This window comes from Bradyrhizobium sp. MOS003 (assembly GCF_003020125.1).
In the GTDB taxonomy this organism is placed as follows: domain Bacteria; phylum Pseudomonadota; class Alphaproteobacteria; order Rhizobiales; family Xanthobacteraceae; genus Bradyrhizobium.
Window position 1 is genome coordinate 1,691,809 of the sequence record NZ_PYFW01000001.1, and the last position, 56,602, is coordinate 1,748,410.

At 64.7% G+C, this 56,602-nt stretch carries 58 protein-coding genes (2 of these 58 running past the window's edge); 48 read left to right on the forward strand and 10 right to left on the reverse strand.

Going from position 1 to position 56,602, the window contains the following annotated elements; all coding sequences use genetic code 11:
* From C7G42_RS08175 to C7G42_RS08235, 11 genes are all read left to right on the forward strand, one after another.
* Nucleotides 1-17, forward strand: the final stretch of a protein-coding gene (locus tag C7G42_RS08175) for a hypothetical protein (protein ID WP_106948903.1). It extends 463 nt beyond the left edge of the window; only the last 17 of its 480 coding nucleotides appear in the window; the start codon falls outside the window, past its left edge; its stop codon occupies nt 15-17.
* 32 nt (nt 18-49) lie between these two features.
* A complete protein-coding gene (locus C7G42_RS08180) occupies nt 50-271 on the forward strand; it encodes a hypothetical protein (protein WP_106948418.1) in 222 nt (73 codons plus the stop codon).
* 723 nt (nt 272-994) lie between these two features.
* Complete coding sequence (locus tag C7G42_RS08190) at nt 995-1,156, forward strand: DUF2934 domain-containing protein (protein ID WP_106948420.1); 162 nt, start codon at nt 995-997, stop codon at nt 1,154-1,156.
* Nucleotides 1,153-1,338 (forward strand): hypothetical protein, encoded by a 186-nt coding sequence (locus tag C7G42_RS08195; RefSeq protein WP_106948421.1) that lies wholly within the window; start codon nt 1,153-1,155, stop codon nt 1,336-1,338. Before C7G42_RS08190 ends, C7G42_RS08195 begins: the two co-directional genes overlap by 4 nt.
* A gap of 6 nt (nt 1,339-1,344) precedes the next feature.
* Nucleotides 1,345-1,764 carry a DUF2934 domain-containing protein gene (locus C7G42_RS08200; protein WP_245427584.1) on the forward strand — a complete coding sequence of 140 codons (420 nt, stop codon included), beginning with the start codon at nt 1,345-1,347 and terminating at the stop codon, nt 1,762-1,764.
* Nucleotides 1,765-2,414: 650 nt separating this feature from the next.
* Nucleotides 2,415-3,239, forward strand: coding sequence for an AfsR/SARP family transcriptional regulator (locus C7G42_RS08205; RefSeq protein ID WP_106948423.1), 825 nt, complete (start codon nt 2,415-2,417; stop codon nt 3,237-3,239).
* A gap of 86 nt (nt 3,240-3,325) precedes the next feature.
* Nucleotides 3,326-4,369 (forward strand): hypothetical protein, encoded by a 1,044-nt coding sequence (locus C7G42_RS08210; protein ID WP_147250237.1) that lies wholly within the window; start codon nt 3,326-3,328, stop codon nt 4,367-4,369.
* A 60-nt stretch (nt 4,370-4,429) separates the two neighbouring features.
* On the forward strand, nt 4,430-4,660 hold the full coding sequence (locus C7G42_RS08215; protein ID WP_106948425.1) for a hypothetical protein: 231 nt from the start codon (nt 4,430-4,432) through the stop codon (nt 4,658-4,660).
* 46 nt (nt 4,661-4,706) lie between these two features.
* Nucleotides 4,707-6,734, forward strand: a complete 2,028-nt coding sequence (locus tag C7G42_RS08220) for a S8 family peptidase (protein ID WP_158537579.1) — start codon at nt 4,707-4,709, stop codon at nt 6,732-6,734.
* A 303-nt stretch (nt 6,735-7,037) separates the two neighbouring features.
* Nucleotides 7,038-7,304: a hypothetical protein gene (locus C7G42_RS08225; protein WP_106948427.1), complete on the forward strand. Its 267-nt coding sequence runs from the start codon at nt 7,038-7,040 to the stop codon at nt 7,302-7,304.
* A 1,152-nt stretch (nt 7,305-8,456) separates the two neighbouring features.
* Nucleotides 8,457-9,020 (forward strand): hypothetical protein, encoded by a 564-nt coding sequence (locus C7G42_RS08235; protein WP_106948428.1) that lies wholly within the window; start codon nt 8,457-8,459, stop codon nt 9,018-9,020.
* Nucleotides 9,021-9,080: 60 nt separating this feature from the next.
* Here the strand turns inward: C7G42_RS08235 and C7G42_RS08240 are convergent, their stop codons facing one another.
* Together C7G42_RS08240 and C7G42_RS08245 are read right to left on the reverse strand one after the other, a co-directional pair.
* Nucleotides 9,081-10,871, reverse strand: coding sequence for a peptide ABC transporter substrate-binding protein (locus C7G42_RS08240; protein ID WP_106948429.1), 1,791 nt, complete (start codon nt 10,869-10,871; stop codon nt 9,081-9,083).
* Nucleotides 10,872-11,209: 338 nt separating this feature from the next.
* Nucleotides 11,210-11,596 (reverse strand): hypothetical protein, encoded by a 387-nt coding sequence (locus C7G42_RS08245; RefSeq protein WP_106948430.1) that lies wholly within the window; start codon nt 11,594-11,596, stop codon nt 11,210-11,212.
* A 209-nt stretch (nt 11,597-11,805) separates the two neighbouring features.
* Between C7G42_RS08245 and C7G42_RS08250 the strand changes: the two genes are divergently transcribed.
* The 8 genes from C7G42_RS08250 to C7G42_RS08285 all read left to right on the forward strand — a co-directional run bounded on the left by C7G42_RS08250 (nt 11,806) and on the right by C7G42_RS08285 (nt 19,697).
* The gene (locus tag C7G42_RS08250) at nt 11,806-12,600 is read left to right on the forward strand and encodes a MetQ/NlpA family ABC transporter substrate-binding protein (protein ID WP_106948431.1); all 795 of its coding nucleotides are present in this window, start codon (nt 11,806-11,808) and stop codon (nt 12,598-12,600) included.
* Nucleotides 12,601-12,738: 138 nt separating this feature from the next.
* A complete protein-coding gene (locus tag C7G42_RS08255; protein ID WP_106948432.1) occupies nt 12,739-13,773 on the forward strand; it encodes a putative FMN-dependent luciferase-like monooxygenase in 1,035 nt (344 codons plus the stop codon).
* A gap of 35 nt (nt 13,774-13,808) precedes the next feature.
* The gene (locus C7G42_RS08260) at nt 13,809-14,429 is read left to right on the forward strand and encodes a CMD domain protein (RefSeq protein ID WP_106948433.1); all 621 of its coding nucleotides are present in this window, start codon (nt 13,809-13,811) and stop codon (nt 14,427-14,429) included.
* Nucleotides 14,426-15,004: an alkylhydroperoxidase domain protein gene (locus C7G42_RS08265; protein ID WP_106948434.1), complete on the forward strand. Its 579-nt coding sequence runs from the start codon at nt 14,426-14,428 to the stop codon at nt 15,002-15,004. The genes C7G42_RS08260 and C7G42_RS08265 overlap by 4 nt, the downstream gene beginning before the upstream one ends.
* Nucleotides 15,005-15,076: 72 nt before the next feature.
* Nucleotides 15,077-16,234, forward strand: coding sequence for an ABC transporter substrate-binding protein (locus C7G42_RS08270; RefSeq protein ID WP_106948904.1), 1,158 nt, complete (start codon nt 15,077-15,079; stop codon nt 16,232-16,234).
* Between the two features lie 54 nt (nt 16,235-16,288).
* Nucleotides 16,289-18,112: an ABC transporter permease gene (locus C7G42_RS08275; protein ID WP_106948435.1), complete on the forward strand. Its 1,824-nt coding sequence runs from the start codon at nt 16,289-16,291 to the stop codon at nt 18,110-18,112.
* The gene (locus tag C7G42_RS08280; protein WP_199580696.1) at nt 18,112-18,960 is read left to right on the forward strand and encodes an ABC transporter ATP-binding protein; all 849 of its coding nucleotides are present in this window, start codon (nt 18,112-18,114) and stop codon (nt 18,958-18,960) included. Before C7G42_RS08275 ends, C7G42_RS08280 begins: the two co-directional genes overlap by 1 nt.
* Nucleotides 18,957-19,697 (forward strand): ABC transporter ATP-binding protein, encoded by a 741-nt coding sequence (locus C7G42_RS08285; protein ID WP_106948437.1) that lies wholly within the window; start codon nt 18,957-18,959, stop codon nt 19,695-19,697. Before C7G42_RS08280 ends, C7G42_RS08285 begins: the two co-directional genes overlap by 4 nt.
* 132 nt (nt 19,698-19,829) lie before the next feature.
* Here C7G42_RS08285 and C7G42_RS08290 read toward each other — a convergent pair whose 3' ends face one another.
* From C7G42_RS08290 to C7G42_RS08300, 3 genes are all read right to left on the reverse strand, one after another.
* Nucleotides 19,830-21,341 carry a helicase HerA domain-containing protein gene (locus C7G42_RS08290; RefSeq protein WP_106948438.1) on the reverse strand — a complete coding sequence of 504 codons (1,512 nt, stop codon included), beginning with the start codon at nt 21,339-21,341 and terminating at the stop codon, nt 19,830-19,832.
* A 103-nt stretch (nt 21,342-21,444) separates the two neighbouring features.
* Nucleotides 21,445-22,263 carry a YkgJ family cysteine cluster protein gene (locus C7G42_RS08295; protein ID WP_199580698.1) on the reverse strand — a complete coding sequence of 273 codons (819 nt, stop codon included), beginning with the start codon at nt 22,261-22,263 and terminating at the stop codon, nt 21,445-21,447.
* 195 nt (nt 22,264-22,458) lie between these two features.
* Entirely contained in the window at nt 22,459-23,523 is a 1,065-nt protein-coding gene (locus C7G42_RS08300) for a ketopantoate reductase family protein (protein ID WP_106948440.1), read from the reverse strand.
* 843 nt (nt 23,524-24,366) lie between these two features.
* On the opposite strand from C7G42_RS08300, the gene C7G42_RS08305 reads away from it, so the two are divergent.
* The gene (locus tag C7G42_RS08305; protein WP_106948441.1) at nt 24,367-25,449 is read left to right on the forward strand and encodes an alpha/beta hydrolase family protein; all 1,083 of its coding nucleotides are present in this window, start codon (nt 24,367-24,369) and stop codon (nt 25,447-25,449) included.
* 87 nt (nt 25,450-25,536) lie between these two features.
* Here C7G42_RS08305 and C7G42_RS08310 read toward each other — a convergent pair whose 3' ends face one another.
* A complete protein-coding gene (locus tag C7G42_RS08310; RefSeq protein ID WP_106948442.1) occupies nt 25,537-26,016 on the reverse strand; it encodes a MarR family winged helix-turn-helix transcriptional regulator in 480 nt (159 codons plus the stop codon).
* A gap of 512 nt (nt 26,017-26,528) precedes the next feature.
* On the opposite strand from C7G42_RS08310, the gene C7G42_RS08315 reads away from it, so the two are divergent.
* Complete coding sequence (locus tag C7G42_RS08315) at nt 26,529-28,100, forward strand: porin (RefSeq protein ID WP_106948443.1); 1,572 nt, start codon at nt 26,529-26,531, stop codon at nt 28,098-28,100.
* A 313-nt stretch (nt 28,101-28,413) separates the two neighbouring features.
* Here C7G42_RS08315 and C7G42_RS08320 read toward each other — a convergent pair whose 3' ends face one another.
* From C7G42_RS08320 to C7G42_RS08335, 4 genes are all read right to left on the reverse strand, one after another.
* Entirely contained in the window at nt 28,414-29,049 is a 636-nt protein-coding gene (locus C7G42_RS08320; protein WP_106948444.1) for a MarR family winged helix-turn-helix transcriptional regulator, read from the reverse strand.
* A gap of 689 nt (nt 29,050-29,738) precedes the next feature.
* Nucleotides 29,739-31,064, reverse strand: coding sequence for a flagellar protein export ATPase FliI (fliI, locus tag C7G42_RS08325; protein ID WP_106948445.1), 1,326 nt, complete (start codon nt 31,062-31,064; stop codon nt 29,739-29,741).
* 42 nt (nt 31,065-31,106) lie between these two features.
* Entirely contained in the window at nt 31,107-31,835 is a 729-nt protein-coding gene (gene flgF / locus C7G42_RS08330; RefSeq protein ID WP_106948446.1) for a flagellar basal-body rod protein FlgF, read from the reverse strand.
* A 3-nt stretch (nt 31,836-31,838) separates the two neighbouring features.
* Nucleotides 31,839-32,624: a DUF1217 domain-containing protein gene (locus C7G42_RS08335; protein WP_106948447.1), complete on the reverse strand. Its 786-nt coding sequence runs from the start codon at nt 32,622-32,624 to the stop codon at nt 31,839-31,841.
* A gap of 143 nt (nt 32,625-32,767) precedes the next feature.
* Between C7G42_RS08335 and motA the strand changes: the two genes are divergently transcribed.
* The 27 genes from motA to C7G42_RS08470 form a co-directional block, all read left to right on the forward strand.
* Nucleotides 32,768-33,664 carry a flagellar motor stator protein MotA gene (gene motA / locus C7G42_RS08340; protein WP_028145751.1) on the forward strand — a complete coding sequence of 299 codons (897 nt, stop codon included), beginning with the start codon at nt 32,768-32,770 and terminating at the stop codon, nt 33,662-33,664.
* The gene (locus tag C7G42_RS08345; RefSeq protein WP_106948448.1) at nt 33,661-34,599 is read left to right on the forward strand and encodes a flagellar motor switch protein FliM; all 939 of its coding nucleotides are present in this window, start codon (nt 33,661-33,663) and stop codon (nt 34,597-34,599) included. Before motA ends, C7G42_RS08345 begins: the two co-directional genes overlap by 4 nt.
* Entirely contained in the window at nt 34,580-34,891 is a 312-nt protein-coding gene (locus C7G42_RS08350; protein WP_106948449.1) for a hypothetical protein, read from the forward strand. The genes C7G42_RS08345 and C7G42_RS08350 overlap by 20 nt, the downstream gene beginning before the upstream one ends.
* Before the next feature lie 76 nt (nt 34,892-34,967).
* A complete protein-coding gene (fliN, locus tag C7G42_RS08355) occupies nt 34,968-35,357 on the forward strand; it encodes a flagellar motor switch protein FliN (protein ID WP_106948450.1) in 390 nt (129 codons plus the stop codon).
* A 2-nt stretch (nt 35,358-35,359) separates the two neighbouring features.
* Nucleotides 35,360-36,400: a flagellar motor switch protein FliG gene (locus tag C7G42_RS08360; RefSeq protein WP_094893600.1), complete on the forward strand. Its 1,041-nt coding sequence runs from the start codon at nt 35,360-35,362 to the stop codon at nt 36,398-36,400.
* Nucleotides 36,401-36,413: 13 nt separating this feature from the next.
* Entirely contained in the window at nt 36,414-37,499 is a 1,086-nt protein-coding gene (gene flhB / locus C7G42_RS08365; RefSeq protein ID WP_106948451.1) for a flagellar biosynthesis protein FlhB, read from the forward strand.
* Between the two features lie 64 nt (nt 37,500-37,563).
* Nucleotides 37,564-37,965, forward strand: coding sequence for a flagellar basal body rod protein FlgB (flgB, locus tag C7G42_RS08370; RefSeq protein WP_106948452.1), 402 nt, complete (start codon nt 37,564-37,566; stop codon nt 37,963-37,965).
* An 11-nt stretch (nt 37,966-37,976) separates the two neighbouring features.
* Complete coding sequence (gene flgC, locus C7G42_RS08375; RefSeq protein WP_106948453.1) at nt 37,977-38,393, forward strand: flagellar basal body rod protein FlgC; 417 nt, start codon at nt 37,977-37,979, stop codon at nt 38,391-38,393.
* Between the two features lie 2 nt (nt 38,394-38,395).
* Nucleotides 38,396-38,725, forward strand: a complete 330-nt coding sequence (fliE, locus tag C7G42_RS08380) for a flagellar hook-basal body complex protein FliE (RefSeq protein WP_106948454.1) — start codon at nt 38,396-38,398, stop codon at nt 38,723-38,725.
* An 18-nt stretch (nt 38,726-38,743) separates the two neighbouring features.
* Nucleotides 38,744-39,532, forward strand: coding sequence for a flagellar basal-body rod protein FlgG (gene flgG, locus C7G42_RS08385; RefSeq protein WP_106948455.1), 789 nt, complete (start codon nt 38,744-38,746; stop codon nt 39,530-39,532).
* A 13-nt stretch (nt 39,533-39,545) separates the two neighbouring features.
* On the forward strand, nt 39,546-40,022 hold the full coding sequence (gene flgA / locus C7G42_RS08390; protein ID WP_106948456.1) for a flagellar basal body P-ring formation chaperone FlgA: 477 nt from the start codon (nt 39,546-39,548) through the stop codon (nt 40,020-40,022).
* Nucleotides 40,019-41,149: a flagellar basal body P-ring protein FlgI gene (gene flgI / locus C7G42_RS08395; protein WP_106948457.1), complete on the forward strand. Its 1,131-nt coding sequence runs from the start codon at nt 40,019-40,021 to the stop codon at nt 41,147-41,149. Before flgA ends, flgI begins: the two co-directional genes overlap by 4 nt.
* Before the next feature lie 67 nt (nt 41,150-41,216).
* Nucleotides 41,217-41,996 (forward strand): MotE family protein, encoded by a 780-nt coding sequence (locus C7G42_RS08400; RefSeq protein ID WP_199580700.1) that lies wholly within the window; start codon nt 41,217-41,219, stop codon nt 41,994-41,996.
* On the forward strand, nt 41,997-42,704 hold the full coding sequence (flgH, locus tag C7G42_RS08405) for a flagellar basal body L-ring protein FlgH (protein WP_106948459.1): 708 nt from the start codon (nt 41,997-41,999) through the stop codon (nt 42,702-42,704). It begins immediately after the preceding gene.
* A gap of 42 nt (nt 42,705-42,746) precedes the next feature.
* Complete coding sequence (locus C7G42_RS08410) at nt 42,747-43,190, forward strand: flagellar basal body-associated FliL family protein (RefSeq protein WP_199580702.1); 444 nt, start codon at nt 42,747-42,749, stop codon at nt 43,188-43,190.
* Nucleotides 43,187-43,927 (forward strand): flagellar type III secretion system pore protein FliP, encoded by a 741-nt coding sequence (gene fliP, locus C7G42_RS08415; RefSeq protein WP_106948461.1) that lies wholly within the window; start codon nt 43,187-43,189, stop codon nt 43,925-43,927. The genes C7G42_RS08410 and fliP overlap by 4 nt, the downstream gene beginning before the upstream one ends.
* A 264-nt stretch (nt 43,928-44,191) precedes the next feature.
* On the forward strand, nt 44,192-45,097 hold the full coding sequence (locus tag C7G42_RS08420) for a flagellin N-terminal helical domain-containing protein (protein WP_106948462.1): 906 nt from the start codon (nt 44,192-44,194) through the stop codon (nt 45,095-45,097).
* 263 nt (nt 45,098-45,360) lie between these two features.
* Entirely contained in the window at nt 45,361-46,272 is a 912-nt protein-coding gene (locus tag C7G42_RS08425) for a flagellin N-terminal helical domain-containing protein (protein WP_106948463.1), read from the forward strand.
* 323 nt (nt 46,273-46,595) lie between these two features.
* Nucleotides 46,596-48,224: a flagellar basal-body MS-ring/collar protein FliF gene (fliF, locus tag C7G42_RS08430; protein WP_199580704.1), complete on the forward strand. Its 1,629-nt coding sequence runs from the start codon at nt 46,596-46,598 to the stop codon at nt 48,222-48,224.
* Complete coding sequence (locus C7G42_RS08435) at nt 48,221-48,913, forward strand: hypothetical protein (RefSeq protein ID WP_106948465.1); 693 nt, start codon at nt 48,221-48,223, stop codon at nt 48,911-48,913. Before fliF ends, C7G42_RS08435 begins: the two co-directional genes overlap by 4 nt.
* A 6-nt stretch (nt 48,914-48,919) precedes the next feature.
* Nucleotides 48,920-50,233: a MotB family protein gene (locus C7G42_RS08440; protein WP_106948466.1), complete on the forward strand. Its 1,314-nt coding sequence runs from the start codon at nt 48,920-48,922 to the stop codon at nt 50,231-50,233.
* Nucleotides 50,230-51,408 (forward strand): chemotaxis protein, encoded by a 1,179-nt coding sequence (locus C7G42_RS08445; RefSeq protein WP_106948467.1) that lies wholly within the window; start codon nt 50,230-50,232, stop codon nt 51,406-51,408. The genes C7G42_RS08440 and C7G42_RS08445 overlap by 4 nt, the downstream gene beginning before the upstream one ends.
* Nucleotides 51,405-52,727 (forward strand): flagellar hook-length control protein FliK, encoded by a 1,323-nt coding sequence (gene fliK / locus C7G42_RS08450; protein ID WP_106948468.1) that lies wholly within the window; start codon nt 51,405-51,407, stop codon nt 52,725-52,727. Before C7G42_RS08445 ends, fliK begins: the two co-directional genes overlap by 4 nt.
* Nucleotides 52,678-53,259 carry a transglycosylase SLT domain-containing protein gene (locus C7G42_RS08455; protein ID WP_106948469.1) on the forward strand — a complete coding sequence of 194 codons (582 nt, stop codon included), beginning with the start codon at nt 52,678-52,680 and terminating at the stop codon, nt 53,257-53,259. The genes fliK and C7G42_RS08455 overlap by 50 nt, the downstream gene beginning before the upstream one ends.
* 90 nt (nt 53,260-53,349) lie before the next feature.
* Complete coding sequence (locus C7G42_RS08460; protein WP_106948470.1) at nt 53,350-54,582, forward strand: flagellar hook protein FlgE; 1,233 nt, start codon at nt 53,350-53,352, stop codon at nt 54,580-54,582.
* A 33-nt stretch (nt 54,583-54,615) separates the two neighbouring features.
* Nucleotides 54,616-56,094 (forward strand): flagellar hook-associated protein FlgK, encoded by a 1,479-nt coding sequence (gene flgK, locus C7G42_RS08465; protein ID WP_106948471.1) that lies wholly within the window; start codon nt 54,616-54,618, stop codon nt 56,092-56,094.
* 3 nt (nt 56,095-56,097) lie between these two features.
* Nucleotides 56,098-56,602, forward strand: partial view of a flagellar hook-associated family protein gene (locus tag C7G42_RS08470; protein WP_106948472.1) — the 5' portion only. The gene runs 542 nt beyond the window's last position; the window shows 505 of its 1,047 coding nt (coding positions 1-505); it begins with the start codon at nt 56,098-56,100; its stop codon lies beyond the right edge, outside the window.

Below are 56,602 nucleotides of genomic sequence, written 5' to 3' on the forward strand. Positions count from 1 at the left end.
CTCGGTTGCCGGACTAGAGTTTTCGTCTGAACACAAGGAGGATCCTGCGATGGCAACTCATATCGTGATGGATCATTCAGGTGACATGCGTCACCATTTCGACCCCGCAGACGCGCAGGCACGCGCCGAGGCGCGGCACCGCTTCGAGACCCTGGTCCCCGCGGGCTTTACGGCCGCAGTTCGGACGCGCCCGGGCGAGGTGCGCCGGTTGACTTCCTTCGATCCGCAGGCGGACGCGACGGTGTTCTTTCCCCGCCTGGTCGGCGGTTGAGATGCCGCGAACCGCGGCAAATGTTCAGGAGCTCGATCGGAACGGCACGGAGGGGATCGGCTGGTGCTTCGCGCCGGTCGGTGCGCTCGTCCCAGGCGACGTCATGCTTGCGCAAAAGATCGTCCTTGAGATCTCGGAGGGCAGCGACTTTGACTGTTGCAAACCGAGTTCCCTGCTTTAGTCCGAAGAGACCAGCCTTATCATGCCGCACTTGGCGCCTGCCGACGACTTCGCGTCCCGGCGCCAGGCGGTTGCCGATCGTGCCGGTCGGCCGCCGCGCCAAGCGCTGAAGTGGGCCGCTTGTGCCGAAGACCCGTCATCGAAGCGCCGCTCGGCATAGTTCTATTTCCGCTGGCCGGCCCAGACCGATCGAGCCAGCCTTCCGCAGGAGCTTGCGCTCGCGTCGGTGTATCACCGACACCGAGCACAGGTCTCGCCGACGCCTTCGAAATCATTGAATTGCCGAGCGAATTCTTGATTTGGTAGGGAGTCCCTCTCCCGCTACCATCAATTTCAAACCACTCCGGACATCTGCCGCGCAAGGCTAGGACTTAGGCTTGGTCCCGCGCCGCGTCTCTGCGAGCCCGCATTGGAACTCTCGCACACGATCGACGCTTGAATCGGTGGGCCAGAATCGCCGCCGATCGCTGGCCTGCACGGCCCCGCCTCCAAAGCCCCCATGCCCCCCAGGGTGGGGCCGTGCTTCACCAGAGGAGACGAAAATTGTCCGAGCCGACCGAGCAAGACATCAGAGAACGCGCGCACCGCTTGTGGGAGCAAGCCGGCAGGCCCGAAGGCCGTGATGAAGAGTTTTGGAGCGCGGCCGAGCAGGAGCTGCGCAACGAGGACAAGTCGAACACGCTGCGGACGCCGGATACGCTGTGACCGACAAGAATTGTCCGTTCTGCCAGGGGCTGGGCTGGGTCTGCGAAAACCATCCGCTCCGGGCCTGGAGCGAACAGTTCGGCGGCTGCCGCTGCGGTGAGGGCATGCCCTGCACCTGCAACACGTCCGAAGATCCGGAAACGCGCGTCGTGATCGTCGAAGCCGACACGACGTGGCACTGAGCTGCGTTGTCCCGCCCGAACCCGACCGGCTTCGCCTCACTTTCCCCCGTCGCCGTTGCCGAGGGAACGGACCCTCCCCGAAAGGAATTCAATCACAGAACGGCAAAGGCGCTGAAAAACAATCCTTTCCCACGGCAGGGGCCGGCGGTGGACGAGCAGAAGAAGATTGAGCACCAGATCGAACTCGCCACGCGAGCGGCCGCGCTCGTCAGGGACGAAACCACCGGCCAGCGCTTCCGAAGTTTTGCCGAAGAGCTGAAGCGAAAGCTCCGTCGCATGATGCGGCGCGGCCAGGTGCGCACGCGCGCCTACGAACTCTGGGAGCATGCGGGCCGGCCAAGCCATCGCGACCTCGAGTTCTGGCTCGAAGCGGAACGGCAGGTCGAGGCCGAGCGCGAGGAGCGGAAGGGCACGAGTGGCTCATAGCTGCGTGTCGTGCCCGGTCGCAGCGCCCGGGCGATGCGAAACATCGGTCGGTCCTCGACGCTGCTTGCATCGAGAAAGTTCGGAACTGTGCTCTGGAATGAGGGAACATCTCCCTCCTCGCCGTCGCCTGTGCTTCCATCCAGACGAAATCGGTGACGGTGGCTGACGCAGGCGCAGCGGCTTTCTGACGCACGACCTGGTGCGCGGTGCCGGCACGGCCGTTCGAGCTCGAGCACGGCAAGTGCACAGCATGCTCGCGTGCGTCGAACGCCGCACGCAACCTTCGCAGCGACGCAACGACATTTGCACAGTGTTCAGCGTGACATGTCATGCACCCCACGCAGTCGTTCCGTCGTCGCAGCCGATAATGTTTCAAATGCGAGCGATTACCGCGCCTGCAATTTCGCAATCTGCCTATGGGCTATCTCACACATCGAAAATTAGCGGCCTCACAATTTGCTGACGCGATGCCAAGCGTCATCCGTTGCTTTGTCTAACTCAGGTTGTATGGTGGCCACGAGCATTTCGACCCGGTCGATGACGTGTGGGCGGTGGGTGCTGTCCGCATCGTTGGCGATCATGGTCAGAATAAGAATGTTCGCGCGTGCATGAAGTGAGGGACAGAGGACAATGACCGAAGGACAAGGACAATGTCGCTGCTCCAAATCAATCTCTTCGGCGGTGTCGAGGTAGTTTCTGCTTCCGGTGAGTCGGTGCTGATCCCCAGCCGCAAGGCTGCAACTCTCTTGGGCTATGTCGCGCTCAGTTCCCCTCGGGCCATTTCACGCGGCAAGCTCGCGACGCTGTTGTGGGACGGTCACTTCAGCGATCGCGCGCGCGCCAGCCTTCGACAAGCTCTGCTCACATTGCGGCGCGTGCTGCCGCAATATCCCGACGTGATCACGGCCGATCGCGACGACATCCGGATCTGCCCGGCCGCCATCAGTACCGATGTCGGGGAATTCGAGCGCCTGCTCCGGGAGGGCGATCCCGAACGGCTGGCCCGTGCCGCGATGCTTTATCGAGGCGACCTTCTCGACGGCATCGGCTCGACCTCCTGCCAATTCGAGGCCTGGCTCTCTGCCGAGCGCCAGCGACTGAGAACTCTGGTGATGCAGGCGCTCGGGGGCCTGCTGGACGCCGACAAGCGCGAACACATGGATATCGCGATCGCAGTCGCGCTGCGGATTCTCGCGATCGACCCGCTTCAGGAGAATGTCCACCGCATCTTGATGCGCTGTTATGCGCAGCAAGGCCGCCGTGCCGACGCGTTGCGTCAGTATGATCTTTGCCGCTCCGTGCTGTGGCGGGACGTTCGTGCAGCGCCGGAACAGGAGACCGAACAGCTGCAGCGCGAAATTCGTCACATGTTCTGCCCGTCGCCGAGATCGGTCTCGCTCAAATTGCCCCGCGCGAAAAACTTTGACGCAACTTTCACGCTCCACGTGACGCCTGCATCACGATCCCTGTCGTAGCTTTGGCCGCTCGCACCAGTGATCCCGACTCCTTCGGGAAGCAATTGTCGCTCGCGGGTCAGGCACTTCATCAGGAGATTTTGATCATGACTGGAACACAGCAGCAGTACGAGGATTACGGCCAACTGGACCCGCAGGGGATTTTCGGCTCCATCCTTGGCGGCGCGGCAGGGCGCGTTATCGGTGGTCTGCTCGGCGGCAAGAAGGGAAAGAACATCGGCGGTATCGTCGGAAACATCGGCGGAGGTTTTCTGCCGTTTTCCGCCGGTCCGGAGATGGCGCAAGGTTCCGCCCAGGTCTCCGATATGGAGCTGCAGAGCTTCTGGAGCGTGCTGAAGAAGATCGGCCAGGGCGTGCAGACCGGTGTGAACATCGGTCACCAGCTCGGCGTGTTCAGCGCCGGCCAGCCAGGCCTGCAACCGGCCGCGGCGGCACCGCCGACCGACATGGAACTGCAAAGCTTCTGGAGCGTGCTGAAGAAGATCGGCCAGGGCGTGCAGACCGGCGTGAACATCGGTCATCAGCTCGGTGTGTTCAGCGCCGACCAGCCGGGCCTGCAGCCGGCAGCAAGCGCGCCGCCGACCGACATGGAGCTGCAGAGCTTCTGGAGCGTGCTGAAGAAGATCGGCCAGGGCGTGCAGACCGGTGTGAACATCGGTCATCAGCTCGGTGTGTTCAGCGCCGACCAGCCGGGCCTGCAGCCGGCAGCAAGCGCGCCGCCGACCGACATGGAGCTGCAGAGCTTCTGGAGCGTGCTGAAGAAAATCGGTCGGGGTGCCCAGACCGGCCTCGATATCGGCCACCAGCTCGGCGTGTTCAGCGCCGGCCAGCCCGGCCTGCAGCCGGCGGCGGCACCGCCGACCGACATGGAGCTGCAGAGCTTCTGGAGCGTGCTGAAGAAGATCGGCCAGGGCGTGCAGACCGGCGTGAATATCGGTCATCAGCTCGGCGTGTTCAGCGCCGACCAGCCCGGCCTGCAGCCGGCAGCAAGCGCACCGCCGACCGACATGGAGCTGCAGAGCTTCTGGAGCGTGCTGAAAAAGATTGGCCAGGGCGCCCAGACCGGCCTCGATATCGGCCGCCAGCTCGGCGTCTTCAGCGCCGGCCAGCCCGGTGGCACGATGCACTAGACCCGACACGCAGCGGGCGGGCGCAAGCCCGCCCCTGCACTCAGTATGAAGGGAAACCCGATGACGGATTCGAACACATCGCAGCAATTCATCGTGCAGGGAGACCCGGTCCGGTCCGGTCAGCTCAACGAACACCTGCGGCGTGAACCCGGCGTGACGCGAATAGCGCAGGTCGCTCCCGACGTCGTCGTCCTTTCGATGACGAAGACACAGGCCGATCGCCTGAAATCGACGTTTGCCACGCTCGTGGTCGAACCGGATTCAGCGCTGAAGCCATTCGATGCCGACTGATGTCGGTCAGCAAACATTGGACACGCAAAACATCAAGGAGGCTGCAATGGCCACGAGAGGCAAACCAGGAACGTCCGGGCAGGCTGAGAACAATGCGACCGAACCGGCGACCAACGGCAACGGCGCGCATCCCGCACACGAGGCGGGCCCGTCGCCGGCACCAGGGCAGGGGCCCGTCACGATCGCATCGCGCCGGTCGCAATTCATGATCGCGCCGCAACAGCAGCCCGGGCTTGCGACCTTCAGCGTCGACTTCCTGACCCAGCAGCTCACCAACAGCCCCGACATCGAAGTGGTGAAAACGGTCTCGCCGCCGCGCCTGTTCGGATTTCAGAGCGCCGAGTTCGGACAGGTGCCGCTCAGTCCGCTGGTTCTCGCCAAGATGACTCCGGACAAGGCCAAGCTGCTGCAGACCCAGGCCCAAGGGCGTTGCGCGGTGGAGCGTGACGAGCGGCTGACCTACATGCTCGACCCCTCCACGCCGCAGCTTCCCAATCCGGGCGTGCTGACGCCGCTGGCCGACGGCTTCACCACGACGATCGAAGTGCTGGGCCAGGACGGCCCGTTGCCCGAAGCCGAGGTCTATGTGTTCGGCAGCATGTGGCCGGCACAGGGCATCACCGACGGCACCGGCCGTGCCACGGTGACCCTGCAGGGCGAAACGCCGGAGACCATCCGCTCGATCCTCGTCAAACCCAAGATCGACTACTGGACCTTCTGGCTCGATCGTCCGCAGCTCGTTCCCAACAGCGTCAACCGGATCGCCGTGAGGGCGCTCGGCGCGGTGTTGCGCAACTTCCCCGGCCAGCAATTGACGGGTTGGGGCGAGCGCGCGATGGGGCTCGATCGCCTGCCGCCGTCCTTCAATGGCGCCGGCATCAAGATCGCGATCATCGATTCCGGCCTGGCGCCGACCCATCGCAATTTGCACGGCATCACGGTGGGCACCAGCATCGTCGGCAACGACAAGGCGGCGTGGACCGTCGACACGATCGGCCATGGCTCGCATTGCGCCGGGATCATCGCCGGCGGTCCGGTCGGCCCCGGCGGCGGAATCCGCGGCTTCGCGCCGGCGGCGGAAATCCATGTCTGCCGCATCTTCCCCGGCGGTCGGTTCAGCGATCTCGTCTCTGCGCTCGATTACTGCATGGAGCACGGCATCGACGTCGCCAATATGAGCCTCGGTGGCGGCGACCCCTCGCAGATCATCGAGGAACGCATTATCCGCGCCAAGCAGATGGGCATGGCCTGCATCATCGCGGCCGGCAATTCCTCGGGACCGGTGCAGTTTCCCGCTTCGACGCCGCATTGCCTCGCGGTTGCCGCGTTGGGCAAATGGGGCGAGTTCCCCGACGACAGCTATCATTCGCAGCAGGCGCTCGATGGCTTCCAGAGCCGCGACGGGTATTTCCCGGCGAAGTTCTCCTGCTTCGGACCGGAGGTCGACGTCTGCGCACCCGGTGTCGGCATCGTCTCGTCGCTTCCCGCCGATGGTTTCGGTGCTTGGGACGGCACCTCGATGGCGACGCCACATGTCACGGGCCTTGCCGCACTCGTGCTGGCGCATCACCCTGATTTCACCAAGGGCAACTTCCAGAATCGCGATGCACGCCGTGTCGAGCGGCTGTTCCAGATCCTGAAGGAAACCGCGACGCCGCTGCAATTCGGTGACCCCAACCGGACCGGCGCAGGCCTGCCGAACGCGATGCGGGCGCTCGGCCTCGAAACCGGCGTCGCCCCGGTCGCCGCGGCTGCGTCCGCAACCGATCCTGCGCTGGTAACGCTGCGTCGTCTGCTCGGATTGCCGCCGGCCGAAGCACCGAGCGTGGTTCCGGCGAGCGCCCCGGCGCCGCAATCCGCTCCTTCCATGCAGGCCGGTGCCGGTGCAGTGGCGCGCGGTCCGGCACAAACGGCGGGCGCGATGACGCTGCAGTCCGTCGATCCCACGCAAAGCGGTTCGAGCTACGTCGCCCGCGGTCCCGCACAGACGGCGAGCGCGGCCTTCGTCCCCACCATGATGGATCCTGATCCGGCCCAGATCCGGCAGATCATGCACAAGGTCGGATTGCTGTAACGCGCGCCTTGAACGCGCGCCTTTGCGACTTGCGAAAAGGGGCACAGCGGCAGTCGTCGCTGTGCCCCGCGTGTTTGCTGCGCCGTGGCGATCGCTGCGACAATCGTAGGATGGGTTGAGCCCTCGCGAAACCCATCATGTCTCCGCTCGCAGAGGTCGTCATGGCCGGGACAAGCCCGGCCATGACGATGTGGATGCTGTGTGCCCCTAGCCGATACCTCATATGGCGACAGCCCTGCGCCATTCCGCAAGCCTCAGGAACCGTCGCGTCCCGCTGCCGTTGCCCGCTGAAGGGAGCCAGCCATGCGAAGCCTCAATCCCGGTCAGGTGCTTCTCATCGCCGCGCTGCTCGTCATGCTCGGCCTGGCGGCGTTCGGCATCCATTGGGCCTGGAATGCGACCAACGGCGTGGACGACGCCGCCATGGACGAGAACGGCTGGATCGCGCTCGGTCTCGGCTCGCTGTTCTCGCTCGTCATCGGCTGCGGCCTGATGGCCCTGATGTTCTACAGCAGCCGGCGCGGCTACGACGACTCCGCCGATCCGTTCCGGAAGAAGGGACCCAAATAGTTCGTAGGATGGGTAGCGACGCCAGAGATCCGGCACGCTGCTCGGCCACGGTCATGTCCATGACGAGGTGGCGTGGAGGACGCGTAGTGAGTTCTCGTAGGGTGGGCAAAGGCGCACTTGCGCCGTGCCCACGATCTCTCGATGACGGTAAAAAAACGTGGGTACGCTTCCGCCGTCGCTCTTCGAGCTATGGCGGACAAGCCGCTTTTGGCCACCGCATCTTGCTGTGTCGCCCTCTGTCAATCCACCCTCATAAAAATATTCCACTTTACCGAAATTCGGTTTCGGCGTATGTGTCGTCCATCCCGGCTCACCAAGAGGGGCGACTTGAAGTCGTCATGTTCGCGAGCCGGGCTTGCGGTGGACGCGGCAGCGTCGGCACGAGAGGTGCGGGCAGGGCGGGTAGTCCCTGTGAGCCCGAGGCTTCGTGCGGACGACGGCGCTGTCAGGCTTCGTCTCGTCTGTAAGTTTCCGGCTCCGTCGACAGGGCCGGGAATACTGCGGCGACATGGCGGGCCGTGCGTACGGCAAAACCGTGTGGTCCTGGCCGTCGTTGCCACGGTCAAGTCTTCGCGAAGGTGCGAGCGAGCCCAACCGGGCAGACTGCATCATCCAAATTCGCGGGGCGAGGGAGGCCAGAAGGAATGGTCGGCTCCCGGGAGATCACGGCATAAGCCGTCCAGCCATCGCGCAGGGAAGGCCGAGTGATCGGCGACACCTGTATGCTGCTGTGCGGTCTATCCTTGCGCATTATTCGCGCAGCGGACCGCGGGTGCCAGCCGGCACCCGGCCTTCCCTGCGCCCTCTTGGATCAGAGGGTAGCGAGACCAAGGCAAAGCTCGGGCGAAATCCGCCGCGAGATTGCGAAGGCGTGTCTGCCAACCACAAGCTCGATCTCGTAGGGTGGGCAAAGCGCAGCGTGCCCACGTCTTTGTTGCTGATAGAGGGAGATCGTGGGCACGGCGCTCAAGCGCCTTTGCCCACCCTACGGCACTGCATCGCGGATCGGCAGATTCTGCCGGGACGGATTTGCCGGAATGACGGAGCTGCACTCCGCAATTCGCGATAAGTCCTTGATGAACATGAATCCGCGAGCTGGCATGCACGTTGCACGCAAGAGCTGCGTTCGCAAATGAACAGTGGAGTTCGGGTATGAGTGTCGGCAGCATGAGCAGCATCGGTGGCGGCGGCGCGGCGGGTTCGCCATTCGCAGGCGGCCAATCGAAATCCACCGATGGCGCGCAGAACGACGCCTCGGCCTTCTCGTCCATGCTGCAGGACGGCACGCCCTACGACGAGATCAAGGTCGATCTGCCGAACGGCATGTCGGTCGGCATCGTCCATTTCGGCGGCGGCGGCTTCGACAGCGAGTCACTCAAATCCATCGAGGATTTCGTGCGGAGGCTCGCGGACGAGCAGACGTTCGGGCAGCCGGCAGCGAGCGCCGATCAGGCCGGCCATGACGAAACGCCGGATGCGGTCGGGATCGACAAGATCCATGTCGATCTTCCCAACGGAATCTCGTTCGAGATCCTGCATTCCGCAGGCAAGAATTCGACCGACAGTGCCGCGATCATGAAGCAGCTCACCGACGCTGCCGAAGAGCTCGCCGACTCGCTCGGGCATTATTCGCCGGCATCGAACGCGGCGTCCGCCTACGCCGCGCAGCAGGCCGCGGCATCCGGCCGGAAGGGCCAGTTCGACGCCCGCGGCTGATGCGCGCGCAAACAGCGTGACGATGTCATGCCGGCGCTCGCCGCGCTCCCTCCGCGCCCTTCAGGCGCGGTACCACGCCGCCAGATTCCACGTGATGGTGTCCCAGCCTGACATGTCGACCATCAAATTGTTGACGCCGGCGTTGACGACGGGGCGCGAGAGCAGCGGCAGGAACACGTGGGCCTCGCAGAAGATCTCGTCGACCTTCATCAGCAGCGCGGCGCGCTTGACCGGGTCGAGCTCGTTCTGCGCGGCCTTGTAGGCCTTGTCGGCTTCGGGATCGGAATAGCGCGAGTTGTTGCGACCCAGCCATTTGTTGTCCTTGGTCGCGATCTCCCAGGACACGCACTGGTTCAGCAGGCGCTCCGGATCGGGCTGCGGCTGCGTCGTGTTGTACATCTCCATGTCGGCGTAGAATTTCGAGTAGGTGTCGGGATTGCCGACGTCGGAGGAGAAGAACACCGAGGCAGTGACCGCCTTGATCTCGATCTCGATGCCGGCCTTCTGGCAGGCCTGCTTGATGATGGCCTGCGTCTTCTGGCGCGGGGCGTTGGTCGAGGTCTGGAACACGTATTTGAGCTTCTTGCCGTCCTTCTCGCGGATGCCGTCCGCGCCCTTGCTCCAGCCGGCCTCGTCGAGGATCTTGTTGGCCTTGTCGATGTCGAATTCGTATTTGAGCTTGGGCGACTTGAACTGCTTCGGCGCGTTGACGAAGCTCGCGGTGGCGATGCCGCCGCGGCCGTAGATGAATTTCTGGATCGAATCGCGGTCGATCAGGAGGTTGATCGCCCGGCGCACGGCGGGATCGGACAGCGTCGGATGCTTGGTCTTGACGCTGGAACGCTCGCCGTCGACTTCGGTCCACGGGTCCGTCGTGTTAAGGATGATGAACTCGACATTGCCCGACGGCGTGATGTCGAGCTTGCCTTTGCCGCTCGCCTCCATGCGCTTGAGGACCTCCTCCTCCACCTGCATGTTCCAGGCAAAGTCGTATTCGCCGGTCTGCAGCACGGCGCGCGCCGCGGACACCGCATCGCCGCCGCCCTTGACTTCGATCGTGTCGAAATGCGGCTGGTTCTTGACGTGGTAATCGGGGTTGCGTTCGGCCCGGATCATGTCGCCCGGCTTGAACTCGACGAACCTGTACGGCCCGGTGCCGACCGGCTTCAGATTGCCGGGGGCTTCGCGCGACTTGGCGCCGATATAGTCGCCGAAATGATGCTTTGGCAGGATCTGGCCGACTTGGCCGCCGACGAACGGGTCGGCCCAGAACGGCGTCGGCGCCTTGAAGATCACCTTGACCGTATGGTCGTCGATCTTCTCGACCTTGAGGTCCTTGTAGGAGCCGGAGGTGAAAGCCGCGGTTGCGAGGTCCGCGGCGTACTGCCAGGTGAAGACGACGTCGTCTGCGGTGAAGGGCTTGCCGTCGTGCCAGTTCACGCCACGCTTCAGCTTCCAGACCACGCTCATGCCGTCCGCGGCAAGCCCGCCGTTCTGCTTGGTCGGCACCTCGGCGGCGAGACACGGGATCAGGTTGCCCTCCTTGTCCCAGCCGGCGAGCGGCTCGAAGAAGATGCGCGAGGCGATCTGGTCCTTGGTGCCGAGCGCGAAATGCGGATTGAGCAGGGTCGGGGCCTGCCACAGCAGGATCTTCAGCGCCCCGCCGCCGCCGGCCTTGGTCGGCTTGTAGTCGAGCGTGGCATCCGCCATTGCCACATCGTGCCAGACCAGGATCTGGCTCGCGAGGGGCGCCGCGATTCCGACCGCGGCCACCTTCCGGATGAACGAGCGCCGCGACAGCGTGCCTTGCTTGACCTCCGCGACCAGGCCCCGGATCTCGTTCTCGTCCATCAGCTAACCCTCCACCTCGAAGACATCGGTCGCCGGCATCATGTGGCATCATGCAGGAGGCGGCAATGCCGGCGTGGCCGCAAGGCCATGCGACGAAATGACGATGGGGAGAGCTGTTGTGTTGCAGGCCAGGAGCCGGATCGCCGCCCGAGAGACCCGGGCGGCGACCCAGTGCGAACTTGGGTGAACTTGGGGAAGTTCAAAGGTCGCGCCGGAACGCTAACCCGGTCGTTGCGGGCGCATCAAGTTTCGTGATGTTGCGGCACCCGGAGATTCATTGCAGCCGCCACGGCGTCGCCACAGATGAACTCATCGAGCGAAGCCTGGCGAGCCGGCGCCTAACCGATGCCGGCAACGCCGATCGCCAGCACCGACAGCAGCAGCGCGTTGCTCAACAGCTGCAGCGCCGTGTTCGGCTGTGCCAGCCAGCGCGCGACCTTCTCGGAGAAGGACAGCGTCGTGTCGGCAAACAGCGGTTCGAAATTGTGCCTGAAGAAATGCGGGAATTTCGGCCCCAGCCATGGCATCATGAGACCATGGAGGATCGCCACGGTCGCCACGAAGATGGCGGCCCCGAACGGCTTGCCGGCGAATTCGGACCCGTTGATCAGCTTCATCAGCAGCGCGACGCCGGAATAGGTCGGCAGGCCTTGCAGCACCGCATAGAGCGCAAAGCATTCGAGCCGGTTTCGGCCGGTGAGCTTGGGAGCGGCGAGGGTGGTCATGACGAAACTCCGGGCTGGTTGTGCCGGCAATCTCGCCCGGCGGGCACCGCCGTGCCGTGATCTGCCTCACGCTTGCGCAGGCGCGTTCGTTCCCCATCTGGGATCGAACGGAGAAGCGTCGTCCGCACCAAGCGGCAAATTTGGTTTTCCATTTCATTGATTTCGCGCCGTAGAGAAGCGAATACGGTTCCAATCACTCTCGCCGTGCCATGGAGACCAAGATGTCGTTTCGCCTCCCCCTGATCCTCGCAACCGCGCTTGCCGCCTGGTCGGCAGCCGCCACCGCCGAGACCATCAAGATCGGCGAGACGCCGGGCCCGCATGCGCAGATCCTCGAGGCGGTGAAGCCGATCGCCGCCAAGCAGGGCCTCGACATCCAGCTGCTCGAATTCTCCGACTACGTCGTGCCGAACGCCGCGCTCGATGCCGGCGAGATCCAGGCCAATTCGTTTCAGAACCAGCCTTATCTGGACAACCAGAAAGCCGACCGCGGCTACAAGATCTCAGCCGTCGGGCTGACCGTGAACTTCCCGATCGGCGTCTATTCGAAGAAGCACAAGGCGTTCGCCGACATCCCCGCGGGCGGCAAGGTCTCGATCCCGAACGATCCGACCAATGGCGGCCGTGTCCTGCTGCTGCTGCGCGACAAGGGCGTGATCAAGCTGAAGGATGGCACCGGCTTCAAGCCGACGGTGCTCGACATCACCGAGAACCCGAAGAAGCTGAAGTTCATCGAGGTCGATGCCGCCCAGGCGCCGCGTGCGCTCGACGACGTCGATGCCGCCGCGATCAACACCAATTATGCAACCCAGGCGGGCCTCGATCCGGTCAAGGATCCGATCCTGCGCGAGGACCCCAAGGGCCCCTATGTCAACCTGATCGCCGTGCGCGCCGCCGACAAGGACAAGCCCTGGGTCAAGATCCTCGTCGACAGCTACCACTCGCCGGAGGTCAAGGAGTTCGTCCTCGCCAAGTTCAAGGGCGCAGTGCTGCCGAGCTGGTAGGCAATCTGCCCAGCTGCAGCGCAGCAGCGCTCCCCGGCGGACGACGTTGCGTACGAGCCTTGCGCATTGTCCGCTTGTCTGGAGCAGAAGTAACCGACATCATCGGCAGCCTGGCCATCCTCGCCCGACAGGGGTCGCATGAAACGCTTTGCAAATCTGAAACGCCTGGGATTTTTCACGCGGCTTTTGGAAGAGGCCCCGCCCGCCGAGCGCTATCGCTTCGCGGCCGAGCAGATCGTGCGCGCAGAAAAGGCGGGGCTCGATTCCGCGTGGATCGCCCAGCATCATTTCCACGAGCGCGAAGGCGGCCTGCCGTCGCCCTTCACCTTCCTCGGCTACGTCGCAGCCCAAACCTCGCGCATCAGGCTTGGCACCGGCATCGTCACGCTGCCGCTGGAGAACGCGGTGCGGGTGGCGGAGGACGCAGCGGTGCTCGATCTCATCTGCAACGGGCGCTTCGAGCTCGGCGTCGGCACCGGCGGCAATCCCTCGGCCTTTGCCGCCTTCGGCCTCGACAGCGCCCAGCGCAACGAGATCTTTGCGCGCAATCTCGAGGTCGTCCGGACCGCCCTGGTCGGCAAGCCGCTCGAAGGCGGCGATACGATCTATCCGCAGCGGCCGCAACTGGACAAGCGGATATGGCAGGCCACGTTCTCGGTCGCCGGCGGCGCGCGGGCGGGCAAGGCAGGCGATGGCCTGCTGCTGTCGCGCACCCAGCCGCGAACCAAGGAGGCGCCGAAGGCGACGCTGGCCGAGATCCAGAACCCGGTGATCGACGCCTATCTCGCGGCGCTGCCCAAGGGAGCCGAGCCGCGCATCATGGCCTCGCGCAGCGTCTTCGTCGCCGACGATCATCGCGAGGCGTTGCGACTTGCCGATATCGGCCTGCGCCGCGCGCTGCCGCAGTTCATGAAGGGCGGCCACCTTCTGCCGGGCGAGACGCTGCAGGAGATGATCACGGCGTTCGATACCCATGTCGGCGATGCCGATCACGTCGTCGCCTCGCTCCGCGCCGATGCCACGCTGGAGCGGGTGACGGATCTCGTCTTCCAGGTGCATTCGGTCGATGCCCCGCATCCCCATGTCCTCCGCTCGATCGATCTGGTCGCGGAGAAGGTCGCGCCGGCGCTGGGCTGGACGCGGACGGCGCCCGATGTGGCGCTGGCGGGCTGATCGGACATGAAGAGCATCGCGTTGCACGAGGCTGAATGATGAGTATGCAGGATATCATCGACACACTCGCCGGGATCGAGCCGGGCTCGGCTCTGGACGCCATCCGCGCCCGCCGCCTGCAGGCGCGCGAGAATGCGCAGAAGAGCTATCTCTCGCTGTTCGAGCCGATCGACGCCGGCGATGTCTCGCTGCTCGAACGCGCCGCAGTCGCGGCCTTCGTGACCGGGCTGCATGGCGAATCCCCGGTTGCCACCTTCTATCGCGAAAAGCTCGCGGCGGGCGCGGGCGGCGCGGCTCTGCTTGAATCGATCGACGCCGAGATCTTGCGCGGCAAGACCTCGGGTCCGTATGGTTCGTACCCCGCGGGCCCGTTGTCGGTCGAGAACACCGCCGGTTTGATCTATCGCGTGAGCGCCGCGAGCAAGCCTTCGCTTGGTGCGAGGCTCGCAGCAGCCCTCGAACATGCGCATCTGCTATTGTTCCGTCCGCGCGATGCGGCCTCGTCCGATATGAAGGCCCTGCTCGACGCCGGCTGGTCGACCACCGGCATCGTCACGTTCTCGCAGCTCGTCGCGTTCCTGTCGTTCCAGGTGCGTGTCGTCAGCGGCCTGCGCACGCTCGCCGCCGTGAACGCGCAAAAGGAGGCTGCATCATGAGCGCCACCGTCAATCCACCCGTTGCTTTCACCCAGGACGAGCTCGGCTGGGTCTCCTGGATCGATCCGCTCCCCGAGGCCGAACTCACCGAGCGGCATTACGCCGGCCTGGTCGATCGCTCCCGCGCCAAGTCGGAATATTTCCGCCTGCTGGTGCGCGATCCCGAAGTGCTGGAAGCCCGCACCAAGACCGACAAGGACATCTTCTACAACGTCGCCGACGGCCTGCCGCGCGCCGAGCGTGAGCTCGCGGCGGCCGCGACCTCGCGCTACAACGGATGCATCTATTGCGCCTCGGTCCATGCTCGCTTCGCCAGCACCTATTCCAAGCGCCGCGACGACGTGCAACGCCTGCTCGACGAGGGCGTCAAGGCGGATCTCGGCGAGCGCTGGAACGCGGTGGTCAAGGCCTCGGTCGCGCTGGCCGCAACCCCGATCGCGTTCGGCCCTGACAACATCGCGGAACTGCGCCGCGCCGGTCTCGACGATGCCGAGATTGTCGACGTCATCAACGGCGCCTCGTTCTTCAACTGGGCGAACCGGCTGATGCTGTCGCTCGGCGAGCCCTCGAAATAGGCAATCTCACCGGCACGAGAATTGCTGCCTTATTGAACTGGCGTTTCAACACCTGAGTGGATGGAGCCGTGCATGAGCAACATCGATCGTCGTACCCTGGTCAAGGGCTCGCTTGCCGCGATGATGGCGGGCGCCGCCTCCTCGCGCGGTGCCTTCGCTGATACCTCCGAGCCGATCCTGCTCGGCGTCAGCGGCCCCCTGACGGGACCGAATGCGCAATATGGCACGCAATGGAAGCAGGGCTTCGATCTCGCGCTCGACGAGATCATGGCGGCCGGCGGCATCAACGGCCGCAAGCTCGCCTATCAGTTCGAGGACAGCCAGAGCGATCCGCGCCAGTCGGTCGCGATCGCCCAGAAGTTCGTCTCTGATCCCCGCATCGTCATGGAGCTCGGCGACTTCTCCAGCCCGGCCTCGATGGCGGCTTCGCCGATCTACCAGCGCGGTGGCCTCGTGCAGTTCGGCTTCACCAATTCGCATCCTGATTTCACCAAGGGCGGCGACTTCATGTGGAGCACCTCGGTCAGCCAGGCGGACGAGCAGCCGCTGCTGGCCGCCTATGCGGTCAAGCGCCTCGGCCTGAAGAAGCTTGCGGTACTGCACCTCAACACCGATTGGGGCCGCACCAGCCGCGATTATTTCAGCAACGCGGCCAAGGAATACGGCGCCGAGATCGTGGTGACCGAGGGCTACATCGCGGAGGAGCGCGACTTCCGCTCGACGCTGGTGCGCGTGCGCGACGCCAATCCGGACGGGCTGATCCTGATCTCCTACTATTCCGACGGCGCCCTGATCGCCCGTCAGGCACGCCAGGTCGGCCTGAAGCAGGTGATCTGCGCTGCGAGCTCGGTCTACTCGCCGAAATTCATCGAGCTCGGCGGCGAGGCAGTCGAGGACGTTCACGTCGGCACGCGTTACTTCCCCGAGGATACGCGGCCCGAGGTGCAGAAGTTCATCGCGGGCTTCAAGAAGAAATATAACGGGCAGGAGCCCGACGCCTTCAACGCCTATTCCTATGACGCGATGAACATGGCGGCCGCCGTGGTCAAGATCGGCGGCACCGACCGCAAGGCCATCCGCGATGCGTTCACGAAAGTGAAGGACGTCTCCAGCGTCATCTTCGGCTCGGCGACGTTCGACGTCGCGAGCCGCCGCGTCAAGGGCGCCATGAACGCCGAGCTCGTCGTGCGCAAGGGCCAGTTCGCGCTGTGGGACGGCAAACCGACCTGACCTGAGGCCGGTGCATTTCGCCCCGGCCCGTTCTCCCCTCAGTAGGAACGCTGCGTGTCTTCCTGGCTCGATTACACGATCAACGGCCTGATCGTCGGCAATGTCTACGCCCTCGTTGCGGTCGGGCTCGCGCTGATCTTCGGCGTCAGCCGACTGATCAACTTCGCGCAGGGCTCGATCTATCTGGTCGGCGCCTATATCGGCTGGGTCGCGGTGGTGCAGCTGCATACGCCGCTGCCGCTCACCATCATCGTGGTCGCAGTGGCCGCGGCGATCGTCGGCCTTATCATCGAGCGATTTGGCCTGCGGCCGCTGCAGAACTCGGTGCGCATCGCGCCGCTGCTCGCCACCATCGGCATCAGCTTCGTGCTTGATCAGCTGGTGATGCTGACCTTTTCGCCCAATCCGCGCGCGCTGCCGAGCCAGTTGCCGGATGTGCGCTTCCAGGTCGGCGGCGGCACCATCGGGCCTCTTGACCTGCTCATAGCTGGCGTCGGCCTTACCAGCGCGCTGCTACTGTTCGTGTTCCTGCGCTACTCCAAGCTCGGCTGGGCGGTGCGCGCCACCGCGCAGGACCGCGACGCTGCAATGCAGATGGGCGTCGACGTCAATCGCGTCAATCAGGCCGTGTTCGGCATCGCCGCCGCACTCGGCGGCGTCTCCGGCCTGCTGGTCGGCATGTACTACAACCAGATCGACACCGCGATGAGCCTGCAGGCGACGCTCAAGGGCGTCGTCGCGGAAGTGGTCGGCGGCGCCGGCAACGTGCCGGGGGCCGTGATCGGCAGTCTGTTGCTCGGATTGGTGGAAAGCTACGGCGTCGCCGTGTTCGGCACCAGCTATCGCAACTTGTTCGCGTTCCTGCTGCTCGTCGTCGTGCTCGTGCTGCGGCCGAACGGCCTGTTCGCGAGTGCGCGGCAGGCGCCGCCGGAGCCACTCACCGGCACCTTCATCGCGCCGAGCCGCCCGGTGCGCATTCCGCGCTGGGCCTTGGCTGTTGCGGCCGCGATCTTCGCCATCCTGCCGTTGTTCCCGGTGTCGTTCTACGTTCTGCAGACCCTGATCAATGCCTGGCTGCTCGGCATGCTCGCGCTCAGCCTGACGCTGGTGGCGGGCACGATCGGCCAGGTCTCGCTCGGTCACGCCGCACTGCTCGCCATCGGCGCCTACACCTCCGCGCTGCTATCGTTGACTCTCAACGTTCCGGTCGGCCTCGCCATCATCGGCGGCGGCCTGATGAGTGCGGCGCTCGGCACGTTGCTGATCTCGCCGTCGTTCCGGCTGCGCGGGCATTACGTGTCGATCGCGACGCTCGCCATCGGCGAGATCGTGTCGCTGGTGATCCTGAACTGGGAAAGCGTCACGCGCGGCCCGATCGGCATTTCCGGCATCCCGCCGCTGTCGCTGTTCGGCACCGAGCTCATCAGCCCGACCTCGATCTACTGGTTCAGCTTCGCCGTGATGGTCGTGCTGGCGCTGCTGCAGGGGCGATTGCTGACCTCGCATCTCGGCCGCAGCTTCCGCGCCATCCGCGACGACGACATCGCCGCGCGTGCCTATGGCCTCAGCTTGAATCGCTACAAATCGCTCGCCTTTATCTTCGGCGGCTTTGCCGCCGGCGTCAGCGGCGGCATCGCCGCGCATCTCTATTCCTACATCAACCACGAAACCTTCAACACGCAGCAATCGATCCTGGCGCTGACCGTCGTCATCCTGGGCGGTCTCGGCAATGTCGTCGGCGCGATGTTGGGGGCGGTGGCGCTGGTCGGCCTGCCCGAAGTGTTCCGGATCGCGGCGGAGTACCGCATCCTGATATACGGCATCGTGCTCCTGCTGCTGGTGCGGTTCAGGCCGCAGGGCCTGTTGGGGACGATCTGATGGCGGAGCAGCTCAATTCCATGTTGTCCCTTCGCGGGCTGACGCGGCGCTTCGGCGGCCTCACCGCGGTCGACGCCATCGACCTCGATCTCGCCAAGGGCGAGCTCGTCAGCATCATCGGCCCCAACGGCGCCGGCAAGACGACGCTGTTCAATCTCATCACCGGGCTCGACCGGCCCGACGCTGGCGAGGTCCGCTTCGAAGGCCAGGACGTCACGGGCTTCTCGCCAGAGCGGCTTGCGGGCGAGGGCATCGCACGCACCTTCCAGCTCGGTCGCGTCTTCGGCAATCTCAGCGTCATGGACAACGTCCTAATCGGTGCGCACACGCGCCTGCGTGCAGTGAAACCGACCGTGCCGGTAATCGGTCCGCTGTTGGAGCTGGGGCTCGCGCTGCTGCGTCCTTCCAGCGTCAGGAACGAAGAAGAGCGGCTGCGTGAGGAGGTGAAGGCCATTCTCGCCCGTTTCGGCGAGCGGCTGCTGCCGCGTATCGACCAGCCTGCTTACAGTCTGTCTTACGCCAACCGCCGCCGTGTCGAGATCGCACGCGCGCTGGCGCTGCAGCCGCGCCTGCTGTTGCTCGACGAGCCGACCGCCGGCATGAACCCGACCGAGACTGCGGAGATGCAGGCGCTCGTCGCCGAGCTCAAGGCGGAAGGCCTCACCATCCTCCTGATCGAGCACAAGCTGGAGATGGTGATGCGCCTGTCCGATTGCGTCATCGTCATGGACGAAGGCAAGAAGATCGCGGAAGGGCCGGGCGAGGTGGTGCGGAGCGATCCCAAGGTGATCGAGGCCTATCTCGGCCACGGGCTGTCAGGGACGTCGGAGCAGGAGAGCGCGGCATGACGGCGAGCACACCGGAACCGCTGCTGGCGCTATCCAACGTCAACACCTTCTATGGCCAGGCGCAGGTGCATTTCGACCTGTCGATCACGGTCGCGCGCGGTCACATCGTCTGCCTGCTCGGCGGCAATGCCAGCGGCAAGTCGACGACGATGAAGATCATTCTGGGTCTGGTAAAACCGCGATCGGGCGATGTCACGTTCGACGGCGCCTCGCTCGTCGGATTGACCACGCCGCAGATCGTCCGACGCGGCATCGCCTCGGTGCCGGAGGCGCGGCGGCTGTTCGCGGACATGAGTGTGCGCGAGAACATCCTGATGGGCGCGTTTGTGCGCAATGACCGCGAGGCGATCGCACAGGATCTCGACAAGATGCTGACGCTGTTCCCGAAGCTCGGCCAGCGGCTGTCGCAGCGCGCGGGCTCGTTGTCGGGCGGCGAGCAGCAGATGGTCGCGATGGCGCGCGCGCTGATGAGCCGTCCCAGGATGGTCGTGATGGACGAGCCGACCATGGGCCTGTCGCCGCTCTATGTCGACCGCGTGCTCGAGCTGATCCGCACCATCAACCAGGAGGGCGTCTCGGTGTTCATGGTCGAGCAGAATGCCAGCCTCGCGCTGGAGATCGCGCATGAAGCCTATGTGCTGCAGACCGGCAAGATCGTGCTGTCAGGCTCGGCACGTACGTTGAAGGACGACCCCCGAATCCGCGACGCCTATCTCGGCGGCGCCGAGGCGGCCTAGGAGTTTGAACCTCTCCCGCTTAAGGCGCGGTGAGGGCTGTCTCCTCTGGGGGATTGTTCCATTGCGGAGACACCCTCTCCCCAACCCTCTCCCGCAAGCGGGAGAGGGAGCGCACCTCATTCGTGGTAACGTTCAAGCCGAAGCCGCGCTCGCGGCCGGCTCCGCTGGCTGATCATCGCCATTGGGATCGCCAGGCGCGGTGGCCCAGGCCAGCTCCACCAGCGTCACGATCCGGCGTCCGCCGCCGTCGAGCTGGACGACGATCAGGCCCTGCTCCTCCATGTAGCCGAGCAGCCGCTGCGCGCGGCGCAGCGAATGCGAGCCATAGGCCCGCGCGATCGCGGCGTCGCCGGGGCAGGGCCAGCCTTCCTTGGCCGCGCGCGCGATCATCATGAACACGCCCTGCATGTCGTCGGGCAGGATCGAGGCGCGCAGCGACACGTCCTGCCAGGCGTCGTCTTCGGCATGTTCGGCGCCGAGCCCCGCGCGCGCGCGCGTCAGCATACGGCGGAATTCGGTGAGGTCTGGGACGGCCGAGCCTAGTCCCTCGATTCGGCAGCGGACCACGAACTCCTGATAGAGCACGCCGACGGCGCGAAAGCCGGCGTCGGGTGCGGCGAGCACGGCACGAAGGGTGCGATCGACGCGTTCGCGCCGCTCGGCGAGTTCCTCGGCGCTAACCGGCACCTCGTCGACTTCCGGCTGGATCACCGGCGCGGCGGCCTTCGCGGCGCGGAGCTGCTCGAGCAGATCCGGCGCCGGCCGTCGTTGCGGCCGGCTGGCATCGGGCGGCGGCGCGGCCAGGATCATGGCGCGCATATCTTCCGTGGCCGCTTCAGGCAGCGGCATCAGCCGCGGCGTGGAGTTACGCGGGGACGTATCGGTCGGGCCGATGTGCAAACGCAGCGGACGGCGCGACAGCGCAGGCCCCAGGGCCATGAACTGGCCGCGCTCGAGATCGCGGAAGGATTCGGCCTGCCGCCGCTCCATGCCGAGCAGATCGGCGGCGCGCGCCATGTCGATGTCGAGGAAGGTCCGGCCCATCAGGAAGTTGGAAGCTTCCGCCGCGACGTTCTTGGCGAGCTTCGCCAGCCGCTGAGTGGCGATGATGCCGGCGAGCCCGCGCTTGCGGCCGCGGCACATCAGATTGGTCATGGCGCTGAGCGACAGCTTGCGCGCTTCGTCCGAGACTTCGCCGGCAACCGCGGGCGCAAACAATTGCGCTTCGTCGACGACCACGAGCATCGGATACCAATGGTCGCGATCGACCTCGAACATCCCGCCGAGAAACGCGGCGGCGCGACGCATCTGGTTCTCGGCGTCGAGGCCTTCGAGATTGAGCACGGTGGAGACGCGATGCAGCCGCGCGCGCTCGCCGGCGACCTGAAGGCCGCGCTCGGTGTGATCCTCGGCCTCGATCACGAGATGACCGAAGCGCTCGGCCAGCGTGACGAAATCGCCTTCGGGGTCGATGATGGCCTGCTGCACCCAGGGCGCGCTCTGTTCCAGGAGCCGCCGCAGCAGATGCGATTTGCCGGAGCCCGAATTGCCTTGCACGAGGAGGCGAGTCGCCAGGAGTTCCTCGAGGTCCATGGCGGCCGGGGCGCCCGCCGTGGTCTGCCCCATCTCGATCGCAACCGTCATGCCCGACTCAAGTCCCCGTCATTCGCGGACAGGGGCTTATCAATCCCGTCGCGGCGCGTCGAGCGGCACGGCGTTGATCAGGCCGCGTTGCCCACGGCGGCGTTCAGGTGTGATTCGATAGCCGTAAAAGTGCGGGCCGATAGGGGGCTTGCGGATCGTCGTCCTCGTTCTCCGGGATGACGCAGGAGCCGAATTCCTGCCTGATCCGCTCCATCTCGGCGATGCGTTCGTGCAATCGCTGCAAATGTTCCGGCGATGTCGCCCGCCAGAACCGGAACGTGTCGGCCGTCAGCGGCACGAACGCCGTGCCAAACAGCGTCGGTTCGGGAACGACCGTGCGCCCGAGCAGCAGGAAGCGGTCGGCGCCGGAGACGATGAGGGTCGCATAGCCCCGGTTTCCGATCCGCCTGATGCCATTCACCGACCATTCGGCGAGCTTGCTGAAATACGGCTCCTCGCGCCAGCGATCGGGGCAATGGTCGTCCACCGTGACGTTCACGGCATCCTGGCTGAAATGGACGATGATCCCCGAGTTCGCCGGGAACCAGTCGTCGTCGAGATGCCCCTGCAGCCAGGCGCAGACGAAGGAGCGGCACATCTGCGGACGGCGGTCGTAAATGGTGCAGCCGGTGCCCGTCTGCCAATGCTTGCAGAGCTGGTTCACCGGCTTGTCGACGGCGGCGACCTCCAAAATATCGCAGCAGGCGTTGCACGATCCGCATTGCCGGGTCAGCGGTGCCGTCTTCGGCACGCCGGTCGCACGAATGCCCTGGCCGTCGCGAGCCAGCAGCTTCTGCTTCTCCAGCGCGTTCAACGCACGTTCGATCTTGAGACGAGATAGTCCGGTGGCGTCGATCACACCCTTCATGGTCGTCGCGCCTGCCTCGACCGCGCGGACGACGCTCAGCATCGTCTGATCCATTACGTCGTCTTCTCTGTCCGTCTGGATCCCGATGCAGGCACGGACCATCCATGCCGAAAACGCCGTGTAACACAGGCTTACTTACAAGGCTACGTTGCTCACGCTCAGACCGGAGTGGTCGCGCTCGTTGAATTTGCGTCACACCGGGAACAGTCCGCGCTCCGGCGCAGCGCGATAACGCCGGATGCGGCGCGCTTACTGCGCGCCGGATCCGCCCTGCACGATCTTCTCGTTCAGCTTGAGATCGACGGTCTCGACGGTGCGGTCGATCTCGGCGTTGGGCATGCCGAGCTGATGCGAGATCAGCTTCACCAAGAGGTCGACGCGCTCGATGAAGGGCGCGCCGCCCGCGACGGCGCGCGCCGCCGAGGAAGGCTTGAGCAGGCTCTCGGCGGCCTTGGCGTATTTCGCAAACGGTACCTGGTCCTGTGGATCGGCGCCGAGCTTGCGGGCAATGCTGTCGACATGGTCGTAGATCGTCTGCGAGCGCTTGAGGTCGCCGTGCACGGCGTCGCGGATCGACTGCGGCTCGTTGGGTGTGATGCAGCGGTAATTGCCGGTCAGCAGCATCGACCATTTCGCCAGCGGTACGAACAGGGAATCGAACACTTTCAGCTTCACCGGCACGTCGTGGCCATCGAGCGTCACGGCGTCGATGTCGGCCTCCAATTCGCGCAGCACCTTGTTGTGTTTGTCGTCGGCGAACACCGACGCCTTGAAGTTGGTGGGCAGGCCGACATGCAGCACGTTCGCAGCTTCTTCCGGCGGACGGAAGGCCTGCGGGTCGGGCGAGCACAGCGTCACCAGGCCCGGCTCGAACCGCTCCCACACCTGCGCATTGGTGTAGGCCTCTTCCAGATCCATGCCGGCGAGCGCCGGGATGCGCTTCAGATAGGGCAGCGGCGGCATGTTCATGATCGACAGGCACGGCAGCTTCGCCGCGGCGATCTTCACCATCAGCATGCGCACCGTGTGGTTGGTATATTGCGGCTCCTGCATCGCAAGGCCGACCAGATCGTAGCAAGAGAGGTCGACATTGGCAGGGGTCACGGCGTCGAGCTTGCCGGGCAGGTTGCGCGAGAAGATCGCCCGGTGCACCGCCTCGTCGCGCAGCTTGATGCGCACCTCGGTACCTTCGCGGTTGATCAGCTCGGCGGTCTTGGCGCGGCAAACCAAGGTCACATTGTGCCCGGCCATCAGCAGCTTCGTGCCCAGCAGCGAGCCGTAAGAAGCCCCGAGAATCAATATGTTGCGCGCCATATTCCGTCCCTTTGACAATGTCTGTGATTTCTAAGCCCCGGTCGTCATCCGCGGGCGAGTTGCCGGCATCTAAAGCGAAGTCCGCGGGGATGGCAACTGGGATAATGCATACAAGGCAGCGCCGGAGTCCCGGCGGCCGGGTCGGACAGAAGCACTATTCCGCAATCTATTCGCCGGCTCGCGAGCGCTGGTCCGCTCGGGACTCTCATTGGTCGCCCGTTCCTCTTCGCCGTGCCGGTACATGTGGCTCTCATTGGCTCGCGCAACACGATACGACCTACTCAATCCGATTTGTCGGATGTCTCGCCGGTGTGGGCTCGGCGTGGGGTGCGAGCGCATGGCGTCACACGTTGCGTGCCGACGATCGGTGCGCTGGTTGGTTCGCTGTTATCTGACGGTCACATTGCCGGCCGACATTGATGAAGCAGCGATCCACCGCCGCCCTCACCATATCGTGCTTTCACAATGCCGATGTACGCAGGCATGTAGTTTACGTCGGCGAAGCAAAGGTCATCATCGGTTCGCCGACCACAACAAGAAACGACGAGGCCCGCATCGCTGGAGTGGCGGCATGCGCGGCAAACAACTGTGTTCAGCGATGGAGCTGGGACGTGACGATTGGGTTGAGCCGGCCCGGACCTGGGGGTCATGCGGGCTGGTCTGGAATGGCGGCGAAAGACGTCGACGCGGCTGGTAGCATCGGCAGACGCAAGCGCGACGGACGCGATCAGGGGCGGCGGCGATCGCATCGAACAGACGCGCAGGGCGCTGCACAGAGCGCGAAGCCAAGCGGGTCCGGGCGCAAGTCCGGGCAATCGTCGACGGCGCCGCGTGGGGACTGACATGGAAGGTGATCATTGGCCTCACGGCTCGTGCGACGGCGCCGGGCAAAGCCTGGCGCGCTTGCGGGATCGCGCGTCCCAATTCTTCGAAGGCCTGTCCGTCGCGGAGCTTGCGCGTGAGACGCACCGGCATCTGTGGATTTCGGACTGGTTGAGGGTCTCGGACGACTACCGGACACTGGCTGAATCCGCGCATCAAAACCGTTCCGCCTGGGTTGCGCGGGAAGCGTGGCTGTGTTCGCTGACCGCCCTCGAAGTCGTCAGAAGCTTGTCTTGTCCTGGAGATGTCGAAAGTGCAGGCCTCGCAGACGAGGTCGGCATCAGCCTGAGGGGTTTCGAGGCGGAGGCCGGCCTGGCGATCGAGCGCGTCAAGATCGATTGCTTCGATCAAGGTGCGTTGGCCGGCTTCTTCCTGCCGGCGCTCCGTCGCGAGGCTTCAGCGCCGACGGTCATCTGCCTCAGTGACGAGGACATCACCCTGGGCTCGATGATGAGCAGGCTGTTGCCGGCCTCGCTCTGCGGGACCATGTCGCTCCTGCTCGTCGATGCCGGCAATTCGACCGTTCATCGCTCCTTCAAGCCGGAGCACAGGCTTCAGTACTGGCTGGACTATCTGGAGGCTCGCCCCGATGTCGATGCGCGGCGGATCGCAATCTATGGCGAGGGGGAGGGCGCCTGTCATGCGTCCCGCCTTGCCCTCTCCGATCGCAGGATCGCGGCCGCCGTGTGCGACGGCGGCCTTTTGACGCCGGTGATGCGCCGAGCATCGCTTCGTTGGATGACCGGCGTCGGGCAGGCGATCCCTGACGGGGCCTCGACGGGTTTGCTGCCGCCGTCGCGTCGACTGCCGTGCCCGCTGCTGATGGTCGTGGGGAGCCGCTCCATGATATGGGAGCAGGACGCCCTCGATCTGCAAGCCGGCTACCGGCAGACCGGAGCCGACTGCTCGGTCGTCGTGCCGAACAACGTCCGGCACCCGCTCGGCGAGGTCGAGAATTTCATTGCTGTCGACGACTTCGTTTTCGAGTGGCTCGACAGCAAGCTCGGATCGGCCCGTCAACTCGATCCCGTGACCTATCTCTAACCCCAGGGGCATCGCATGAGGCGGTGGTCCCGAAAGGCGAGGCTGCGTTCAGGCGTTGCCAGAAGTCATATGCAGGGCATCGGCGGATCACGACACGTCGATAGCCAGCAATCGCGCCGCCAGCCGGGTGTTCCTGGCGATGGTTGCGAGCGCGGCATTCAATTCAACCAGGGTCTTCTCGTCGAACTCGTTGAAGATGGTCGAATTCAAGGCCAGCTTTCTCTTGGACAGTTTTTCGATTTCGGTCGTCGCCTTCTCCGTCAGCGTCATCAGGACGAAGCGGGCATCGTTCGCTGCCGGCCGTCGCGATAGCAAGCCGCTCTTTTCGAGGCTCTTGGTCTGGTTGGTCACGAAGGCCGGGTGGACACGCAACTTGTTCGCGATGTCGATGCCGGCGACGCCGCGCCCGTCGTCCAGTTCGGTGATCGCCATCAGAATCAGCCACTGCGGCTCGGTAATGCCCAGCAGTCCGGCCCAGCAGGTATGGATGTCCTCCAACTGGGAGTGAATTTCGACGACGTTCCAGATGAAGTCCGTAATCGCCCTGTCGAGTTTTTTCTCGATCATGTGGCTGCCCCCCGTTTCCCTCGGTTCAGTCTTTTAATGGGATATTGGGGAATCGTCTCGCATATCGCGCATAGACAATGGTGGCGGGCACCGCACGGTGGAAACGGTTCGTTGGTTTGGTACTTGCAAAAAGCAATTAATTAAATTACGTATCCTCTCACTCAATCTTTGCTGCTCTTGACCCTGTCGATGGACGGCGATGTGAGACCTCCAAGAAAGCCCTCGGGATGCCCCCTGAGGGCTTTTTCGTTTTGGATTAATCACTTAGTTACCGTTCCGGTGGCCTCTGTTGCCCTTGAGCAACATCGCCCGCCGAAGTTACGATTCATTAAATCAATAAATTGAGGCCGTTGTTTTTATAAACTATACGTGAGGCACGACGGAGGGGGGGCACCTCACTGTCGTTTCAGTCCGGACCTTCGGTGCGGATCTGAATTGAACGGAAATTGTGAGGGTGACGCGGTGTCCGCCCAGGAAGCCGAACCCCCTGAATCGACCTGGAGGTTTACCTAATGAAGTTGACGAAGACGCTTTTGCTCGGCTCGGCTGCCGGCCTGATGGCCGCCTCCGGAGCGTTCGCAGCCGACCTTCCCGTGAAGGCCAAGGCCGTCGAATACGTGAAGATCTGCTCGCTCTACGGCGCGGGCTTCTACTACATCCCGGGCACCGACACCTGCATCAAGCTCGGTGGTTATCTGCGCGCTGAAGTCGCGTTCAACACCAACAGCCTGTACGGCATCTCGAACGGCTCGCCGGCTGGTGCGCACAACCGCCTCAGCAACACCTACTCGATGCGCGCTCGTGAAGATCTCAACATCGACACGCGCACCGCGACCGAATACGGCGTCGTCCGTACCTTCTTCGACGGCGTGTTCACCTGGACCACCGGTGGCTATCAGGGCTCCGGCTCGGCGACGGGCGGCACGGTCTATACCGGCAACCTCGGCCTCAACACCTCCGGCGCCACCCCGGCGCTCGTTGGTTCGTCGATCAACGGCACCGACGGCAACACCTCGGGCGGTTCGCTTGGCGTGTACTACGCCTTCATCCAGTTCGCCGGCTTCACCATGGGTAAGGCCGTGTCGCAGTTCGACGCGCCCTGGACCAACTATCCCGGCAACAACATCGACAGCCTCGTCGGTGGTTCGGGCACGGTCACTGGTGTCAACCAGTTCACCTACACCGCGGACTTCGGTCAGGGCATCACGGCGTCGTTCTCGGCTGAAGACGCGACGGCCTACTACCAGGCCGGCAACGTCAACCTGACCGGCGCGACCGCGGGCAGCATGATCGGTGGTTCGTACGGCACCAACGCCATCGGCGGTTCGCGTTCGCCGAACCTCGTCGGTATGGTCCGTGTCGACCAGGCCTGGGGCATGTTCCAGGCGTCGGTTGCTGCGCATGACAACCACGTCGCCTACTACGGCGCCACCGAAGCCACCGGCCACCCCGACGACAAGTGGGGCTGGGCTGTTCAGCTCGCTCTGTCGATCAAGAACATCCCGACCGGTGCGGGTGACGTGATCAACATCCAGGGCGTCTACACCGACGGTGCGACCCGCTACAACTTCCAGAACCTGGCGGGCAGCAGCTACTCGATGTTCGGCAGCTCGGGCGTTGCCTATCAGAGCGTCGGCTTCGCCTATGCTCCGGACACCGTGTTCGTCACGGGCGGCCAGCAGGAAACTGTCAAGACCTGGGGCTTCCGTGGTGCTTACACCCACAACTGGGATGCCTACTGGAACACCGCGCTTTACGGTGCCTACGCTCAGGCGCAGTACGGCTCGACTGCCAAGACCGCTCTGTGCGGTGCTGGCGGTGCAGGCGGCGTGTTCGGCGGTCTCGCCGGTGTCACGGGTTGTAACCCTGACTTCGCCGTCGGCCAGATCGGCGTGATCACCCGCTGGACCCCCGTCAAGAACCTGACGTTCTCGGGCGACCTGAACTGGACCCGTCTCGACCAGAAGTACTCGGGCACGGTTGGTTACGCCGGTGCCGGCACGACGGCCAAGCCGGCCGCCCTGTACGAGCTGAAGGATCAGGACAGCATCACCCTGCTGCTCCGCGCCCAGCGCAACTGGTAAGATCTTTCGAACCATCTGACGAACACCCGGCGGGAAACCGCCGGGTGTTTTTGTGTGCGCGCATCCTGCGTGATGCCTGCCCCCGTAGCCCGGATGGAGCCGACGGGTCGCGCGAAACGTCGGCGGTGCGGAGCCGCGGCCCATCGATCTGCATCGCAGCGGGTCGTCTTCCGGGTCCCGGCCCTGCCCCGGAACGCTATCCGCGTTGCGGCTCGCCCGGGACACGAGAGGATAGGGGGCGTCGTTCAAAGACAGGCGCGACTAGCTGTACGCAGACGCCGCCGCGAACCACTCGCGCGGAAATTGCGTGGGCTCAGCCCTGGCTTGCGACCCGAGCGCGGTCGAGATGCTCCTCGATCTTCGGGCGGTCGCGTGTGCGCTCGAAGCTGGTGCACAGCAGTTCGGTCTCATCGAGCGAGATCGGAGCGCGATACAGCCGGCACATGAATTCGGCGCTCGCGCGTCCCTTGGAGGTAGCCGGGCTGCGTTCGGCGAGAAACATGCAGTCGCGGCAGATGCTGGCGTCGAGCCGCTGGTGGGCCGCATCGAGATGGTTGAGGACCTCGCGGAGCGAATCGCGCAGCCTGACGCATTCGTCGTTCCCGAGCGAGGTGACTGCATTGACCACGTGATTGATGGGGTCGTGCTGGCTCAGGCATTTCTCGCCCTGGGCGGTGATGTGTAGGACGACGGAACGCTTGTCCTCTTGCGACGGCTTGCGGACCAGAAAGGACTTGCCCTCCAGCGTCTTCACGATCTGCGATGCGGTCGCTCTGGTGGCGCCGATGAAGCCGGCGAGTGCGGAAGGCGTGCGCGAAAATCTGTTGGCGCGGCCGAGAAAGCGCAGCGCCATCCATTCGCGATCGCGCAATCCATGCTGATTGCCTTCGAAATACCAAGCCCTCGCCGCCTGGACCAGCAGCTCGACGGCTTCTCGTGCCAATGGCATCAATCTACCCCGCCCCCGAAACTTCGTCTGCGGCGCTCCGGAGCCGCTTTGCGCTCCGGCCTGCGAATCGATCGAAAGACATCGAACGGCTGCTGCCCGGGGAGCGAATCGTGTCGAGCTCTCGTTCGAAAGAACGAATTGCAGCACGTCCGGCCTGGATCGCTGGAGCTCGCGTGCTCCGGAATGAGAAACCGCGTCGTTGACATGCCAACAGCGTCTTCGTCGCGCGGGAGCCCGAGTTGTCGTCGTCAACGGACGATGGATCGGAATAGTTCAACCGAAGCCCCTGAGTTCAAGTCACACGCAGACGTTTCTTATGTTCCGCCGAAACGATGAATGAGCTTCTCAACAAAATCAAGTAGAGACGCTCGCGGAGTGCGGATGTCGCTGCAGGCGAATGTAAAGTTCAAGACAATCCCATTGCTCGGGACACATGATGGTGAACGCAATACGCTGTCAGGCAAGCAACATTCACTCGACTCTGCGGCGCCATGATTGCACAGCGTCGTGCTGTCCGTGATCGACGCGGATTGATCGAAGCTTGTGCACGATGACGAAGAGTTCGGCGCGTCATCCACAACTTGTGCGTGGAGCCACGGAATTGTTGGGAGAACTCGCAGGAATTACACGCGCCGGTTGTCGTCCTGATGCCTGCCAAATCGCCCGTCCTGTCACTTGCGGCGGCGCTGCTATTCGCCCTTCAGCATGTCACGCAGTTCGCGGAACGGATCGGCGCTCGGGGGCGCCGAAGCGTCCTGCCGCATCGCGCCGTAGATTCTCGGAACCATGTCGACCGCCTGGTCGAGGCCCGAATCACGTCCCGACTGATAGCCGCCCATCAGGCGAAGGTCGCGCGTGTCCTCGTATTTGGCGATCAAGGCGCGCAGCTTGCTGACCAATTCGCGCTCTTCGGGATCCCAGACGTTATGCGCGAGGCGGGAGACCGAGGCCAGAACGTCGACGGCCGGATAGCGCGCCTGGTCGGCGATGTGCCTGGAGAGCACGATGTGCCCATCGAGCGTGCTGCGGATGGTGTCGGCGATCGGCTCGTTGTGGTCGTCGCCATCGACCAGCACGGAGAAGATCCCGGTGATGGTGCCGGAACCCTCCTCGCCGGGCCCGGCCCGCTCCAGGAGGCGCGGCAGATCGGTGAAGACCGTCGGCGCGTAGCCGCGCGCGACCGCAGGCTCGCCGGCGGCGAGCGCGACCTCGCGGGCGGCATGGGCAAAGCGGGTGATCGAATCGACCATGAGCAGGACCGATTCGCCCCGGCCGCGGAAATATTCCGCGACCGCCATGGCCGTCTTCGGCGCCAGCCGCCGCATCATCGGGCTTTCGTCTCCGGTCGACACGATGGTGACGGCGCGCTGGCGATCGTTGCCCAGCACGTCCTCGATGAACTCGCGCACCTCGCGGCCGCGCTCGCCGACCAGGGCCAGCACCACGGTGTCGAAACCCTGGCTGCGGGCGAGCATCGCAAGCAGCGTCGATTTGCCGACGCCGGAGCCCGCAAAGATGCCCACGCGCTGGCCAGCGCAGATCGGCGCGAACAAATCGATGACGCGTACGCCGGTGCGCAGCGGCTTGTGCACGCGTGCGCGCTTCATGGCCGACGGCGCCTCAGCCTCTGCCGAGACCGCCTGGGGGCCCGGCGTGAGGGGCCCCAATCCATCCAGCGGCGCGCCGAGAGCGTTGATGACGCGACCCTTCCAGCTCGGATCGGGTGCAAAGGACAAGGGCGGCATCCGGTAGGCGACCGAGCCGAGTCCACCGGCGAACTGGCGGTCGAACGGCTTGGCGATGATGCCCTCGCTGTCGATTCGCACCACCTCGCCGATCTGCGGCTTGCCGCCCGAATTGACGCCGATGAGCTCGCCGAGCCTGACGAAGCGCGACAGGCCGGAGACACGGAAATGCGTCGGCGCGATCTCGGAGATCGCGCCGCTGACGCTTGCCAGGGGAGTGCTCTGCTGAAGCTCCAGCAGCGCCCACTCGAGTTGCCGAAGAGCGTTCAAGGAATCCGTCCAACCTCAATCTCAATGCGCGCGGGGCGCAGCCTATTTGCCGGGTTCGCCCAGCGTCCGGATGGCGTTCTGCAGCGAGCTCTCGGTGCCCTCGATCATCGAATTGGTGCCGTCGAAGGCACGCGAAGCCGCGATCAGCTTGGTCAATTCCATCATCGGGTTGGCGCCGGAGCCCTCGACATAGCCCTGCTTGAAGCCGTCGCGGGAGAAATCGGCGATGGCGGTCGCGGGCCAGTCCGGCGTCACGCCGGAATTGCCGTAGCGCTCGAGATTGGCGTCAGCGGGGATGCTGAACAGACCGATGGTGCCGATCTCGTTGTTGTCCTGGGTGATCGCGCCGCTGCGCGCGATCGAGATCGGTCCGCCGTTCGGGTCCAGCGTGATCTGCGCGCCGCCGGAATCGACGACGGGAAATCCGCTCACAGTCTGTAGATCGCCGTTGGCGCCGATCTGGAGCCGGCCGTCGCGGGTATAGACCGTGCCGTTGGGACCGGCGAAGGCGATCCAGCCCTGGCCGACCACGGCGACGTCGAGCGGATTGCCGCTCTCGGTGATGTTGCCTTGCTCGCGCGAGATGATGTTGTCGCCGGGCGAGGAGAACGCGACCGGGTTCGCGCCGGCCTTGGACAGCACGGTCTCGAACTTCACCACGTCGGTGCGGAATGCCGCCGTGTTGACGTTGGCGACGTTGTTGGCGATCGTCTGGAGGCGCTTTTCGAGGGCGACCTGGGCTGACAATCCCACATAGAGGGCCGATTGCATGACTTACCTGTTGAACCTGATGTTCTGAAGAGTAGCCAGCATATTGGTATCCATGCTGGCCGAGGATGCGCCGCCGATCAGGATCAGCGCGGAATTGGTCGAGCTGTCGCTCTGGGCCTGGGTCGCGTCCCACATCGCCGCGAAGCGCTGCACGAACTTGGTGACCTTGGCGGGGTCCTGGAAATCGGTGAGCTTGACCTTGTTCGTGATCATCTTGGCCTGGGCGTCGATATCGGCCGAGCTGATCGTCGCCGGCAGGCCGAGCGCGGTCTGAACCACCTGCGTCAGCGCCTTGTCCGCGAGCACCTGGTAGGCGGTCGTGATCGTGGAGGCCTTGCGAGTGAAATAGAGCGCCAGCCGCAGACCCTCGTTCTGGTCGCCGGCCTTCTGCTCCATCGTCTGCGTGACATAATGGGTCGCCGTCCCGGTCGTGGCCTGGACGGTCTTCGTCGCGTTGGCGCCGAGGGCGGCGAAATTGAAGGCGGTGGCGAATTCCCGGTAGCGGGTGTCGGTCAGCTTGTTGGCGAAGGTGTTCTTGTTGCCAACACCTTCGGTCAGCACCTTGCGCATGAACGCCTTGGCGTAGGTCATGTCGCTGAGGCCGAAGGCCTTCATGGCGTAGGAATAGAGTCGGTAGTCCTTCAGGAAGTCGTCGATCGTCTTCACGTTGCCGATATGGCTCAGGAAATAGTCGGTCTCGCGGCTGACATCCGGCTGCGTCGCGACCTGCGTCAGCGACTTGCCCATGTCCTTGGTCAGCCTGGTGTAGTCCGCGATGGTGGATAGCATGACACGCGCCCCTCTGGCCGCTGTTGCGACGCCGCCCCAAGCTGCCGCCGATTGCTTGCGCGGGGCTGGCGACGCGGGAAGCCAGCCTCGCGCAAGGCTCGCCGACTAGATATTTCCGGTGGGATCGGCGATGGAGCGGCGCGTTGGGCAGTTTCGTGGGGATTTTCATCACGGTAGCGGCGCTGCTCGGCGGATTTGCCGCGATGGGCGGGCATCTGGCCGTGCTCATGCAGCCGTGGGAGTTCGTGATCATCATGGGGACCGCGGTCGGCACCTTCATCGTGGCCAATCCGTGGAAGACGGTGGTGGATACCGGGGTTGCCTGCATGCAGGCCATCACCGGCGCGGTGCCCGGCCAGCGCTATTACCTTGATCTGCTCGGCGCGCTCCACGCCCTGATGCGCGAGCTCAGGGGCAAGGGCCGCAACGAGGTCGAGGCGCATATCGACGATCCCGCGTCCTCCGAGATCTTCAAGGCGTTTCCGAGCGTGCTCGGAGATCCCTCGCTGCTCCAGTTCATCTGCGACTACGTCCGCCTCATCATCATGGGCAACGCGCGCACGCACGAGATCGAGGCGCTGATGGACGAGGAGATCCACACCATCGTGAAGAGCAAGCTGGCGCCCTATCATGCCCTGGTGACGGTGTCCGAAGCGCTGCCGGCGCTCGGCATCGTCGCCGCGGTGCTCGGCGTCATCAAGGCGATGGGCGCGCTCGACCAGTCGCCAAAGCTGCTCGGCGGCTTCATCGGCGCGGCCCTGGTCGGCACCTTCGCCGGCATCTTCTTGTCCTACGGCGTCCTTTCGCCCTTCGCGATCAAGATCAAGATGACGCGCGAAAAGAAGTGCCGGCCCTACATCATCGTCAAGCAGACGCTGCTGGCGTTCATGAACGGCGCCATGCCGCAGATCGCCGTCGAGCACGGCCGCAAGATGATCGCGAGCACCGAGCGGCCGTCGATCGACGTCGTCGAGAATGAGACGATCGCGGGTCCCAAGGCCGTCGTCACCGAGCCCGAACCCAAGGCTGCCCGCGCATGATGGAAGACGTCGAGGTCGATCAGCGCAAGCAGCTCCCGAATTATTTGCTGGACGCCGCCGGCATATCGATCGAACGCATGCCGATGCTCAATGTGATCTTCGATCGCATGGCGGCATCGTGCACCGACAGCCTGCAGCCGATGGCGGGAACGCCGTGCTATTTCTCGGTCAACGGCATCACCAACGATCCGCTCGGCGACATCATCAAGGACTACGAGGGCAACGCGGTCGCGGCCGTGCTCTATGCCGAGCAGTGGGACTCGCGCGTGATCATCGTGCTGGACCGCGACTTCGTGTTTACGATGGTCGAGGCGATGTTCGGATCCGACGGGGCTGAACCGCCGCTCGATGTCGAACGCACTTTCTCGAACATCGAGATCCGCCTGGTCCAGGCGCTGTTCGAGCGGTTCGCCAAGGCGCTGCAGAGCGCCTTCGCCGGCACGTCGAACGTCACTTTCCGCGTGGAGCGGGTCGAGACGGCGATGGCCTCGCTGGCGATCGGGCGGGCCAGCAACATGTCGATCTGCGCGAACATGATGGTGCAGGCGCTCTATCGCGGCGGCCAGATGTTCCTGATCATTCCCCACTCCGCGCTCAACCCGCTCCGGCAGAAGCTCGCTCACGTCGTCGTCAGCGACGGACGCGCGACCGATCCGCGCTGGCGCGAGCAGATGGAGAGCGAGGTTCAGCGGACCGAAGTGACGCTGAGCGCGGTGCTCGACGAGAAGATGATTTCGCTCGAGGACGTCGTGAAATTCAGGGTCGGACAGGTGATCGAGCTGGAGGCCACGCCGCGCACGCTGGCCCGTCTCGAAAGCAACAACCAGGTGCTGTTCTGGTGTCAGATCGGCCAGCTCGATGGCTATTACGCCATGCAGGTGGCCGATCCCGTGGATCAGAAACGGGAGTTCGTCGATGATATCCTATCTCGTTGATGCCGTGCTGTTGATCGCGCTCGCCTTCACCAGCATGCGGGTGACCCGGATGCACCGCGAGCTGGCGCGGCTGCGCAGCTACCAGGGCGAATTCTCCACCATCGTCCACGAGACGGCGGGCGCCTTCGACACGGTCATCTCCGCAGCGCATGATTCCACCGCCAATCTCGGGCGCCTCGCCAACGTGCTGAGCACCAAGATCGATCAGGCCCACGAGGCGATCGCGGCGCTCGATGCGAGGAACGGGCTCGCGCCCGCGACGGTAGGCGGCCCCGAGGCGAACAAGCACTGAAGCGAGAGCCGGCAGAACCAATACGAGCGGAACGCCAGGGCGCTCCGGGAGCGGAAATACCAAGAGGCGATACCAGATGGCGCAATCCTTCGACTATGACTCTGCCACGCGAGCACCTGCCGCCGACGAGGGGCACACCGACACGACCCCGCTGGAGCGGCTCGCGGAGATCGCCGCGCGCACGGCGGAGGAGACCGGCAAGTTCGCCAATGTTGATGCCATCCTGCGCATTCCGGTCACCATGCAGGTAGTGCTGGGATCGGCGACCATTCCGGTGGCGAATTTGATGAAGCTGGGGCGCGGCGCGGTGGTCCCGCTCGACCACCGGGTCGGCGAGCCCGTCGACGTCGTCGTCAACGGCCGCATCGTCGCCCGCGGCGAGGTGGTCGTCGTCGAGGAGGACAATTCCCGCTTCGGTGTCTCGCTGACCGAGATCGTCGGGCCGCTGGGGCAGGGTGACAGCTGACCATGGCGGCACAGGTCGGCATCGCTCCCGTCAAGCAGCGAGGCGTTGCTACGCTGGGCGGCACGGAAAAGGTCGCGGCACTTCTGCTGGCCATGGGTCGGCAGGCGGCCGCGAGCGTGCTCGCGCAATTCGAGCCGCAGGACATCCGCATCGTGACCAAGGCCGCGGCCGAGCTGCGGCCGATCACGGCGCAGGAGCTCGAATCCATCGTCGAGGAGTTCGCCCAGCAGTTCTCGATGGGCGCCAACATTCTCGGTACCCTCGGCGGCCTCGAAGCCGTGCTCGGCGACGTGCTTCCTGCCGATCAGGTCACGGCGATCATGTCGGATCTGCTCGGCAATTCGAGCCGGTCGGTCTGGGATCGCGTCTCGTCGGTGTCGGAAAATTCGCTGGCGACTTACCTGTCCAAGGAGCATCCGCAGACCGCCGCGCTGATCCTGTCCAAGGTCAAGCCGGCCTGCGCCGCCAAGGTCATGAGCCAGTTGCCCTCCAGCCTGCGCAACGAATTGATGCGGCGCGTGCTCAGCCTCAAGCCGATCGTCGACGACGCGATGAAGGTTCTCGAGAAGACGCTGCATGAGGATCTGACGCTCAATTTCGCCCGCAACCTCGGCGCCGATACTTACGCCCGGGTCGCCGACATCATCAACAAGATGGAGCGCGGACATATCGAGGACATGCTCAAGAGCCTGTCGGAGAAGCGGCCGAAATCGGCCGAAGTGCTGAAGGAGCTGCTGTTCACCTTCGACGACGTCATCAACCTGGCGCCGAAGGCGCGCACCATGATCTTCGACCAGGTGCCGACCGATCGTATCGTCGTCGCGCTGAAGGGCACCGACAAGCATTTCCGCGAGCTGATCCTGTCCGCGGTCGCCTCGCGCGTGCGTCGCGTCGTCGAGCACGAGCTCGCCATCGGCGAGCCGTCGAACCAGCGCGACGTGCTGGAGGCGCGCCGCGTCATCACCGACCTCGCGCTCGACCTCGCGGAGAAGGGCGAAATCGAGCTCAACCCCGACCAGGAGGATGAGCTGGTCTTCCGCTGACCGCTGAACGGGCATGGCAGAATCATCCGATCGGGAGAGCAAGACAGAAGAGCCGACCGAGAAGAAAGTCCGTGATGCGCTCGAACAGGGCAAGATCCCGGTCTCTCGGGAGGCCTCCATTTTTGCCTCGATGGCCGCGCTGATGGTCATTCAGGCGTTCCTGATCGGCCAGGGCGTGCAGCAATTGACGCCGACCTTGAAGAACCTGCTGGACGATCCCGACGGCTTCCGGCTCTCCACCGGCGCGGACGCGCAGAACCTGCTCACCGTGGTCGGCCTCGAGGCGCTGCGCTTCCTGGTGCCGCTGGTCGTCACCCTCGGCGCGTTTGGGCTCGCCGCCTCGCTGCTGCAGAACGCCCCGCGCCTGGTGCTGGAGCGCATCAAGCCCGACCTGTCACGAATCTCACCGATCAGCGGCTGGAGCCGGCTGTTCGGGGCACAGGGACTGGTCGAGTTCGCCAAGTCGCTGTTCAAGCTGGCCGCGGTGACCTCCGTGGTCGCCTTCGTGCTGCGCTCGTCCGAGGCGAAGGCGTTCGAGGCGATGTATACCGATCCGGTTGCGCTGCCGGAGATGATTCTCAACATCGCGATGCGGATCGTCTCGGCGATCTGCATCGCGACCATCGTCCTGGTGGCCATCGATCTCGCCTGGGCGCGCTTCCACTGGAGGCGCGGCCTCCGCATGACCAAGCAGGAGATCAAGGACGAGCACAAGCAGGCGGAAGGCGATCCCCTGATCAAGGCGCGCCTGCGCTCGCTGGCGCGCGACCGCTCGCGGCAGCGGATGATTGCATCTGCATCGCGCGCGACACTGGTGATCGCGAACCCTACGCATTTCGCGATCGCGCTGCGCTACAACCGCGAGGAAAATCCCGCACCTCTCGTGGTGGCCAAGGGTATGGACGTGATCGCGCTGAAGATCCGCGAGGTCGCCGAGCAGAACCGGATTCCCGTGATCGAGAACAGGGCGCTGGCGCGCGCGCTCTACGAGGCCGTCCAGGTCGATCAGGTGATTCCGGCGGAGTTCTTCCGGCCCGTGGCCGAGATCATCTACTTCCTGCAGTCGAAGCAGGCGCCTCGGACCGAGAAGGTCCAGTAGATTTCCGAAGACGACGTCCTGCCCAACAGCTTGACGAAAGCTTAACGCCCTAGGCTTCTCCCGAATGGACCAGAACGGGGCTGTCGTGGGACCGCTTTATCTCTTCGAACTCGCATCGTCGCAGGCGCGGTACCTCGAGCTCCGCCAGTCGACCATTGCCACCAACGTCGCCAACGCCAACACGCCGGGCTTCAAGGCGCGCGACGTCGAGCCCTTCAACAAGGTGCTCGACGGCATGCCGGTGAGGCTTGCCACGACGTCACCCTCGCACATGCAGCTGGCCGCAGCCGAGACCGACACGCGGGCGACCGCGAAGAAGGACAGCTGGGAAGTCGTCCATTCCGGCAACTCGGTCAGCCTCGAGCAGGAAATGATCAAGGGCAGCGACGTCAGCCGCGACTATTCGATGAATTCGGCGATCGTGCGGTCGTTCCACCGCATGGTCCTGTCCAGTGCGAAAGCCTGAGGTGACCTGACATGCTGGACTCATTGCAAGCGTCATTGACGGTCGCGAGCTCCGGGCTCGAAGCGCAGTCGACGCGCATGCGCATCGTCTCGGAAAATCTCGCGAACGCGACTTCGACGGGGCGCACGACCGGTGCCGATCCCTACCAGCGCAAGACCATCACCTTCGACGCCGCAATGGACCGTGCTTCCGGCTCGCAGCTGGCGAAAGTCAAGGAGATCGGGGTCGACACCACACCGTACCGTGTCGAATACGATCCAGGGCATCCCGCCGCCGACAAGGCCGGCTACGTCAAGATGCCGAACGTCAACATGATGATCGAAATGGCCGACATGCGGGAAGTCAACCGGTCGTATGAGGCCAATCTCCAGGTCGTGAAACAGGTGAGGTCGATGCTCGGCATGACCATCGATCTCTTGAGGAGCTGACAATGCTTGAGGCGATTTCATCCACGGCGGTCTCCGCGGGACAGGCAGCGAGCCGCGCGACCGAGGCACAGGCCATCGCGCCGACGGCGCCGACCGCCATTCAGTCCACCGACGATGTCGGCTTCGAATCGGTGATGAAGCAGGTGACGAACGACGCGATCGGGACGCTGAAGGCGGGCGAGGCGGCGTCGATCTCGGCGATGCAGGGCAAGGAATCGACCCGCAAGGTCGTGGAGGCGCTGATGTCAGCCGAGCAGGCCCTGCAGACGGCTGTCGCGGTTCGCGACAAGGTCGTGCAGGCCTACCAGGAAGTCGTCCGGATGTCGATTTGATCTGAAGGAGTGGGATAAGTGAAATCGCTCGCCATTGCGGCCACGGGCATGAACGCCCAGCAGACCAACATCGAAGTCATCGCGAACAACATCGCCAACATCAACTCGACGTCGTACAAGCGTGCGCGCGCCGAGTTCACCGATCTGTTCTACCAGATGGATCGCATGCAGGGCGTCGCCAACGTCAACGGCTCCTCGCCGATCCCGGAAGGCGCCAATCTCGGTCTCGGCGTCAAGTCGGCGGCGATTCGCAAGCTGCACATCCAGGGCGCGCTGACGCAGACCGGCAACCCCTACGATATGGCGATCAACGGCCGGGGCTGGTTTCAGGTGCTCGGCCCGAACAACGAGGTGCAATACACCCGCGCGGGTTCGTTCACTCCCAACGCCAACGCCCAGCTCGTCACCACGGACGGCTATCTGCTGGATCCCGCCATCACGATTCCGCAGGGAACCGTCGAGGTCACGGTCAACCAGACCGGGCAAGTGTTCGCCAAGCTGGATACAGAGGTGAACCCGCGTCAGATCGGCCAGCTCAACCTCGCCAACTTCGCCAACGAAGCGGGCCTCGAACCGCTGGGCAGCAATCTCTATCGCGAGACCACGGCGTCGGGCACGCCGGTCGTCGGCCTGCCGGGCGACTCCGGATACGGCAAGATCAACCAAAAATGGCTCGAAGCCTCGAACGTCGACCCGGTCAAGGAAATCACCGAGTTGATCTCGGCGCAGCGCGCCTACGAAATGAATGCCAAGGTCATCCAGGCCTCGGACGAAATGGCCCAGACGGTATCGAAGGGCATGCGCTAGGTCCGATGTCCAGATGTTGAACAGGGTGGGTCTGATCGTGCGCGGGTTGGCGGCCGTGCTGCTGGTTTTGGCTTCGGTGCGCCTCGCCATGGCCGAGGAGAAGCGGCTTCCCGTGCCGGCGGTGTCGATCCGCGCCGGCGAGCTGATCCGGGACGACATGATCACGGAGCGCGCCTTCGCGCCGAACGTCCTCGGCGTCGCCATGTTCATCGAAGGACGGCAGGTCTTGGTCGGCCGCATGGCGCGGCGTGCGCTGCTGCCGGGCCAGCCCATTCCGACCAACGCGGTGGAGGACCCCTGGACCGTTGCGCGCGGCGCCATGGTCAAGGTCGTGGTGGAAGACAGCGGCCTGTCCATCGTCACTTACGGCTCAGCGATGCAATCGGGCGCGTCCGGCGCGCTGATCCCGGTGCGCAACACGGATACCGGGGTGATCATCAAGGGCGTGGTCCAGCCCGACGGAACCGTGAAGGTCATGGACGGGTCATGACCAGAATCCTGCTTGCGCTCGTCCTGCTGCTTTCGGCCGCCTGTGCCCATGCCGCCGTCCGCATCAAGGACATCGCGGACATCAAGGGTCTGCGCGAAAACCAGATCGTCGGCTACGGCCTCGTCATCGGCCTGAACGGCACAGGCGACACGCTGCGCAACGCTCCGTTCACGGAGCAGTCCCTGCAATCGATGCTCGAGAACATGGGCATCAACGTCAGGAACGAGACCACGAGCACCAACAACCCCCCGCGCCCGACGACGCTGCGCACGCGCAACGTCGCGGCCGTGATGGTGACTGCGGACCTGACGCCCTCGATCGGGCCCGGCGAGCGCATGGACGTGACCGTGTCGTCGCTCGGCGATGCGACGTCCCTGCTCGGCGGGACGCTGGTCATGACATCGCTGCGCGCGGCGGACGGCGCCGTCTATGCGGTGGCGCAGGGGGCGGTCACGGTCGCCGGTTACAGCGTCGGAGGCCAGGCGCAGAACGTCAGCCAGGGCACGCCGACGGCCGGCCGCATCCCGAACGGTGCGCTGGTCGAGCGCGAGGTGCAGGGAAGTCTCCACGAGATGGAGTTCCTGGTGCTGCAGCTGAAGAACCCCGACTTCGTCACCGCGACGCGCATTCTGGATGCCATCAACCGCTTCGCCGGCGGACGTTACCGCGCGCAGATCGCCTTCGAGCGCGACTATCGCACCATCGTGCTGTCGAAGCCGCGCCACATCGGCCCCGTCCGTTTCCTCGCCGAGATCGGCGAGCTGACGGTCGAGCCGGATACGCCGGCACGGGTGGTGATCAACGAGCGCACCGGCACCGTGGTGATCGGGCGCGACGTGCGGATATCGACCGTCGCCGTGACGCATGGCAACCTGTCGGTTCGTGTCACGGAGATGCCCGTGGTATCACAGCCGGCGCCGTTCTCGCGCGGGCAGACCGTGGTGGTCCCGCAGACCGTGGTCGAGGCCAACGAGGCGGGATCGCAGGTGGCGATCCTCAGCGGGGTCGATCTGCAGCGTCTGGTGCGCGGGCTGAACCAGATCGGCCTGAAGCCGTCGGGCATCATCGCGATCCTGCAGGCGATCAAGACGGCTGGTGCGCTCCAGGCCGATGTCATCGTGCAATGATGCGCAAGCGTCGTGCAAGCATGCTCGCTCAATGCTCGGGTCTGAAGCGAGAATCGCACGCGACCCGATGCTGAAGCTGGATCACAAAGCCAAATTCCTCCTGCTGGTCGCGGCCTCAGTGCTCGCGGGCGCCTCGCCCGTGCTGGCCCTGGACGAGGCCAAGCCGTCGAAGCCGCTCAACCTGCTCTCCTTCGCGCGCGCCCGCGCCTCCGGCCCGCAGAAGCCGCAGCCGGTCACGGCAATGCCCGGCGACAATGCGTCGATCCGGGCGACGGCTTGGGCCGCCGAAGACCAAGGACCTGCGACCACCGGCGCGGTACCCGCTTCCCAGGCGCCAGCGGCTGCACCTGCAGCACCGCCTACATCTTCACCGGCGCGCCCGGCCAAGCCCGGCAGCGTCACGGCGCCGCTGAAACCCGCGCCGCCGCAGGCCGCAGTCGCCGCGGACAACGAAGTCGCCCTGTTCTGCAACAGCGTCGCCGATCCGGCCGTCGATGCGAGGCTGGCCTGGCAGCTCAAGGAGCTGGAGAAGGCCGAGAGCCTGCTCCGCGAGCGGATCGCCGAGGTCGAGGCCAAGCGCGCCGAATACGAACAGTGGATGGCGCTGCGCGACGACTTCCTGAAGAAGGCCGAAGCCAGCGTCGTCGAGATCTATTCGCGCATGAAGCCCGAAGCCGCGGCGACCCAGATTGCCGGCATGGCCGACGAGACCGCCGCCGCCGTGCTCGCCAAGCTCAGTCCGAGGAACTCGAGCGCGATCTTCAACGAGATGGATACGGCACGCGCGGCGCACCTCGCCGACCTGCTTGGCGGAATGCGTCGCGTGGATGACGGAAAGACCAAATAGATGAAGAAGCCGATCCTCGTCCTCTCGCTCGTGCTGGCATCCGTGCCCCTGGCCGGATGCTTCCATGATCCGTCCGAGGTCCTGACCGGCCCGCAAATGTCGCCGGTCGGCAGCGGCCTCAGGACCCAGGCCGATCCGATCCCGGTGACGCCGCGCATGCGCACGCCCGTCAGCTATCGCTCGACCTGGGACGACGGCACCGATCTCTATCGCGATCCCCGCGCCCGGCGCACCGGCGACGTCGTGACGGTGATCATCTCGATGCAGGACAAGGCCAAGCTCGACAACAAGACCGGCCGCTCGCGCGATTCGCAGGTCAAGTTCGGGCTCGACTGGCTGATGGACGTCGCTGGATGGAACGACAAGGGATCGGCGAATGCCAACCTCAGCACCAACACCCAGATCAAGGGCAACGGCCAAATCGATCGCACCGAGGATATCAAGCTGTCGATCGCGGCCATCGTCACCGACGTGTTGCCGAACGGCAATATCATGATCAGCGGCTCGCAGGAGTTTCGCGTCAACACGGAGATGCGCGTGCTCAACGTCGGCGGCATCGTGCGTCCGCGCGATATCTCACGCACCAACACGATCTCCTACGAGAAGATCGCAGAGGCGCGGGTGTCCTATGGCGGTCGCGGAAATCTGTCCGACGTGCAACAGCCTGGATGGGGACATCGGATCTATGACGCCGTGGCACCGTTCTGAAGTCCGCGCCGGTCTGGCCGCGCCGCAAGGGCAGGGGACGTGATGCGCCTGATTGCGGCCATCATGGTGCTGACCCTTGTCGCGATCGGTGCGGGCGCGCTGGCGGGCCTGCATCTGTTCGCGGCGGCCGAGCGCGTCGCCGACGCGAAGAAAACCGCCACGCCGCCGCCGCTTGCCTCGAGCTACGCCGGCAGCGCTCGGCTCAGGAAGCTGTCTCCGATCGTGACCAATCTGGCCGCGCCGGCCAACAACTGGGCCCGCGTCGAAGCCTCCATGGTGACCGAGAGCATGAGCGACGAGGACGCAGGCATCCTGGCCGCCCACATCAGCGAGGACATCGTCACCTATCTGCGGTCGGCGACGGTGACGCAATTCGAGGGATCGCGCGGGCTTCAGCATCTGCGCGACGACCTGACCGAGCGCGCCACTATCCGCTCGTCGGGGAAGGTGCGCGAATTGATCATTGAGACCCTGGTGATTCAGTGAGAGTGAAAACCCTGCTCCTCGCGTTGGTTCTGGTCGTGCTGCCCGAAGTGGCGCTCGCCCAGATTCCGGACCTCAACTCGTTGCTGCCGCCCGGAAACGGCTCGACCAGCGGCCGGATCATCCAGCTGGTGGCGCTGATCACGGTGCTGTCGGTGGCGCCGGGACTGCTCATCATGGTGACGAGCTTCACGCGATTTGCGGTGGCGCTGTCGTTCCTGCGCGCCGGTCTCGGCCTGCAGACCACGCCGGCCAATCTGGTGCTGATCAGCCTCGCCCTGTTCATGACCTTCTACGTAATGGCGCCGACCTTCGATCGCGCCTGGGAGACCGGCGTCCAGCCGCTGATGAAGAACGAGATCTCGGAAGAGCAGGCCTATCTGAAGATCACCGATCCGTTCCGCGAGTTCATGCTGGCCCATGTCCGCGACAAGGATCTGCAGACCTTCGAGTCGCTCGCCGCGGAGAGCTTTCGCAAGAAGTTCGACGACAAGCGCGTCGATTTGCGCGTGATCATCCCGGCCTTCATGATTTCCGAGCTGAGGCGTTCGTTCGAGATCGGATTTCTCATCATCCTGCCGTTCCTGGTGATCGACATGATCGTGGCGACGCTGACGATGTCGATGGGCATGATGATGATGCCGCCGACGATCCTGGCGCTGCCGTTCAAGATGCTGTTCTTCGTACTGATCGACGGGTGGAATCTGCTCGCCTCCGGACTGGTGCGCTCGTTCTCGTAGCGGCGGCGATCGCCTGGCGCCCCGTCATGGTTAGCGAAACGTGCCGCGCTATGGTTAGCATTGGGTAATATTAACCATCTGATATTGCTATGGAATTCAAGCCGCCCTTAATCCGGCGGCAAGATTCGGCGTGTTAGCAATGCGGCACGGCGGGTTGGACCCCACCCCTATCAGTCCAAAGGCATGATGCCGCCCCTCCGTACCGGTGCAAGTCCGGTATGTCCCCTGATGAAAATGTAACGCGTACATAAAGGGACATTCGCAATGTCAAGCCTGCTCACGAACTCGTCCGCCATGACCGCGCTCCAGACCTTGCGGTCTGTCAGCTCGCAACTCTCCACCACGCAGAGCCGGATTTCCACCGGCCAGCGCGTGGCCACGGCCGCTGACAACGCCGCCTACTGGTCGATCGCGACCTCGATGCGCGCCGACAACGCCGCGCTCTCCGCCGTATCCGACTCGCTCGGTCTGTCGGCCGCGACCGTCGACACCGAATACACCGCTCTGAACAAGGTCCTCGGCGACAGCAACTCCGGCCTGACCAAGCTGCAGTCGCTGCTGGTCGAAGCCAAGACGGCCGGTATCGATCGCAGCAAGATCCAGTCGGAAATCACCCAGATCCAGCAGGATATGAAGAACGTCGCCAACGCGGCGACCTTCAACGGCGTCAACTGGCTGAGCACCAACGCCTCCACGCCGGCGACCGTCAACCTGGTGTCGTCGTTCTCGCGCGTCGGCTCTACGCCGACCACCAGCTCGATCACCGTGACAGTCGCGAACTACTCGCTCTACACCTCGAGCACGGGCGGTATCCTCGACACGGTGAGCGGAAGCGCCTCGGTCGATAGCCTCAACATCGGTTCGCTGACCGACTCGACCGCCGACCAGGCCATTCTCGATGGTTACATCGCGAAGGTCACCGCAGCGATCGGCACGGTGTCGTCGGGTGCCGCCAACCTCGGCGCCATCAAGAACCGTATCTCGAACAACTCGGAGTTCGTGAAGTCGCTGATGGACTCGGTGGATCGCGGTATCGGCCAGCTCGTCGACGCCGACATGAACCAGGAGTCCACCCGTCTGGCGGCCCTCCAGGTCCAGCAGCAGCTCGGTGTTCAGGCGCTCTCGATCGCCAACAACAACAGCCAGAGCATCCTGTCGCTGTTCCGCTAAGCCTTCAAGGATCTCGGGAGGGCCGCGCTTCTCGCGAAGCGCGGCCCTTTCGTTTGCCTGACGCGCGCACCGTGGTTTCGGCCGTGCTGTTGCAACGGGATCACAGCCCCACAAGCCTCGCATAAGCTTCGCTGGCTATCCTCGCCGTTACGACAGGTTGGGCCCACGCGCATTTCCGCAGCCCAAAGGCATGACGCCGCCCTGTCGTACCGGTGCAAGTCCGGTATGTCCCCATCCAATCTGTTTTCAAAGGGACATCAACGATGGCTTCCAGCCTGCTTACCAACTCTGCTGCAATGACTGCGCTCCAGACCCTCCGGAATGTCAGCGCCAGCCTGCAGACGACCGAAAACCGGATCTCCACCGGCCAGCGCGTCTCGACCGCGTCGGACAACTCGGCCTATTGGTCGATCGCGACCTCGATGCGTGCCGACAACGCCGCGCTCTCCGCCGTCTCCGACTCGCTCGGTCTGTCGGCTGCGACCGTCGACACCGAATACACCGCCCTGAACAAGGTCATCGGCGACCAGAACTCCGGCCTGACCAAGCTCCAGGCGCTGCTGGTCGAAGCCAAGACCGCCGGTATCGACCGTACCAAGATCCAGGCTGAAATCACCCAGATCCAGCAGGACATGAAGAACGTCGCCAACGCGGCAACCTTCAACGGCGTCAACTGGCTGAGCACCAACGCCTCCACCCCGACCACCGTCAACCTGGTGTCGTCGTTCTCGCGCGTTGGCGCCACGCCGACGATCAACACCATCACGGTGACGGTGGCCAACTACTCGCTCTACACCGCGACCACGGGCGGCATCCTCGACACGGTGAGCGGCAGCGCGTCGGTCGACAGCCTCAACATCGGTGCACTGACCGACTCGACGGCCCACCAGGCCATCATCGACACCTACATCGCGCAGGTCACCGCCGCGATCAACACGGTCAGCCAGTCCGCCGCCAACCTCGGCGCAATCAAGAACCGCATCTCCAACAACACGGAGTTCGTGAAGTCGCTGATGGATTCGGTGGATCGCGGTATCGGCCAGCTGGTCGACGCCGACATGAACGCGGAATCGACCCGGCTCCAGGCGCTGCAGACACAGCAGCAGCTCGGCGTTCAGGCGCTCTCGATCGCCAACCAGAACAGCCAGAGCATCCTGTCGCTGTTCCGCGGCTAAGCGGCGCTTTCGAAAACGACCGTGCTCCCTTGAGGGAGCACGGTCCCCGCCGTGACCGGCGGACGTAACGGCACGACGTGCCCGCAATCGAACTCCCGACGTCGAATTTTCATGCGACACGCGCGGCGATCGCGCGTCCCTGCGTGCATTGCCGCCGACCTGATTGCATCGCCAAGGCTTCTTGAGATGAGCCTGTTGTAAAATAGGCCTTCTTGTAAAATTGCAACGCCTCGCCTGCGAACTGACACATTCGCGTCCTCGCGCAACCTTCAGACAAGGTTGGCAGCGGAGTGTTCTATACGTTCGCATTGGTACGAGGTCATATGCTCAGTCGTGCGCAGGTACAGCAACTGCTCAACAATCTGCTGGAGCTTGGGCCGCGACGCCTGATGGCCCTGGGCCTGATCGGCTTTGCCGTTCTCGTGACCGTCGTCGGCGGCGCGTATTATCTGAGCCGGCCTGAATTCGAGACGCTCTATACCGGCCTCACCCGCGAGGACGTGACGCGCATGGGCGCGGCGCTGCGCGAGCAGAATATCGCCTTCGACGTCAATACGGCGGGCGATGCGCTCTCGGTGCGTCCGAGCCAGACCATGCAGGCGCGTATGCTGCTCGCCGAGAAGGGGCTGCCGACCAGCGCCAATTCCGGGTACGAGCTGTTCGACAAGATCGGCTCGCTCGGGCTGACCTCGTTCATGCAGGAGGTCACCAAGCTCCGGGCGCTGGAAGGCGAGATCGCGCGCACCGTGCAGCTGATGAAGGGCGTCAAGGCGGCGCGGGTGCATATCGTGCTGCCGGTGCGCGGTTCGTTCCGCGCGACGCAGCAACCGCCGTCCGCGTCGGTCGTGCTGCGCACAGATGGCGCGATCGAGGCACGCACGGCGCAGTCGATCCGCCATCTCGTCGCCGCCGCCATTCCCGGCATGAGCCGTGACAAGGTGACGGTGCTGGATGCCGACGGCTCGATGCTGCTTGCCGAAGAGGACGAGGCGAGCGCCGCCCCGACCAAGATGGCGAGCCTGCAGAAGACCGTCGGCGGCATGGTGCAGGAGAACATCCGCAAGGCGCTGACGCCGTATCTCGGCCTCGACAATTTCGAGGTCAGCGTCTCGCCGCAGCTCTCCACCGACAAGAAGCAGATCAACGAGACCGTGTACGATCCCGAGAGCCGGGCCGAGCGTTCGGTGCGGAACGTGCGCGAGAAGGAATCGTCGCAGAACGCCGACCGTTCGACGCCGACGACGGTGCAGCAAAACCTTCCCGATCAGCAGGTCAACGCCGGCGGCGGCAAGAACTCCAGCGAGGACAAGACCCGCCGCGAGGACGTCACCAATTTCGAGGTCTCGTCCAAGACCACGACGACGGTGAGCGACGGCTATTCCGTCAAGAAGCTCTTCATCGCCGTCCTGGTCAATCGCGCACGGCTGGTCGCCGATCTCGGCGACAAGACCAACCAAGCCATCGTCGACAGCAAGCTCGCCGAGATCAGCCAGCTCGCAGCGACGGCCGGCGGACTGGACAAGACGCGGGGCGACCAGATCCAGGTGACGGCCGTCGACTTCATCGAGGGCTCGCGCGAACTGGCGCCGGTGCCCCCGATCAGCTTCGTCGAGATGATCAACAAGCAGCTCGGCAGCGTCGTCAACGCGGTGACGATCCTGGCCGTCGCCTCGATGCTGGTCTGGTTCGGATTGCGGCCCGCGGTCAACGGCATTCTGACCCATCGCGCGCAGCAGGAACAGGCCGAGGCTGCCGAGGTCGCCGAGCTCGAAGCCGCCGCCGCCGCCCTCGCGTTGCCGGACAGCGAGGAGGCCGAGCTCAATCTCGTCGAAGACCTCGAAGGCAAGATGCAGCGAACGCCGCAGAAGCGACTGGAGCAGATCGTCCGGCTCGATCAGGCGCAGGCTGCTGCGATCCTTAAAGACTGGATGCGACGCGAGGAGGCGGCATGAACGCGGCAATCGGAAAACTCCTGACGCAGTTCGACGCGAACGGTCGGGCCAAATCACCGCCGCCTCCGCCGCCCAGGATACAGGACGTGCTGACGAGGCCGAAGGAGGTCATGCGCGAGCCTCCGCCGCAGCCTCAGGCCCAGCCCCAACCGCAACCGCAGTCGCCGTTATCGGCACCGAAGGCGGAAGCCCCGCCGGCCGGTCTGCTGGACGATGCCTACCGTCGCGGCCACGCGGCCGGCGTCGCGGAAGGCGACGCCATGCTCGCCGAGGAGCGCGTTCGCAGTGCGATCCGGCTCGGGGAGGAACGCGCCAAATGGTCCGACCAGCAGGCGGTCGCGATCGTCGGCGGTTTCGAGACGGCTTGCCGCGAGATCGAGACCAACATCGCAAGCGCCGTGGCGCGCATATTGCTGCCGTTCCTCACCGAGGCGGTCCGCGACAAGGCGATCGGATCGCTGGTGGAGCAGGTTGCGGCGCTGATCGGCAATTCGCCGGTGCCGGTGTTCAAGGTCACCGGACCGAGCGAGCTGCTCGACCTCGTGAAAGCGCAGCTCGAGGCGTCGAGGCGAACCGGTATCGAGTACGAGGCGGCCGATACCCTGGAGGTTCGCGTCGTGGCCGACCAGACCGTGATCGAGACGCAGATCACGGCCTGGAGCGAACGCCTGAAGGAAGCGCGCCGGTAACCCGCCATGGAAGAGGTCAAGCAGGAGCTCGTGATCGTCCGCCGGCGCAGTGCCTTCGCCGAAGAGGCGCATCACGGCGGCGTATGGAAGATCGCCTATGCGGACTTCATGACCGCGATGATGGCGTTCTTCCTAGTGATGTGGCTGCTCAACGCGCTCAATCAGGATCAGAAGCAGGTCGTCGCGAGCTATTTCAATCCGATCCAGCTCGCGGAAAATGCCCCGGCGCCGAAGGGCCTGAAGAATCTCTCCAAGAAGGAGCCGACGTCGTTCGAAGGTCAGGACGGCAAGCGTCAGCCGGCCGGCTCGAACGAAGAGCGACGCGGTGACTCGCCGACGGCCGAGAAGCCGGCCTCCTATGAAGAGAAGGTCCTGTTCCGCGATCCCTACGCGACGCTCGCCGAGATCGCGAACAGCGCGAACCAATCCTCGGGACAGCGCCGTGCCGGCGCGCTGACATCCGCCGAAGAGGATGGCTTCAAGGGTGGCGATGCCTACCGCGATCCCTTTGACCCCGGCTATTGGAAGCTGGCGCCGCAAGCGTCCAAGGATACCGATCGCATGATCGAGAGCGAGCCCAGGCCGAATGCCTCCGCGCGCGCCGGTGCGCCGGGCACAAATCAGGGCGAGCCGCAGCAGCGTCGTGCCAAGGCCGACGATGCCGGCGGAAGCCTGGCGCCGAACGCGGATGCGTCGTCGGCAAACCCGTCGCCATTGCTGCCGCCCGGGTCCGCGCCGGCGCAAGCCTCGCGCGAGGGCAGCGCCCAAGCCACCATTCAAGCCAACGCCGCCGCGCAGGCGCGTCCCGGCGATTCGACGAAGGAGCCCGAGCCGCGCGATGCGGCGCAAGCCCAGCAGCCGACCGTCAAGCAGCTTCAGGCCGCCGTCGCGGAGGCGCTGTCGGACATCAAGGCGGGCGCCGGGCCGGCGGCGGAGGTGCGTCAGGTCGAGGAGGGCCTCCTGATCAGCCTGACCGACGACGCGAGCTTCGGCATGTTCGCGGTCGGCTCGGCCGAGCCGCGGCCCGAGCTGATCCGCGTGATCGACAAGATCGGGCCGCTGCTGACGAAGCGCCAGGGCATGATCATCGTCCGCGGTCATACCGACAGCCGGCCGTATCGTTCGGAGACTTACGACAATTGGCGGCTGTCGACCGCACGTGCGCAGATGGCTTATTACATGCTGGTTCGCTCCGGCGTCGACGCACTGCGGATCGAGCATGTCGAAGGTTATGCCGACCGCCGGCCGAAGCTTCCGAACGATCCGGCGGCCGCGCAGAACCGCCGGATCGAGATCCTGATCCGTGAGAAGCGCCCTTGATCAGGCTGCTCCTCCGCGTCGCATTGCTGCTCCTGCCGTTCACGGCAGCGAACGTGCTTGCGGAGCCCGCGCGCCAGTCGGGCGAGCCCTATGAGCTCGTCCGCGGGTTGCAGGCGGTGCAGGACGGCATCGCCAATGGTGACACCGCCGCGCATGGCAGCCACATCACGCTGATCCGGCAGATCGGAGAGAGATTTCTCGCCGCCGATCCCGGCGTGTGGAGCAATGCGCAAAACAGCCAGGCTGCGGTCATCTATCTGCTCAGCGGCGGCGCGCCGCAAATCGTCCGCAAGCTGCCGCGCGACAGGATGAACATCGACGAGCGGTTGTTCAACGGTGCGCTCGCCTATGTCGAGGGTCGTCAGGAGGAGGCGCGGGAGCTGCTCAAGGATGTCAAGCCGCGGACGCTGTCATCGGGTCTCGGCGGACAGGTCGCGCTGGTCCAGGGCGCGCTGTTCGCGCGCGCCGAGGCATCACTCGCGATCGAACGTCTTGACGACGCCCGGCTGCTCCTGCCCGGCACGCTGGTGGAGGAGGCGGCCTTGCGCCGCGAGATCCTGCTGGTGGGGCAGGCGGAGGATTTCGACAAGTTCGAGTTCCTGACGCTGGCCTATATCCGCCACTACCGCAACTCGATCTATGCCGGCGATTTCTGGCAGCGCTTCTCCACAGGACTGGCGCAATCGAGTCTTGCGCTCGACGAGCGTCGCTTCGCGCGGATCGCAGCGCTGCTCGAGCAGATCGAGCGCGCGGGCCGCCTCAAGCTCTATCTCGTGATCGCGCGCGCGGCGATGCTGCGCGGACAGCTGGCCGTGACGCGGCTTGCCGGCGAACGGGCGCTGACGCTCAGCGCCGACGCCTCGGCGGAGCGCGAGCGGGCGCATTTCTTCCGCGGCGTCGCACGGGCGCTCACCGACGAATATGAGGGCGGTCTCGCCGAGCTGAAGGCACTCGACCGGTCGAAGCTGCCCGAGCGGGACGTCCCCCTTCTGAATGCCACGGTGCAGCTCGCGCTCGATGTTCGCAAGCCGCTTCCGGGCGGATCCGCCACTGCTGCCGATAAACCTCCGGCAACGCCGGCGCGTCTCGATCTGGCGTCATCGACCGTAACGCTGGCGCGCGCGCATAAGAAACTCGGCGAACTCGAACTCCTGACCAGGGACCGCCGTCCATGACCAAGCTCAGTGGAACCTCCGGCCAAATTTTCTCGGGTCTCGCCGAGAGCCTCAACATTCGCGGGACGTCGCGGTCGGCGAAAAGCGCCGGGGCCAAATCGCAGGGCGGCTCGTCGTTCAACGATCTGCTCCACACCGTCTCGAGCCTTGCCAAGCAGGCACTGAACGATGAGGGCAGCGACACGACCGCGAAGGCCGGAACGCTGCGCACGCGTCTCGCCCACCCGGCGGGCAAGGACAAGTCGAAAGACGAGACGGACGATCGCACCGAGGCGATTGACGTGATTGGGTCCGGCGACCAGACGACCGGCAAATCCTCGGAGACGCAAGGTCCGGTCGGCCATGAGCCGAAGCCGGACGTCTCCAATCGCCCGAACGTTGCCGCGATCGTGGGACAGGATCTCATTGCTGCATCGGCTGTAAAGACGTCGATGCCGTCGCAGTCGGGCGACAAGAAAGACGCGCGCGAGGAGCGCTCATCCGGCGCGAGGCGCGAAGCTCCGGCCGCCGGCATGGCAAAGGCAAGTACGGCGGATTCCGCGCCATCGGCCGCAGTTCCGACCGGCGCGCGTGCGCAAGGCGGGACCTCGCAAGCCGCGGCCGCACAGCCGGGCAGCGATGCCTCCGCCAAAGCCATGCCCGCGGCATCAGGCTTCGAGGCCGTCACGGCCAATGTCGAACGCGCCGCCAAGGTCTCGACGCGTGACGCATTACCCGAGACGACCAAGGTCACCGTGGTCCAGCAGGAGACGCATCTGCCTCCGGCGCAGTTCAACGCTCCGCAACAGGTCGCAAATGCGGTCGTCGCCGAGCTGAAGGACTCCACGGGCCCGGCGGCGTCCGCAGCGCCCGATCTCTCGGCATCCCAGACCAATGCGCCCGATCAGCCGCTCAAGATCCTGACCATCAATCTCGAGCCGCCCGCGCTCGGCAACGTCACCGTGCGCCTTCGTCTCGTTGGCACCGAAGTGTCGGTCCACCTCGCGGCCGCGCGCAAGGACACCAGCCAGATGTTGGATCAGCAGCGCGACCAGATCCGCGATCTCATGCAGTCGGCGGGCTATGTCGCCGACGTCGCCCCCGTGCAACACGGCTCGCTGGACGGATTCCCGAGCGGCTCCGGCCAGTCGCAGCCGCAGCTCTCGGGCCAGCAACAGCCCTCGTCGCAGTCGCAAGGTACGTTCGGCGGCGCAGGCACGTCGTCGGGCCAATCCGACGGCGGCGCGAAGCAGGCCCGCCAGGAGCACCAGCCCAGTCAGGAGACCCGTCATGACCAGGACGTGGCGCCGCATCTTCGTCGCGGCCCTGTTTATCTGTAACGCGGGCGCTGCGGCCGCGGCCACCGACGGCGCGCGCCCCTGCGAACGCGAGATGGCGCGCGCGGCCCAGCAGCATGGGATTCCGCTCGGCATTCTCTATGCGGTCGGCCTCACCGAGACCGGCCGTCGTGGCGCGCTGCATCCTTACGCCCTCGGCGCCGACGGCCAGACCGTATTCGCCAAGGACATGGATGATGCGATCGCAAATTTCCAGGCCATGCGCAGCAAGGGCATCAAGCTGATCGATCTCGGCTGCATGCAGATCAACCATTACTATCACGGCGACAAGTTCGCCTCGGTGCGCGCCATGTTCGATCCCGCCAGGAACGTCGAATATGCCGCGCGCTTCCTGAAAGAGCTGAAGCAGCGCGAGGGCAGCTGGACCATGGCGGTGGCCCGCTACAATGCCGGCCCCAACAACCAGCCGGCGCAGAAGCGCTATGTCTGTCACATCGTGGCTCACCTGGTGTCGAGCGGCTTCGGCGCCTGGACCGACAAGGCGCGCTCGTTCTGTCAGCCGAAAACGACGTGACGATTTGAAGTTGTGAATGGTCCCGAACCATCAGCCCCGCGCAAGCAAGATCCCCCATTGTAACTGCAACCTAGCAAAGGAGCCCACTTCATGAGCCTGTATGGTGTTATGCGCACCGGCGTTTCCGGCATGAGCGCGCAGTCCAACAAGCTGTCGACGGTTTCGGACAACATCGCCAACGTCAACACCACAGGTTACAAGCGGGCTTCGACCGAATTCTCCTCACTGATCCTGAAGAGCGGCTCCGGCAATTACGACTCCGGCGCTGTCGAGACCACCGTCCGTTACGCCATCAGCGATGCCGGGCATACGCAGTTCACGACGTCGTCCACGGACCTTGCCGTGCAAGGCAACGGCTTCTTCGTCGTCGCGAACGCCAACAACACGCAGCAATTCCTGACGCGCGCCGGCTCGTTCGTGCCGGACGCTCAGGGCAACCTCGTCAACGCGGCCGGCTACTACCTTCTGGGTCAGCCCGGCAAAGTGACGAATTTCTCGCAGAACAGCCTGGCTGGAATGCAGATCGTCAACATCGCCCAGGTCTCGCAGGTGCCGGTGCCGTCGACGGCGGGCACGCTCACGACCGGCAATCTCGATCCGAAGGCGGCCGTCATTGCCGGTCCGCCCGGTCCGGCGTCATATTCGTCGAAGAGCTCGATGGTCGCCTACAACAACATCGGTCAGGCGGTTACGCTCGACGTCTATATGTCCCACACCGCGACGGCTGCCGGCTCCGACGCCTGGCAGGTTCAGCTCTACGATTCCGCAACCGGCACCTCGCTCGGCGCCGCCACCACGTTCACCTTCGACACCACCGCGGCCGGAAAGGGCGCGCTGGCAGCTGCGAGCCCGACGGGCCTCACCGTGACAGTCCCGGGCGGTGCCGCGCTGACCATGGACCTGTCGAACATGACACAGGTTGGTGCCGACTTCAGCTTCAAGGCGACCCTCAACGGCAGCGTCCCCTCAGCGATCGACAAGATCGATGTCGACGAGAACGGATACGTTACAGCCGTGCTCAAGAACGGGCAGCAGACGACGCTCTACACCATCATGCTCGCCGACGTCGCAAGCCCCGACAATCTGACGCCCGAGCCGGGCAACGTCTATTCGACCAACATGAACTCCGGCAATGCGCAGGCCGGGAATGCCGGCACCGGCGGGCTCGGCACAGTCCAGTCCGGCGCACTGGAGGACTCCAACGTCGATCTCGCGGACGAGCTCACCGGGATGATCGAGGCGCAGCGCGGCTTCACCGCCAACTCGAAATCGTTCCAGACGGGCGCCGACCTGCTCGACGTCGTCGTCAACCTGAAGCGCTGATTTTTCGGCGCTCACCCCCGGCAAGAGCAGATCATGTCCCTTACCGCCGCTCTCGACTCCGCTCGCGCCTCGCTCATGGCGTCGGGCATTCAGTCGTCGACGATCTCGCGCAACATCGCCGGTGCCAGCGCCACCGGCTATTCGCGCAAGATCGCCGTGCTGGACAACCTCCCCGGCACCGGCGTCTATGTCGCGGCGATCCAGCGTGCGGCCAGTTCTGGCCTGTATTCGAACGTGCTGACCGCGACCTCGTCGTCGGCCAAGCAGAGCGTGATCTATGACGGTTTGCAGAAGATCGCGGCCGCGACGGTGGACGATCCCGAGCTCGAGCAGTCGCCGACTGCTCAGCTCAACAAGTTGAAGCAGGCGCTGCAGCAATACGCCAACTCCACCGATAACGCGACCCTGGCGCAGGCCGCCGTGACGTCCGCCAAGGACATGGCGACCGCACTTAACCAGGCCACCAAGACGGTGCAGTCGGTGCGCGAGGGCGCCGACGCCGACATGGCGAATTCGGTCGCCAACATCAACCAGCTGCTGTCCCAGTTCCAGACCGTCAACACGGCAATCGTGAAGGGCACGATCTCCGGCGACGACGTCACCGATTATCTAGACCAGCGCGACAGCATCGTCTCCAGGCTGTCGCAGGAGACCGGGGTCTCGATGTCGATCCGGGCCAATGGAGACGCCGCGCTCTATACCGACAGCGGCGTCGTGCTGTTCGACAAGATTGCGCGGACCGTGAGCTTTGCGCCGACCAACGCCTACACTGCAGGCACCACGGGCAATGCCGTCTTCATCGACGGCGTGCCCGTGACCGGCGCCAATTCCGTCATGCCGCTCAAGTCCGGCAAGCTCGCCGGCCTTGCCCAGCTGCGCGACAAGGACACGGTCACGTATCAGAGCCAGCTCGACGAAATCGCGCGCGGCCTGATCGACGCCTTCAAGGAAAGCGACCAGTCGGCCGTCCCGACGCTGGCGGACCGGCCCGGCCTGTTCACCTATCCCGGCGCGCCCGCGATGCCTGCGAGCGCCACGATCTCGGTGGGCCTCGCGGGCCAGATCGCGGTCGCCGCCTCGGCCGATCCGGCCGTGGGCGGAAACCCGAATCTGCTGCGCGACGGCGCCATCAGCGGTCTTCCGGCCTTCAACTACAACACGACAGGCAATGCCGGCTTCTCGACGCGGCTCCAGCAGCTGATCAACAACATGGGCGCCTCGCAGCCGTTCGACGCCACGGCTCAGGGCAAGCCGAGCGGCAGCGTGATCGAGTTCGCGTCCTCTTCGGCGAGCTGGATCGAAAGCCAGCGCAAGACGGCCGACGACAACGTCCAGTACCAGAACACGTTGCTCGACCGCAGCACCGCGGCGCTGTCCAACGTCAGCGGCGTCAATATGGACGACGAGATGGCGTTGATGCTCCAGGTCGAGCGCACCTATTCGGCGTCGTCGAAGATCATTTCCACCGTCGATGAGATGCTGCAGAGCCTGCTGGCTGCCGTGGGGAACTAAGTCATGATGAGCGCGAACTATGTCTCGACCCTGATGCTGTCTTCGTCGTTGAGGTCGTCGATCACGAACAACCAGAGCGCGCTGACCAAGGCCTCGAAGGAGGCGACCACCGGCCGTTTCGCGGATGTCGGCCTCGAGCTCGGCACGGGGACGGGCCGCGACGTGGCGCTGCGGGCCGATTTCAACTTCGCCGATCAGCTCGTCGACACCAACGAGCTGGTTGCGGGGCGGCTCGACGTGACCCAGAACCGGATCACGCAGCTCGGCAAGACCGCGTCGGAATTCCTCAAGAACCTGATCGCGGCCCGCGACGCCGAGAGCGGCGCGAAGATCATCATGCCGAGCGCGTCCGCGAACCTTCAGGACGTCATCGGCGCGCTCAACGTTTCCTACAACGGGTCGTATCTGTTCGGCGGGATCAACACGCAGACCGTGCCCATCACGAACTACACGGCCGGCTCGGCCAGCAAGAACCAGGTCGATGCGGACTTCCTGGCATCGTTCGGCT

Coding starts and splice junctions, on each gene's coding strand:
- C7G42_RS08255 (WP_106948432.1), top strand. CDS start 12,739: ATGAAACGCTTTGCAAATCTGAAACGCCTGGGATTTTTCACGCGGCTT.
- flgI (WP_106948457.1), top strand. CDS start 40,019: ATGACCAGAATCCTGCTTGCGCTCGTCCTGCTGCTTTCGGCCGCCTGT.
- flgB (WP_106948452.1), top strand. CDS start 37,564: ATGGACCAGAACGGGGCTGTCGTGGGACCGCTTTATCTCTTCGAACTC.
- C7G42_RS08220 (WP_158537579.1), top strand. CDS start 4,707: ATGGCCACGAGAGGCAAACCAGGAACGTCCGGGCAGGCTGAGAACAAT.
- C7G42_RS08245 (WP_106948430.1), bottom strand. CDS start 11,596: ATGACCACCCTCGCCGCTCCCAAGCTCACCGGCCGAAACCGGCTCGAA.
- C7G42_RS08410 (WP_199580702.1), top strand. CDS start 42,747: ATGCGCCTGATTGCGGCCATCATGGTGCTGACCCTTGTCGCGATCGGT.
- C7G42_RS08425 (WP_106948463.1), top strand. CDS start 45,361: ATGGCTTCCAGCCTGCTTACCAACTCTGCTGCAATGACTGCGCTCCAG.
- C7G42_RS08280 (WP_199580696.1), top strand. CDS start 18,112: ATGGCGGAGCAGCTCAATTCCATGTTGTCCCTTCGCGGGCTGACGCGG.
- C7G42_RS08435 (WP_106948465.1), top strand. CDS start 48,221: ATGAACGCGGCAATCGGAAAACTCCTGACGCAGTTCGACGCGAACGGT.
- flhB (WP_106948451.1), top strand. CDS start 36,414: ATGGCAGAATCATCCGATCGGGAGAGCAAGACAGAAGAGCCGACCGAG.
- fliF (WP_199580704.1), top strand. CDS start 46,596: ATGCTCAGTCGTGCGCAGGTACAGCAACTGCTCAACAATCTGCTGGAG.
- C7G42_RS08420 (WP_106948462.1), top strand. CDS start 44,192: ATGTCAAGCCTGCTCACGAACTCGTCCGCCATGACCGCGCTCCAGACC.
- C7G42_RS08270 (WP_106948904.1), top strand. CDS start 15,077: ATGAGCAACATCGATCGTCGTACCCTGGTCAAGGGCTCGCTTGCCGCG.
- C7G42_RS08180 (WP_106948418.1), top strand. CDS start 50: ATGGCAACTCATATCGTGATGGATCATTCAGGTGACATGCGTCACCAT.
- flgH (WP_106948459.1), top strand. CDS start 41,997: ATGAAGAAGCCGATCCTCGTCCTCTCGCTCGTGCTGGCATCCGTGCCC.
- C7G42_RS08240 (WP_106948429.1), bottom strand. CDS start 10,871: ATGGACGAGAACGAGATCCGGGGCCTGGTCGCGGAGGTCAAGCAAGGC.
- C7G42_RS08265 (WP_106948434.1), top strand. CDS start 14,426: ATGAGCGCCACCGTCAATCCACCCGTTGCTTTCACCCAGGACGAGCTC.
- C7G42_RS08295 (WP_199580698.1), bottom strand. CDS start 22,263: ATGGATCAGACGATGCTGAGCGTCGTCCGCGCGGTCGAGGCAGGCGCG.
- flgA (WP_106948456.1), top strand. CDS start 39,546: ATGTTGAACAGGGTGGGTCTGATCGTGCGCGGGTTGGCGGCCGTGCTG.
- C7G42_RS08360 (WP_094893600.1), top strand. CDS start 35,360: ATGGCGGCACAGGTCGGCATCGCTCCCGTCAAGCAGCGAGGCGTTGCT.
- flgK (WP_106948471.1), top strand. CDS start 54,616: ATGTCCCTTACCGCCGCTCTCGACTCCGCTCGCGCCTCGCTCATGGCG.
- C7G42_RS08285 (WP_106948437.1), top strand. CDS start 18,957: ATGACGGCGAGCACACCGGAACCGCTGCTGGCGCTATCCAACGTCAAC.
- C7G42_RS08455 (WP_106948469.1), top strand. CDS start 52,678: ATGACCAGGACGTGGCGCCGCATCTTCGTCGCGGCCCTGTTTATCTGT.
- C7G42_RS08350 (WP_106948449.1), top strand. CDS start 34,580: ATGATATCCTATCTCGTTGATGCCGTGCTGTTGATCGCGCTCGCCTTC.
- C7G42_RS08225 (WP_106948427.1), top strand. CDS start 7,038: ATGCGAAGCCTCAATCCCGGTCAGGTGCTTCTCATCGCCGCGCTGCTC.
- C7G42_RS08335 (WP_106948447.1), bottom strand. CDS start 32,624: ATGCTATCCACCATCGCGGACTACACCAGGCTGACCAAGGACATGGGC.
- C7G42_RS08205 (WP_106948423.1), top strand. CDS start 2,415: ATGTCGCTGCTCCAAATCAATCTCTTCGGCGGTGTCGAGGTAGTTTCT.
- C7G42_RS08315 (WP_106948443.1), top strand. CDS start 26,529: ATGAAGTTGACGAAGACGCTTTTGCTCGGCTCGGCTGCCGGCCTGATG.
- C7G42_RS08290 (WP_106948438.1), bottom strand. CDS start 21,341: ATGACGGTTGCGATCGAGATGGGGCAGACCACGGCGGGCGCCCCGGCC.
- C7G42_RS08260 (WP_106948433.1), top strand. CDS start 13,809: ATGATGAGTATGCAGGATATCATCGACACACTCGCCGGGATCGAGCCG.
- flgC (WP_106948453.1), top strand. CDS start 37,977: ATGCTGGACTCATTGCAAGCGTCATTGACGGTCGCGAGCTCCGGGCTC.
- C7G42_RS08305 (WP_106948441.1), top strand. CDS start 24,367: ATGGAAGGTGATCATTGGCCTCACGGCTCGTGCGACGGCGCCGGGCAA.
- C7G42_RS08300 (WP_106948440.1), bottom strand. CDS start 23,523: ATGGCGCGCAACATATTGATTCTCGGGGCTTCTTACGGCTCGCTGCTG.
- flgF (WP_106948446.1), bottom strand. CDS start 31,835: ATGCAATCGGCCCTCTATGTGGGATTGTCAGCCCAGGTCGCCCTCGAA.
- C7G42_RS08400 (WP_199580700.1), top strand. CDS start 41,217: ATGCTGAAGCTGGATCACAAAGCCAAATTCCTCCTGCTGGTCGCGGCC.
- C7G42_RS08310 (WP_106948442.1), bottom strand. CDS start 26,016: ATGATCGAGAAAAAACTCGACAGGGCGATTACGGACTTCATCTGGAAC.
- fliE (WP_106948454.1), top strand. CDS start 38,396: ATGCTTGAGGCGATTTCATCCACGGCGGTCTCCGCGGGACAGGCAGCG.
- C7G42_RS08320 (WP_106948444.1), bottom strand. CDS start 29,049: ATGCCATTGGCACGAGAAGCCGTCGAGCTGCTGGTCCAGGCGGCGAGG.
- C7G42_RS08250 (WP_106948431.1), top strand. CDS start 11,806: ATGGAGACCAAGATGTCGTTTCGCCTCCCCCTGATCCTCGCAACCGCG.
- C7G42_RS08210 (WP_147250237.1), top strand. CDS start 3,326: ATGACTGGAACACAGCAGCAGTACGAGGATTACGGCCAACTGGACCCG.
- C7G42_RS08215 (WP_106948425.1), top strand. CDS start 4,430: ATGACGGATTCGAACACATCGCAGCAATTCATCGTGCAGGGAGACCCG.
- C7G42_RS08460 (WP_106948470.1), top strand. CDS start 53,350: ATGAGCCTGTATGGTGTTATGCGCACCGGCGTTTCCGGCATGAGCGCG.
- C7G42_RS08235 (WP_106948428.1), top strand. CDS start 8,457: ATGAGTGTCGGCAGCATGAGCAGCATCGGTGGCGGCGGCGCGGCGGGT.
- C7G42_RS08345 (WP_106948448.1), top strand. CDS start 33,661: ATGATGGAAGACGTCGAGGTCGATCAGCGCAAGCAGCTCCCGAATTAT.
- fliN (WP_106948450.1), top strand. CDS start 34,968: ATGGCGCAATCCTTCGACTATGACTCTGCCACGCGAGCACCTGCCGCC.
- C7G42_RS08440 (WP_106948466.1), top strand. CDS start 48,920: ATGGAAGAGGTCAAGCAGGAGCTCGTGATCGTCCGCCGGCGCAGTGCC.
- fliK (WP_106948468.1), top strand. CDS start 51,405: ATGACCAAGCTCAGTGGAACCTCCGGCCAAATTTTCTCGGGTCTCGCC.